Raw genomic sequence first — 57,671 nt, forward strand, 5'->3', positions numbered from 1 at the left:
TGAATCTGGAAAAATTTATGCCTACAAGAACTATGTTTTTGTAAATGACGTGTATCGTGGTTTCCATATTTTAGATAATACCAATCCTTCTGCGCCAGTGAATATTGGTTTTATCAAATTAGAAGGAAATAACGATATATCAATAAAAGATGATCGTTTGTTCGCCGATAGCTATGGCGATTTGGTTGTTATGGATATTTCGGATATTCAAAATATCAAATTTGCCAAACGCATGGAAAATGCCATCTACCAAGAGTTCTGGTGCACCGTAGGTTTTGACGTTGAATGGCCAACTGCAGATGCCTTTGATTATAGTGATTTTGATGCGTCGAGAGATGCATTGACCGGTTGGGAAGTAAAAGAAGTGCAAATGTCCACCGCTGATTTTGAGAGTAAGTATGGTTCCACAAGAACTGATGTGTTTTTGGCAAACGACTCGGCTGCGGAATCTAGTGGCCCTACAACTTCTACCACTGGTCAAGGTGGTTCTTTTGCACGATTTAGAATAGTCTCGGATTACCTTTACGCGGTCGAACCTTGGAGTATCAATGTTTTTGACATTTCAGATTTGGATAATCCCAAAGTATTGGAAGAAGTTTATGCTCAAGGAAACATAGAAACTATATTCAATCAAGGTGATATTCTTTTTTTAGGAGGGACACAAGGCATGTATATTTATGATATTTCGTCGCCCGATAAACCAACCTATGTTTCAGAATTTACCCATGGTAGAGCCTGTGACCCCGTTGTTGTAAGTGGTGATTATGCTTTTGTTACTTTAAGGAGTAGCAATTTTTGTGGTGATGGCACAGAAAGTGGACTCTATATTGTAGATGTTTCTGATTTAACCAATCCGACATTAAAGAAAACCTATCCGATGACTGAACCTTATGGTTTGGGCATCAAAGAGGAAAAACTTTTTATATGTGATGGTCCGGACGGACTGAAAGTTTATGATAAAACAGATATTAATAATCTAGTGCAATTAAATCATTTCGAGAGTATCAATACCTATGATGTCATACCATTGTCAAACTCCTTATTAATGATAGGAGATAAGGTTCTTTATCAATATGAATATCTCGATAATGAAATACGCTTGTTAAGCGCTTTTGATTTGAACTAGAAGCTACCGTTTTATTGTGATCCAAAAGTTACTTCAGTGATATCATCGGTATCTTATCTGAAGTAACTTTTTCATTTATGGATTTGATGTTTTTTTCCATTAGACTGTTCAATGCACCGATTTCAGCATCCAATTCCTTTTTGATTTCCTCAAAGAATTCTTTTGATTGATCTGTTGGTGGATAATCTCCTCTTTGAGAATCTGCCAACAAAAATGCCAATCGATTATTGATTCGAATACCATAATTCAAAGGGTCTTGTCTACTTTGGTTTTTGGTCATGTGAATGTTATTTTCAACAACTTCCATTTTTGTTTGAAAGTCATTTATCAAATCTTGCAACTCTTTATTGTCTTTAGTTTTATTTGTTAAATATTCTAGATCTTTTTTTACAGAACGAATATTAGCGATCGCCTGATTGGCTCTACTTACTTGATCTCTAACTTTTAGCAGAAAGTCAAATTGATTTTCGAAATCATCAGAACTATTAGAGAGTCTTGGGTCTTTTACAATCTCAAATTCTTGTTCTTGTGATTTACCATTATAGGTCAGCCGGACCTTATATTTTCCAGGAACTGCCTTCGGGCCAATATTAGGAGAAGAGTACAATACCATGCCTTCAAATGATGTAAAGCCCGGATATCTCATATTCCAAATAAAACGGTTTCCACCTTTTTTTAAATCTAATTTTTTGGGTTTACTCGGGTCAGTTTTAACCTCTTTGGCCGACGTGGAGAAGCGTTGAATTAGTTTTCCGTCTGACTCCAAAATATCGAGGTGAACCGTATCGCTCTCTTTTTTATTAGCAACGTAGTAATTTATAATAGCTCCATTTGGGTGATTGGTACCTTCCAATAATTCATTGGCTTTGCCCCAACCTGATTGTTGCATGCGGAATGCCTTATCTGGTTTGTATAAAAACGCTTCTCTGTTTTTGATATCTGTGGAGAGTTGATGCAGTGGTGTAAGGTCGTCAATCATCCAAAAACTGCGTCCATGAGTAGCGGCTATCAAATCATTGTCGCGTACTTCGAGATCACGAATAGCAGTAATTGGGAGGTTCAATTGCATAGACTGCCAGCTGGCACCATCATCGAATGAAACATACATGCCCCATTCAGTTCCGGCATATAAAAGCCCTTCACGTACTTTGTCGGTTCGCACAACACGTGTGTAATGATTGGTCTTGATTCCCTTAGTTATCAATGTCCATGTCTTACCATAATCACTTGTTTTGTATAGATAAGGGGTATAATCACCGAATTTATAAGAGGTTGCAGCTACGTAGGCTGTTCCTTTTTTAAATGGGCTGGGGTCAATACTATTAATCATATTAAGTTTTGGTGACATACTTGTAGGTGGGGTTATGTTTTCCCAATTTGCCCCATTGTCTTTACTGATTTGAATCAGTCCGTCATCGGTACCCACCCAGATAATACCCTCTTCATTAGGTGATTCATTGATTACGAAAATATTTGAATAAAATTCCGCACCGGTGTTATCTTGGGTAATAGGTCCACCAGACGATCTTATAGTTTCTGGAAGAGCTCTTGTCAAGTCAGGAGATATAGTTTGCCAACTTTGACCTTCATTAGTTGTCATATGAAGAAAGTTAGACCCTGCATACAATTTGTTCGAATCATGAATACTAAATTTTACAGGAAAATTCCAATTGAATCGGTATTTCATGACTTCAGCTCCTGAACCTGCTGGATTATCTGGCCAGACATTTACAGATCGTGTTTGATTGACAGCGTGATCCTCACGCATCATATAACCCTTAAATGTGCCGCCATAAACAATATCATTGTTTTTTGGATCGGGAGCTAAATGTGCACTTTCACCACCAGCGGTTCTTTCCCAATCACTTTCGGTAATAGCATTACCTGCGGTTCGATGATAAATGCGAATCGTACTGTTATCTTGCTGGGCTCCATAAATTCTATATGGAAATGCGTTATCGGTAGTTACCCTATAAAATTGAGAAGTTGGTTGATTGAAATAAGTGGTCCAATTATTTCCCCCATCGTTTGAGATTTGTGCACCACCATCATCAGCGATTACCATTCTATTATTATTGTTTGGATCGATCCATAGATCATGATGATCTCCATGGGGGGCATTTTTTAAAGTGAAACTTTTGCCACCATCTGTTGATACGCCATAACTAACATTCATTACATACACCTTATCAATATTTTGTGGGTCAGCAGTAATCCGACTGTAGTACCATGCTCTTTGGCGAAGAGCACGATTTTCATTTACTTTTCTCCATGTTTTTCCAGCATCATCTGACCGATACACCCCTCCTTCTTCAGCCTCAATGATAGTCCATACTCGATTTGAATCAACCGGCGAAACTGCAATTCCAACTATTCCCCAAGGCCCCTTTGGTAGTCCAGACAACTTAGAAATATCATTCCAAGTATCTCCGCCATCCGTACTTTTGAATAGTTTGCTATCGGGTCCACCACTATCCATGCGGTAGCCGTTTCTTTTCATTTGCCAGGTAGCTGCATATAGCACCCTTGAATTATTAGGGTCTATAATCAAATCACCTGCTCCGGCTTCATCACTAACATATAGTATTTTACTCCAGGTAGCACCTCCATCAACAGAACGGTAGACACCTCTCTCTTTATTCGGTTTCCAAAGGTTTCCAATAGCAGCAACGTAAACTATGTTTGGATTTTTAGGATGTATTCGAATTCTTGAAATATGTTCAGAGCCTTTTAACCCGATAAATTCCCAGGTTTCCCCAGCATCCAAACTTTTCCAAACTCCATTTCCTGAAGAGACATTTCCACGAAGTGTCTGCTCTCCTTCACCCACATAAATCACATTTGGGTCAGATTCTGAAACAGCAACCGCACCAATAGAACCTCCGAAATAGCCATCAGAAATGCATTGCCATGTGCTTCCTGCATCGGTTGTCTTCCAAACACCACCACCAGCTGTGCCCATATAATAAAGGTTGTTATTGTTTAATACTCCCGAAACAGTACCTGCGCGACCTCCTCTAAATGGCCCCACCAGTCGCCATTCCATTCCATTAAATAAGGAGGAATCATAAGAAACGATATTTTCTTTTTTATTTCTTCTTTGAGCTTGAGAGTGTTCGAAAGGAAAAATCAAAATCAAAAGCAGTAGTGCTGAAAAAGTTTTCATGAGTAAAGGTTTTAGTGAAGACATCTATTTTTAAATAGAAATAATCATTCTTTAGTTTAGTTAGTCATCAGAAGATGTTATTAAAAGTAACTAAAATTATTGATGATTTCTTCAGGCATTAAGGCTGATTTCATAGATACTGGCACCCACATTATCAATCTATTTTCTTGTACATATATATAAGGTATAGTAGCAAATTAAAAAATTCGACTACTTTTGTTGGCTCAAAAACGGATGAATGGCTAAGAATTTAGTAATAGTAGAGTCGCCCGCAAAGGCTAAAACGATAGAGAAGTTTTTAGGAAAAGACTTTAAGGTTGAGTCTAGTTTCGGCCATATTGCCGACTTGCCTTCTAAAGAATTAGGAGTTGATGTCGAAAATGATTTCAAACCGAAATATATTGTTGATGATGATAAGAAGGCACTTGTCAAAAAACTTAAAGATCTTGCTAAAAAAGCTGAAGTCATATGGTTAGCCAGTGATGAAGATCGAGAGGGAGAAGCTATTTCGTGGCATTTATCTGAGACTTTAGGCTTAGATAAGGATAAAACGAGGCGAATTGTCTTTAACTCAATTACGAAATCTGCCATTCAGAAAGCGATTGAAAACCCTCGAGAAATAAATTACAACTTGGTAAATGCACAGCAGGCGAGACGTGTTTTAGATCGGCTTGTTGGGTATCAGTTATCTCCTGTTTTATGGAAAAAAATCAAACCAGGTCTGTCCGCAGGTCGTGTGCAGTCTGTTGCGGTTCGTTTGATTGTAGAAAGAGAACGTGATATTGAAGCGTTTACAGCGGAAGCTTCTTATAAGATATCTGCACAGTTTAAAACTACAGAAGGAAATGTATTTACTGCAAAACTGAATAAGACATTCTCATCAAAAGAAACAGCAGAAGCTTTCTTGAAACAAAATATGGGTGCTGGTTTTTCCGTCGGAAGTTTAGATAAAAAACCCGCCAAGAAAACTCCATCTGCTCCATTTACTACATCTACTCTACAGCAAGAAGCATCGCGTAAATTGTATTTTTCGGTAGGTAGAACTATGCAAGTAGCCCAAAGATTGTATGAAGCGGGTTTGATTACTTACATGAGAACTGATAGTGTGAATTTATCAGGCGAAGCAATCAACGCAGCTAAAGAAACGATTATCAATACTTATGGCGAGTCATATAGTAATGTTCGTAATTTCAAAGGAAAGTCTAAAGGAGCGCAAGAGGCGCACGAAGCTATTCGACCAACGACAATGGCGAATCAGTCACCTTCTCTTGAACGTGATCAACAGAAGTTATACGAGCTAATTTGGAAGCGGACCATAGCATCTCAAATGAGTGATGCTCAACTTGAGCGGACTAACGTAAAAATAAAGACAAGCTCACATTCTGAGCAATTCAGCGCAAATGGAGAGGTTATCAAGTTCGATGGTTTTCTAAAAGTTTATATGGAGGGATTAGATGAAGAAGATGCTACAGAAGAGCAGGAAGGAATGTTGCCCGCAATGAATGTCGGAGATACTTTGCATAATAACTTTATAAAAGCAACAGAACGTTTTTCAAGACCACCATATCGCTTTACGGAAGCATCATTGGTAAAGAAATTAGAAGAATTAGGTATTGGTAGACCTTCAACATATGCACCTACAATTTCTACAATAGTAAATAGGAAATATGTTGAAAAAGGTACTGTAGAAGGTACAGAACGTAAATATATTCAATTGGTTTTAGAAGCTGATTCTTTAAATGAAAAGCACCTTTCAGAAATGGTAGGTTCAGATAAAGGAAAGCTTGTTCCAACCGATATAGGAATGATTGTAAATGACTTTTTGGTAAGTAATTTTTCGGCTGTTCTTGACTATAATTTCACAGCAAAAGTAGAGGAAGATTTTGATGAAATTGCAGAAGGACAAGAAGATTGGCAGAAAGTGATGAAAGCTTTTTACAAAGATTTTCACCCTATAGTTAAAGATGTTGAAGAGAATGCCGATCGAGCAAGTGGAGAACGAATTTTGGGTGAAGATCCAAAGTCAGGAAAACGGGTTGCCGTGCGTTTAGGAAGGTTTGGTCCAATGGTTCAAATAGGAACAGTTGACGATGAAGAAAAACCCACTTTTGCAAGTCTTTTGCCCGATCAATCTTTGAATACCATAACTTTTGAAGAAGCCATGGACTTGTTTAAACTTCCAAGAAAATTGGGTGTTTACAAAGGTGAAGAAGTGCTGGCAAATGTAGGTCGCTTTGGACCATATGTGAAATTTGGCGATAAATTTATTTCGATGGATAAGGGTGAAAATGCCATGGAAATCGAAATGGATAGAGCTATTGAATTAATTCTTGCAAAAGAGAAGGCAGATGCTCCAATAGCCGCTTACGAAGGAAAAGATGTCACCAAAGGAACTGGTCGTTTTGGTCCTTTTATTAAGTGGGATGGCATGTTTATCAATGTCAATAAAAAGTATGATTTTGACCATCTCACTCAGGCTAATATTGAAGAGTTAATCGAAATCAAAAAGCAAAAAGAAATTGACAAACTTATTCAAGAGTGGCCCGAAGAAGGCATTCGAATTGAGAAAGCGAGATGGGGGCGTCATAACATTATAAAAGGCAAAATCAAAGTCGAAATTGCCAAGACAGTTGATGCTACAAAAGTCTCTTTAGAAGAAGCAAAGAAGCTTATCGAAAAGAAAATGCCAAAGAAAAAGGCGAAAGCTAAGCCTAAAACAAAGGCTAAGAAGAAGTAAATTTCTTCCTTCAATAATATTCAACCCCTTCTTTTAATAACAAAGGAAGGGGTTTTATGTTTTTACAACATATAATACATTAGAAAAACACAATCTAATATTGTTTTTATGGTACTACTCTAGCTAACTTTGATATCAGTAATAGGTATGAATACCTTTTAACCGTTAATGACGCAACCTAATGGCATTTGATTTCTTAGTTCCCATAGAAGATAAAGTATTGGCACACACTGAATTATTGCCGCCACAGTCTTTAGGAAAGAATATACATAAACACACCGTACGTGATGGTCTCCCAGTTTTAGCAATTGCTTCAATAGCTTTAATTGGTGTCAAAGAGTCACGTAATGCTTATGAAAAGAAACCTGAAAAACTTGATGTATCTGCTATTAGAATTCAGTTTTACAAATTACTTATGGGTAATTGGAATTCAAATATTGTCGACATGGGCGACATCGAGGAAGGTGATACGGTAGATGACACCTATTTTGTGGTAAAAGAGATAGTTGCTGGGTTGCTTGAAGAAAATATCATTCCTATTATAATAGGTGCGACTCAAGATATTACATATCCTTCTTATAGAGCTTTTGATGGTATAAAAGACATGATCAATTTAGTTGCTGTAGATAGTCGCTTTGATTTTGGAATGGAAGATGAATTGATATCTTCTAATTCATACATGAGCAAGATCATAACAGATAAACCAAATAACCTTTTTAACTTTTCCAATATTGGTTATCAAAGTTATTTCAATGCCCAAGAGGAAATTGATTTGATGGAACGCTTGTTTTTTGACGCATATCGTCTTGGAGATTTGATAAATGATATTACTTTGGCTGAACCTGTTTTGCGCAATGCGAATATGGTAAGTCTCGACATGAGATCAGTTCGATCTGCAGATATTGGTTATTCAAACAATTTTTCTCCCAACGGATTTACTGGAAGGGAGATTTGTGCCATCTCTCGTTATGCTGGTATCAGTGATAATGTAGGTGTCTTTGGAATTTATGAGATGGAGAATACAAATCAATCTAGTCAGCTAATAGCTCAAATTATTTGGTACTTCATTGAAGGCTTCAATTTTAGAATAAAAGAGTCTCCTTACACCAATTCAGAGGCCTTTACCAAATACACAGTACCAACTGAAACTGAGCAGTTAATCTATTATAAGAGTCATTTCACCGAAAGATGGTGGGTTGAAGTACCATCTCTTTTTAGTTCAAATACTAAACTCGAATCATCTTCGTTATTACCCTGCACTGAAAAGGACTATTTGGACGCTTGCGATCAGAACATTCCTGAAAGGTGGTTTAAAGCGTATAAGAAAGGCTTTAATTGATCAATTTTTTTTTACTGTATAATTAGGTTTGATACAATAATTTTATCAAATCGTAGTTTTAGAGTGTAGAATAAATAAGTGATTTACAGTTTATAACCATAATCGAAATTTAACCTAAAGTATGAAGAAGCTATTGTTAGTATCTATAGCGTTTGTTTTTTTACTCACAAGTTGTGGGTCTAAATCAAAAGGAGAGCTAGTCGGAGTCCAAGGAAAGAAGTGGTATCCGGAGAAACCTTACGGAATGGAATTGATTCCTCGAGGTTCTTTTATCATGGGTAAGTCTGAAGAAGACCAAGCCAAAGTTCTCAACGCCCCTACAAAGACCGTAACCGTACGTTCCTTCTACATGGATGATACGGAAATCACCAACAGCGAATACAGACAGTTTGTTGAATGGGTACAAGATTCTATCGCTAGAACCAAACTGGCCATCTTGGCTGATGAGTTAGGTTTGACTGCAGAAGATGGTGGAATTGGTGAGTATGCATTCAAACAAGGTGATACCACAAAAGCTTCTGTTTATGACAAGTACATGTTAGACAATTATTCTGGTATGGGTGAAACGGGTTATGAAGGATATTCTCTAAATAAGGACGAAGATCTTATTTGGGATACTTCTGAATATCCAGATGAATACTATACCGAAGTAATGGATTCATTGTACATTCCTGAAGAGGAGTCTTACAATGGTCAACGTACTATCGATGTAACAAAATTAAAATACAAATATAGCTGGATGGATATCGAAGCTGCTGCGAGATCAAAAACTGGTAGAAGAAAAGACTTTATCCGTCATGAAGAACTTGAAATTTATCCTGACACAACCGTTTGGATTCGTGATTTCGAATACTCCTACAACGAGCCAATGCACAACGACTATTTCTGGCATGATGCATATAGCGATTATCCAGTTGTTGGAATCTCTTGGAAGCAAGCACAAGCTTTCTGTAACTGGAGAACGAAATTCAAGAACGATGACAATAAAAGTAGAGGTAGACAATTTGTAAACAAATTCAGACTACCTACCGAGGCCGAATGGGAGTATGCAGCAAGAGGTGGAATCGAAGGTGGAACATACCCATGGGGTGGTCCATATGTTATAAGTGACACAGGTTGCTTTATGGCAAACTTCAAACCACAACGTGGAGACTATGCAGCAGATGCAGCTTTATATACTGTAGAAGCCAAGTCTTATGAACCAAACGATTTCAACTTATATAATATGGCAGGTAATGTATCAGAGTGGACAAACTCTAGTTACGATCCAAGTTCATATGAGTATGTATCAACAATGAACCCTAATGGTGGCGATGGCGCAAATGCTAGAAAAGTGATCAGAGGTGGTTCTTGGAAAGATGTTGCATACTTCTTACAAGTAAGTACTAGAGATTATGAATATTCAGATTCGGCACGTAGTTATATCGGCTTTAGAACCGTACAAGATTACATGGGTGAAGAAGATTCAACACAATAAAATTAATAATGGAAAACCAGTAGGAAAAAATACGGTCTATTAGGTATTTCAAAAATAAAAAGTAACATCTACTTTTAAATCAGTAGAAAAAAGACGACGGCAGTCTTAGAAAATTGAAAAAGTTGCGTTACAAAAAGCTTAAATACAAATTATCAAATACACAAAATCCAAATAAATTTCCGAATAGTTCGGAAGAAACTTTAACCAAATCTTTTTTTAAATCTTAAATTAAACTATTAATTATGGCACAGTCAAAATCAACAAAGAAACTTTTCAACATGGCCTATGGCCTTGGAGCATCGATCGTAATTATCGGAGCATTATTTAAAATCCTACACTGGGAGTTCGGTCCACTTAATGGTGGAATACTTCTCGCTATAGGTCTTATTACTGAAGCACTTATTTTTGCAATTAGTGCATTCGAACCAGTAGATGATGAGTACGATTGGTCTTTAGTATACCCAGAATTAGCTGGCGGTATGTCTTCAGGAAGAGACAATGAGCTTTCTGAAATTAAAGAAACAGAAGCTTCATTATCTGCAAAGTTAGATAACTTATTACAAGAAGCTGGTGTTGATGCGCAGCTTATGGAGAGCTTAGGAGATAGTATTAGAAACTTCGAAGGTGCTGCCAAAGGTATTGCTCCTACAGTAGATGCAATGGAGTCTACACGCAAGTATTCTGATGAGATGGTACAAGCTGCCGCTCAAATGGAATCTTTAAATAGCCTTTACAAAGTACAATTAGAAAGTGCTAGCAAACAAGCTACTGCTAACGAAGAGCAATTGCAAAATGCCGCTGCTTTGAAGGAGCAAATGGAATCTTTAGCTACCAACCTTTCTTCATTGAATGGAGTATACGGTGGAATGTTAACCGCAATGACCAGAAACTAATAAGTTTTAGTTATAACGACCCCAAATCAAATAATAATTAAAAACTAATTAGAAAACATGGCAGGAGGAAAACAATCACCACGTCAGAAGATGGTAAACTTAATGTACCTCATCTTCATTGCGATGCTGGCCCTAAATATGAGTAAAGAAGTTCTAGCTGCATTCGGTATTATGACCGAAAAGATGGAAGCTTCTAATGCAAAAACCACAGAAAGTAACCTAGCTTTCTTAGATGGTTTGGCAACAAAAGCAGGTGAAGATACGGCCAAGTATGGCCCTCTTTACGACAATGCTAAGAAAATCAAATCAATGTCACAAGAATACTACGACTATTTGCAAGGTCTAAAAGACCAAGCGATTGAAGGTATTGAAGACCCTACAGACTATCAAGTAATGGATAAGTCAGATTTTCTTGACAGTAAATTTTGGCAAGGTGATAACCTTACACCGGAAGGAGAAGATTTCTTAAATAGAATCAATACTTACCGCGATGGAGTTATCAAACTGGTAAAAGACAAGGAAGTACAATCAAATATTAAATCACGTTTCCAAACTGGAGATGAGAACGGTAAGGTAGAAAACCGTAGTGGTGAAAAAATAGATTGGCTTAACTATAACTACGAAAGGTTTCCTTTAGTAGCATCATTGACAAAACTTACCGCTATGCAAGCTGATATTAGAGCAACTGAAGAAGATGCTTTAAAAACAATGTTGGCTGGTGAGTTGACAGAGCAAGTTTCATTAAAGAACTTTGCTACTTCACTTTTTGCTAGTAAGTCTGCTTACTATACTGGTGAAAAATACGATGGTAAAATCATCATTAGCAAAACTGATAATTCATCAACACCTGTTAGAGCTGAATTGACTCTTGATGGAAGAAAACTTTCTGAAGGTAAAGATTATAAGATCGAAGCTGGTGGAGTTAAAATGCTTATTGGTTCTGGTGCTGCCGGAGACCATGAAGTAGCTGGAAAATTATTTTTCAAGCAAGATGGTGAAGAGATTGAAGTTCCTGTAAAGAACTCATTCGCAACCATTTCAAAACCAAATGCTGCGTTGATAGCTGCTGACAAGATGAATGTAGTTTATCGTGGTGTAGCTAACCCAATGAGTATCTCTATTCCTGGTATCCCTAACAATAAGGTTAGTGCTTCGGCAACTGGTCTTAAAAAGAGTAGTGGTAGCAAGTATGTTATGAATCCTGGTAAAGGTAGAACAGTTACTATTACTGCTTCTGGTACTTTGCCTGACGGCCAAAGAGTATCTTCTAGATCTGAGTTCAGAATTAAAGATATACCAAGACCTTCTGGTTCAATTAGAGGTGAAACAGGTAGCGCTAAAATGCCAAGAGCTAACTTAGAGAAATCAACAGTTGGTGCTGTTTTAGAAGACTTCGATTTTGATTTAAATCTTAAAGTTAGTGGATTTAAATTCAAAGTACCGGGTCAACCTACGGTAGTTGTTAAAGGTGGTAGATTAGATTCAAGAGCCAAGTCTGCTTTGAAAAGAGCTAAGCGTGGTGATGCAGTTCAAATCTTTGATATCAATGCTTACATCAGTAACAACAAAGGTTACAAATTGAAGAAAGTATCTCCGGTAGTTGTGGAGATCACAAACTAATACTAATAGAAAACCGAGCGGCGTAAGTTGCTCGGTAATTTTAAATTGATTCAAACATGAATTGGAAGAATGTTTTACTAATCGGAGCTGTGACCTTACTACCTGCTTCAATGATGGCTCAAGCGAACATTTTGAACGCAAAGAAGCCTCAAGAAATAGGGATGAAGACTGAAGCTCAAAAAGCACTAGACAATGATGCTCCTTTAGAGTATGGTTATGTAGACGACAGAGATATTCTCTGGTCTAAAACCGTATGGGAGGTTATTGATTTAGATGAACGTGTAAATTTCCCAATGTACTATCCTACTGACACGGTTGATATCGGTGCAGATAGAAGATCCTTATATGATGTTCTGCTTAAGAATATCAAAAATGGAAAATTAGAGGAAGTATATGTAGATTCTTATTTTACTGAAAAAAGAATTTTCAGTGATTTAGAAGCTACCTTAAAGAAAAGGGATACAACTGATTACGGATACGAGCAAATAAATGCAGGTGAAGAACTTTCAGATGAATATATCAATGAAAGAGAACTTTCAGCAGCAGATATTGAAGAATACCGTATCAAAGGAATCTGGTATTTTGACAAGCGTCAAGGAGAATTGAAGTATCGTTTATTAGGTATCGCTCCTGTTGCACCAGATGTTAACTTTATAGATGACGAATCTATGGATCTTCAAGATGCCAAGGTAGAACTTTTCTGGGTGTGGTACCCAGGTGCCAGGCAGATATTGCATGATGCCAAGGTTTTTAACCAACGTAATTCTGCGCAACCCATATCTTTTGATATGTTGTTGAACGCAAGAAGGTTCAATGGTGTAATTTATAGAGAAGACAATGTTCACGGTGACCGTAAGGTTAACGATTACGTCTCCGAAAATGCTTTGTTCCAATTACTAGAGGCTAAAAGAATTAAAGAGGTCATTAGAGATAGGGAACAAGATATGTGGAGCTACTAAACTTTAGTAGAAACAATTTTTGAATTCCAATTCAATAGTATATAAAATCCCCAACGGTAACGTTGGGGATTTTTTTGTTCGATTTTATTCCCATCCCCTTCGTAACTTTACCTCATGTTAGACTATCTAGTTGTTGGACTTGGATTAGCTGGGGTGTCATTCTGTGAGCAGCTTGAAAAAAGTGGTAAGACCTATAAAGTAATTAGCGATACCTCTCAGATTTCTTCCCTTGTTGCTGGCGGTTTATACAATCCTGTAATTCTGAAGCGTTTTACTATGGCTTGGAATGCGAAAGAGCAATTAGAAATAGCTAGCCCCTTTTATAAATCTTTAGAGAAAAAACTTAAAGTGAAGCTGGATTATAAGCTGCCAGTGTTAAGAATATTCGCCTCCATCGAGGAGCAGAATATGTGGTTTGAGGCATCTGATAAAATAGGATTGCAAGATTTTTTATCCCCCGTAATCCAAGAAAACAAAAATCCAAATCTTGATGCTCCACTGGGGTTTGGCGAAGTATTGAATACGGGTAGAATAGATACAGCTCAATTACTTTCCTCGTATGAGAAGTATTTACTTTCTAAAGATTCGTTCCTGCCAGAAACTTTTGATCATGGTGCTTTAAAAATTAATTCAGATTCTATTGTATATAAATCAATAAACGCGAAACGAATTGTTTTTTCGGAAGGATTTGGAATGAAGAAAAATGCATTCTTCAATTACCTGCCTATGACAAGTACAAAAGGAGAATACCTTACAATTAAAGCTCCAGATTTAAATGAGTCGAATGCTATTAAATCATCCATCTTTTTAATTCCTTGGGGAAAAGATTTATACCGAGTAGGAGCAACTTATAAATGGAAAGATACCACCAACCTGCCAACGGAAACGTCAAGAACTGAATTACTTCAAAAGTTGGATAAATTTTTGAAGTGTGATTATGAAGTGGTAGGTCAGCTGGCAGGTATTCGCCCGACCGTAACTGATAGAAGACCTTTAGTTGGAAGGCATCCTGAATATGATAATTTGTATGTCTTAAATGGATTTGGTTCTCGAGGAGTTATGATTGCTCCATATGCTTCCGAACAGCTATTTAATTCGATTGAAAAAAGAGAAAATATTCATCATGAAATGAATATATCCCGCTTTGTGGAAAAACATTTTAAGAGCTTGGCTTAATAGCGTTTGGGTCAAATTTAAAAAATAAGTTAATCCAAATATTTCGAGAGAGACGAATAATTATTGGCATAAAACCAACCATAGTAATAACTATAGCAATAAAGGTGGTAATTAAATCCGCTCCGAATACTAGTCTTGCAATGACAAATGCGGCGACTGCAAAAGCAATTCCTACCGCATAACTAACATACATTGCTCCATAGAAAAAAGAGGGTTCAATCTTATACTTGGTGCTACAATTGGCGCAACGCTCATGCATCTTAAAAAGATGCCCTGGGCGATACGGGTTTTTATCCACATACATACTTTCTTGATGACATTTCGGGCAACTTCCTGTTAAAATGCTGTATAGTTTGTTTCCTTTTTTTAACATTTGCAGAATCTTTGTGTAAAGGTACAGAATTGCCTTTCTTGGAAATGTAACAAGCATTACAAAATTCGATGTTTTAATTGTTAAAACTGATTGGAAGAATACGCAAGATAAAAGGCAAAAGGTTTGCTTATAATAGTAAGCCCAAACTATAACTATCATTTAACAGGCTCAATAGCTACATCATATGCTCAACATACATAACCTTTCAGTTTCTTTTGGAGGCGAATATTTATTTGAAGAAATATCTTTTCGTCTGAATGGTGGAGATCGCGCAGGGCTTATAGGTAAAAACGGAGCTGGAAAATCAACTTTGCTAAAGTTGCTTGTTGGTGACATGCCTTACGATACTGGCACAATTGCAAAAGAAAAAGATGTTAAAATAGGTTTCTTAAGACAAGATATTGATTTCGAACAGGGGCGAACGGTTTTAGAGGAATCTTATCAAGCTTTTGTAGAAATCAAGGCATTAGAGCTGCAGTTAGAAGATATTAATCAGCAACTCGTGGAGCGAACTGATTATGAGAGTGAGGGTTATAACCAGCTAATAATCGATCTAAATGAAGTTACAGAGCATTATGAGGTTTTAGGAGGATATAATTATCAAGGGGAAACAGAAAAAATTCTTCAGGGTCTTGGGTTTAAAAGGGAAGACTTCGATAAGAAAACGGATACTTTTTCAGGAGGTTGGCGAATGCGTATTGAATTAGCAAAACTCCTATTGCAGAGTAACGATGTGTTGCTATTAGATGAGCCTACAAACCACTTAGATATCGAATCTATAATTTGGCTAGAGAATTTTCTAAAAAACTATTCAGGAGCAGTGGTGATTGTATCGCATGATAAGATGTTCTTAGACAATGTAACGAATCGTACAATTGAGATTTCATTAGGACGTATTTACGATTACAATAAGCCCTATTCAAAATATTTGGTTCTAAGATCCGAAATGAAACAACAGCAGTTAAATGCTCAGAAGAATCAAGAAAAAGAGATTCAACAAGCAGAACGTTTGATTGAAAAGTTTCGCGCTAAGTCGACAAAGGCTTCGATGGCGCAGTCGTTGATTAAGAAGTTAGATAAGATTGAACGTATTGAGGTTGATGAAGATGATAATAGTGTGATGAATGTAAGATTTCCTATTTCAATAACTCCAGGTAAGGTTGTTACAGAAATTGAAAATCTTTCTAAAAGTTATGGTGACAATCACGTGCTTCAAGATATTGATCTTTTAATTGAACGTGACAGCAAAACTGCTTTTGTAGGCCAGAACGGACAAGGGAAATCAACTTTGGCAAAGATTATGGTCGGAGAGCTTGAGCATGATGGGAAACTCAAGCTAGGTCACAATGTGCAAATAGGATATTTTGCCCAAAATCAAGCGGAATACTTAGATGGAAGCAAAACAGTACATGATACAATGCTCGACGCAGCAAATGAAAAAAATAGAAGTAAGGTAAGAGACATTTTAGGTTCGTTTTTGTTTCGAGGAGATGAGGTAGATAAATATGTAAAGGTTCTTTCGGGTGGTGAACGTAACCGTTTAGCCTTAGCGAAAATGTTACTGCAGCCTTTTAATGTGTTGGTAATGGATGAACCTACCAATCACCTAGACATAAAATCAAAGAACGTTTTAAAACAATCATTACAGAATTTTGAAGGTACACTAATATTAGTATCTCATGATCGAGATTTTCTTCAAGGACTCACCAATAAGGTATATGAATTCAAAGACCGCAAGATAAAGGAGTACTTGGGTGATATAGACTATTATCTAGAACAGCGAAAAGCAGCTGATTTTAGGGCTATTGAGAAAAAACAAGAAACTGCCAAAAAGAAAGAAAAGCCCAAACAAGGACAACAGAGCTTTCAAGATCAGAAAAAAGTTAAATCACTTAAAAATAAGTTGAGTACTGTCGAAGGTAATATTGCTGTACTCGAAAAGGAAATAGCTGCAATAGATCATGATTTATTGATGGACTATGATTCTACCATTACCAAACCTAACTTTTTTGAAGAGTATCAAAAAAAGAAAACTGATCTGGACAAACTCATGATACGCTGGGAACAACTAACCAATGATCTTGAAAATGCTTCCTAAAGCACAAAATATAAAGTAGTCTTATTCTTACAACACTTTTTGAGCGTTTCACAACAAAAAGCATATTTTGACATGTAATTGGTCGATATCTTTTGTACTATAACTTATAATTCACGTTTATTTGTAGGGTAATTCTTATAAATATAATTACAATCCTATTAGAATGAAGAAAATCATTTACATATTGTTTTTAATCTCCTGTAGCCTTGTTTTTGCGAAAATTCCGAAAACGGAAAAAATGGCGCTTTTAGATCTATATACTAGTACGAGGGGAAAAAGCTGGACAAATTCTTGGGATTTATCAAAAGATGTTTCCACTTGGAAAGGTGTCGAAGTTAAAGGTAATACCGTGGTTTCATTGAATTTAATGAATAATAATTTGATAGGGATTTTGCCCGAATCAATAGGAGAGTTGAAAAACCTCAAAGTTTTAAACCTAGCTTTTAATACTATTCATGGAAAAATTCCAGATAGTATGGTTCAATTAAAGGATTTAGTGGTTTTACGACTTGGGAAAAACAAAGTGTCCGGAAAAATTCCGGAGAAAATCGGAAACCTAAAGAAACTTGTTGTTTTAGACCTTTTTTCAAATAAAGTCTCTGGAGTTTTACCTAAGAGCCTTGGTAACCTCAAGATGTTAAAAGTCATTTCAATTTCGGACAACAACATAACTGGTCGAATTCCAGAAGAAATAGGAAATCTAAAAGAATTGGAACGCTTTGAAATTGCAGATAACAATATCTACGGAGATGTTCCTGAACAAATGGGTGCACTCTCAAATTTGAAAATGCTGGTTTTGTCTGAAAATAGACTTTCCGGAGAATTTCCTTCACTCGTATTTTCATTGCCTAATCTTAAAGTATTGCAATTACAGCGAAATAGTTTCGATCAGGCACATTTAAAAAATAGCATCCCAGTAAATACAGACCTTGCTTTGTTCGATTTTGACAATGGCACAGATAAATTTGAAAAAAAGGATTACCGAGATATCTATACTAGAAAAGACATTAGAACGGTTGACACCAAATTTGAAGAAGATAAAGACAATAATTAAGAGCGATGCACTTTAAGAGTTCACATATTAGACAATTTTGGTTCATACTGATTATTTCGGTCGGCTTAAACGGTTTTGTAAACGCCCAAATATCGCAGCAAGAAAAAGCAGCTTTACTTGATTTTCATCAGCGTATGGCGGGAGAGAATTGGAAGAATGCATGGAATCTTGAAGAAGATGTATTGAGTTGGGAAGGTGTGAAGGTTAAAGATGGTAAAGTCGTTGAAATCAACTTGTTTAATAATGGCCTTGTTGGAGTTTTACCAGAAAGCATTGGTCAATTAAAAAACCTCACGCACTTGAACCTTGCTTTTAATAGCATTACAGGTGAACTACCAAAGCAATTGATACAGTTGTCTTCTTTGAAAGTGTTGAAGTTAGAAATGAATAGAATAAAGGGCGAATTATCAGAATCAATAGGACAGTTAGAGAATTTAGAGGAGCTTACTGCATTTAACAACTTCTTGACTGGTAATATCCCTGAGAGTCTAGGAAGTTTAAAAAACTTAAAAGTCTTGAATTTATCCAGCAACAATTTGAAAGGGCAGATACCGAATTCTTTAGGGAGCCTTAGTAAATTAGAAAGTCTCGGACTTTTCGAAAACGCACTAGAAGGTAATATTCCTTCAGAGATGGGTAAACTTTCAAACCTTAAAGAACTGGTGTTGGCCAATAATCGATTGGGCGGGGCAATTCCCATTGAATTTGGCCAATTAGCCAGTCTTAAAATCTTGCAGATTCAGAATAATAGATTTGAATCTTTCAATAGTCTTAGGTTAATGAATACAAAAGAATTATTAGCATTTGATCATGATGCTGGAGCAGATTTTAACTTTGATTTTGACAATCCGAATAAAGATAAAACTCGAATGGTAGACACAAAATTCGAGGATGATGACATTGACAATAAGTAAGGAGGATTAGTAGTTCTTTTTTCTAGTTAGTAGTTTGGTTTTAGGGGGTGCGAGAGCGCCCCCTAATTGGTTTTAGACCTTTTTTATAAAATATTACATAAAATTATCAGAAAACAAGAAATTATACGTTAGGTACATACTAAGTATATGATATGTCCCCCTGAGTATACTTGAAATTTTTGAAAAAATCACACCTTTTGAATGGGAGACTTGTATGTCATTGATAATTGGTAGCTGTATGAAACGAATCCTATTTTACATTAACCTCCTTTTTTTTGTAGCTCTCTTTAATTCGCTAAGCGCACAAATTTCTAATAGTGAGCATCAGGCATTGATCGATATCTACAATTCAACTTCTGGAGATGAGTGGACGAATTCATGGGATTTAAACATATCACCTAAAAACTGGCATGGCGTAACCATTGAGGATAATCGTGTGATTGAACTCAATTTACATAAAAACAACCTTCAAGGTATAATCCCCCAAAGCATTGACGATTTAAAGCATATTGAAGTACTTAACCTAGCCTTTAATAAGATAACAGGCGAAGTACCTCTAGAAGTAGTTAAGCTTGAAGAGTTGAGAGTCTTGAAGCTTGAGATGAACAGACTAAAAGGTTCAATACCTAAAGGGATAGGTCAACTAGCTAATCTAGAAGAATTGATTTTGTTTAATAATATGCTTGAAGGACCGGTGCCACAAAGTATTGGTGATGCCAAAAAATTGAAAGTTCTGAATCTGTCGAGTAATTTCTTAAAAGGTATTTTGCCTTCGACTTTAGAAAATTTAACTGAGCTAAAAAGCCTTGAGCTATTTGGTAATAAGCTAAGTGGAACAATAGAGGTTGACTTGGGTAAACTGAAGAATCTCACGCACCTAGTATTAGCATATAACAACTTTGAAGGCGGAACACCCACGGGCTTAGAAAACCTTATGGGCTTGGAATTTGTTCAACTGCAAGGAAATAAATTTAATTCTTATCAAAGTTTGGAGGAATTAGATATGGAAGGCCTGGCAACTTTCGATAGTGATGACATAAATCTAAATTCAAAATACAATCCAGCACGTTTGAACTCCAAAGGGGATAAACCTCGTGATGCTAAAGAAACTAGAATGGCTGACACGAAATTTGAAAAAGAGAATTAAGCATTGGTTTACCACATAAAATAAAAAAGGAAGCATTATATAGCTTCCTTTTTTATTTTATTAAAATCTAATTTGTTGTTAGTTTAGCTTCGAATAAAGTCTGAAAACTAAAACAATGTTCGAACATTTTTTTCAATGCCCTTATTGCTGGGAAGATATTTCGATGCTTTTAGATCCATCCATAAATCAACAAACCTATGTTGAAGATTGTGAGGTGTGTTGTAACCCAATACAGATAAGCTCGAAATTTGAGGCTAGTGACCTCGTAGCTTTTGATGCTATTGACATTGAGCAGTAAAACATATAAAATTTCGTCTAAACTATGAATTTCTATATCTGAAAAAGAATTAGTCCATAATCTTAATCTTCCCACCAAAAACTTTATCTCGATTAACATCCTTAGGGTTTCCGTAAATATAAATTGAACCCCCAGCTCGCACTTTTGCTTTTACTTTTTCTGAGGCTTTAACATCGGCACGACCGCCGGCATTAACAACTACTGTTGTTTCAGAAGTATTCAATTTTTTATTGTAGATTTTCCCTCCAGTGTTCACCATCACCTCTTGAACTTTGGCTTCTCCTGTTAAGGTGACTTCAGCTCCCGAAATTGATTTTGTATATAAATCAGCAATATCGATTTTAAGGTCAATATGACCTCCTTCTTGCGCTTTTATCTCAACACGTTCTCCTTTCACGGTTTCATCAGATTTGATTCTAGCATTTTCGTTAGCATCAATCAAAGCAAGTGTCTCTGTATAGTAAAGAGTAGCCTGTGCTTCATCTCCATCCATAAAATTATCGAACTCCATCCGAATTTTTAAGAGTCCATTTTTGTTCGAAATACTAACTTCATCTTGATCATCACCTGTAATCACAATCTTATTTTCATCACTCTTAATAAGTTTCACTACAATGCGATCATAGGCTTTAACCTGAGTAAATTTTTCTAATTGTTTTACGTTTTCTTTCTGACCGAAAGCACTAATGGTAAAAAGCAAAAGGACCAGAGTAGTTATTGTATTTTTCATCATTTTCATTTTTGTTTCGATTTTACTTCATTGAGTATATCACGAAGCATACCAAATTTAAGATAAATCTAAATATGGTAATAGTTAATTAATAGCCTCAGCTCCAAATATTTTTTAATATTTTTAGACGAACTGAAATATTCAAATGAAATTTAATCAAGGTATTATTTGTAAAATTGTTTTTGTTGGCTTACTACTTTTAGTAACATCATGCAAATCCAAACAAAGCGTTGTTGAGAACTCAGATTTGGCCGAAGCTACGAAGTCAAAAGTTGGGGCAAGAGAACAAGAGATAAATAGTTATACGGAAACTATTCCAGAAGCTGAGGTTACTTTTGAGATGCTTACAATTCCTGAAGGAACATTTTTAATGGGTAGCCCTAAAGAAGAAGCGGATAGAAAAGCTGATGAAGGACCTCAAAGAGCAGTGGCTATTGATGCTTTTTATATGGGAAAATATGAAGTTACCTGGGATATGTTCGAACTCTTCTTCAAACAGAATCAGCAAATTTTCATGAAGCTAGATGATGACAGAGTAATGAAGATTGGTGCAATAACAAGACCTAGTCCACCCTATGAAGACCCTTCTTATGGAATGGGAAAAGAGGGATTTCCAGCGGTTAGTATGTCTGCATATTCAGCATTAGTATTTTGTAAATGGTTAAGTACAGTTACTGGAAAGTTTTATCGTTTACCGACTGAAGCGGAATGGGAATATGCAGCAAGAGGGGGAAGTTCCTCTGCCTATAGTTTTGGAGATTCAATTAATGATATTGATGACTATGCTGTATATTACAAAAATGCGGAGGGTGTTTATGCCAAAGTTGGCACCAAAAAACCAAATGCTTGGGGCTTATATGACATGCATGGCAATGTTGCTGAATGGACACTAGATGAGTACAAGTCTGACGCCTATCAAACTTCAGGTTCTGCAAACCCTTGGGTGACACCTACAGTTATTCATCCAAGAGTATATAGAGGAGGTTCTTGGGATGATGATGCTAAAGCACTTCGTTCGGCGGCAAGGGGAATTTCGAGCAAGAAATTACAAAAAAGAGATCCGCAAATACCAAAAAGTTTTTGGTGGTTTACAGATTCAAATTTTGTCGGATTTCGATTGGTAAGTCCTAAGATACAGCCAGCTCCAGAGGAGCAAAAAAAGTTCTGGCAAATCGTTTTAGATGAATAATTTAGAGGAATATGAAAAATATATTGTTGCTTTTTTTTCTTGGGATTTTAATTGTTTCAAATGCACAAAGTTCTTATACATTATCCGCTGATAGTAAATTAACAATTGACGGAACTTCGACTGTTCACAGTTGGACAGTTACTGCAAATACTTTGATGGGAGATCTTACAGTGAAAGATGAGGTTCTCAATGTTATTAATTTTGAAGTTGCGGTTTCAGATATCATGAGTGAGCGTGGTCCAACAATGGACAATAAAATGCATGCTGCCCTGAAAAAAGAGACGCATCCAAAAGTTGTTTTTGTGCTAGAACAAGTTGAAAATGATTCTGTTTTGGTTGGACATTTAACTATAGCCGGAACTAAGAAAAATATAGAAATTAGTACGACCTGTAATTTCAATGAAGACAGCATAAAAATAATAGGAGAGAAAAAAATAATTCTTCAAGATTTCGGAATTGAACCTCCAACAGCTATGTTCGGACAGATTATCGTGGGAGATGAAGTAACTGTAAACTTTGATTTGGTTTTTACAAAAGAGTAAACACTTCAATAAGATTAATTTTTGATAGTTTTTAGGGTAACAGAAACTATATTTTTTATTAAGTTTGCACCCACATTTGAAAAAATGGTGGCATAGCTCAGCTGGATAGAGCACCTGCCTTCTAAGCAGGCGGTCCTAGGTTCGAATCCTAGTGCCATCACTTCACTCAAGAAACCACGCCTATTTTGGCGTGGTTCTGTATTTTACGGAAAGATCGAACTCGTTCGAAATCTTGGAATAAAATACAGGACTAGGGCGACAGCCGGTGGTTTCTTATTTGCATTATTGATTCGTCTAGGAAAACCGTTAGGTAACCCTAGTGTAATCACACATACCTATTTCGAAATGGTTTTTTTGAGAGGTTAATTCTTGTTTTTCTTCCACTCTTGGAATTGTACTTTTAACTTTTCGTCAACCAAGGGATAAAGTCCGATAACAGATTTGCCACCTTCAACCTTTTCCATGACGAACTCTTCATATAGAGTCATTTGTATACATTCCTCAGCAACTTCATCAGCTATTTTAGAAGGAATAACCATAACCCCATCATCATCGCCAACAACAATATCTCCCGGGAAAACGGCAACATCCCCACATCCAATAGGGTCGTTTATTGCAATTGCCTGATGCAAAGTCAAATTGGTGGGCGCAGATGGTCTATTGTGATAAGATGGAAAATCCAAATCAGCTATTTCTGCCGAATCACGAAAACCACCATCGGTCACTAAACCGGCAACGCCTCGTACCATCAATCTGGTTGCTAAAATAGAACCGGCTGAAGCTGCTCTAGCATCTTTTCTACTGTCAATAACCAAGACTGATCCTTCAGGACATTCTTCAACCGCTACTCTTTGTAAGTGCTTAGGGTCTTTAAAAACGGTAATCAGATTCAAATCTTCTCGAGCCGGAATATATCTCAATGTATATGCTTTACCTACCATTGTGGGTTTGCCCAATTTTAGGGGTTTCACATTTTGAATAAATTGATTCTTCAAACCCTTTTTAAAAAGACAGGTAGCAATGGTTGCTGTACTTACTCTTTTTAATTTCTCTATTGTTGATTTTGGAGCTTCGGTCATATATTCTTGCACTAAAGGATTAAAGTTATTCTGTTTGTTGCCAAGTATTTCTTAGAAAAGTCAAGTCCTTTTTCATTTGAGCAAAAACTTCCTTTTTATCAATCGTGATTTTAGAATCACCATGTTCGGCTCCGCCTAAATCATATTCTAAGTGGAGTGATACTGGAACGTTAATTTTATATTTTTTAAGTAAGGAAAAGTAGCGTTTGAAATCTACCATGCCTTCTCCCAACGGGACGTTTATCGGTTTCCATTTTCCATCTTTTTGCCCCCATTTAAAATCTTTTATTACTATAGATTTAATGTAAGGCTTAATTTGTCGTAGGCCTAGTTCCCAGCTGCTCCCACCTTCTACGACAGCGTGTCTGATATCATATTGACAACCCATGTATTCATTATTTGTAGCTGAAAGAATTGCCGGTAAATCCCATATTGGTGCGCCCACATGATTACCTGCGTGGTTTTGATAGCAACCAATCAATCCTAAATCTTTATTGACCATTTCTAGTTCTTTGGCCTGTTGCCCAAATAGTGCTTGACTTTCTGCTATCGTTTTATCTTCAGGGTATTTCAGCCAACCAGTACGGTAATGCGAGAAACCTAAACTACTTGCAGTTTCTAAAAACGTCTTTTGTCTATTGTCGGTAATATCCCAAACGTTGGTGGTCATCATCTTCGGATTTAGACCATATTTTTTCATTGCAGCTACCGCTTTGGGCAAATCATCGGTAATCCTTTCTGGCAATACATGTCCTTTTGGTCTGACGGTTAAATCTAGACCATTGAATCCCATTTCAGCCGCCGCCGCCGCCATTTCGTTATAATCAAGAAATTGCAAATGTTTAGAGAATAAATTTACTTGGATGTTATCTTTCGGTTTTTCTGTCGCATTGGCTAGTATATTACTAAAGCCCATAAGAGGTAAGCTTCCCATTGCAGCAGCGGATAATTTGGTAAAATTTCTTCTTGATATGTTTTTGCTACTTTCTTTCATAATCCGATATTGATTTAGATTCTTTAGTAGTATTTGTGTTAAAAATTTGTAAGTCTTACAAATATACCTATTTTTGGTAAACCAAACTGGTTAACCAATTTTATAAAATAAATCGTTTCATGAGCTTTAAAATATTTAAATCAAATTATACCCAAATGATAATGCTGCTTGGTGTGCTTTTGGCATCCAATGGTTGTGCCGATAAAACCAAAAGTGACAAAGAGACGAAGAATACTGTGATGGCCAATGGTGTCAAGGCAAATGATATCATTCCATTTTTCCAACATTGGAATTTAATCTTAGGGGATGGCACTAACGCAGGCCAGGCAACAGACTATGAAAACAAGGATTTCTTCTACACGTCTTCAGATGACAAAGGAGATTGGGTTGTGTTTAAATCCCCCAATGCGGGGAACACCCATGGTACATCGAACAATACGAGAACCGAATTGGCCCAATTAAAGAAGTGGTCACCAATTACCCCAGCTACAATGAATGCTACTCTTAAGGTAATGAATGTCTCCACTACTGGCGATGCTCGCGTTGCTTCCACATATTCCGTAGTGATTGGTCAAATTCATAGTGCAGATGGGCACGAGAACGAACCACTTAAGATATTTTATAAAAAATTTCCGGGTCACACTAAAGGTTCTGTCTTTTGGAACTATGAAATCAATACCGCAGGTGATGATAATTCAGGTAGATGGGATTATTCCTATCCTATTTGGGGTTATGATTTTTCTGTTGTTGGTACAGATGAAAATACGTTTCCAAAAGAACCAGAAGATGGGATTGCCTTAGGTGAAGAATTCAGTTATGAAGTAGAAATTAAAGAAGGTATGATGCATCTCAAATTCACCAGTGAGGGGCATGAAACCAAAATCTTTTCGAAAAACCTTATTTCTTCTGAATATGCAAGGCGTTTAGACATGCCAGAGCAGGTCAAGAAATTATTTGCACCTATTGGACAGGATGGTGTTGAGCGCAAAAATGCTTTTGAAGGTGAGGGACTGTTTTTTAAACTCGGTTGTTACAACCAAACGAATGGTAAAGACCCTAAGATAAATCAAGTCTGGTGTTCTGGAGCAGAAACCCATGGTGGTGATTTACAAAAACAATATGCCGATGGTAATTATGCAGAAGTATGGTTTAAATCAGCAGCCATCTCCATTAGTGATGATGCCATATCCAATGCAGGTTATTTTGAGGCCAATGATGGCTTAAGTACAAAAACGGTTTATCCAAGTGAGGTGATTCCGGTTATGGATAAATTTAAAATGTTAATGGGAGATGGAACTAATGTGGATAATCTCATTGATTTTGAACATAAAGACTTTTTCTACACGGTAATTGATGGCACAAGACGGTGGGTGGTTTATAAAACGCCAAATTCAGGAATCACTTCAAAAAACTCAAGCAATACTAGAACAGAATTACATGAGAAAAGAGATTGGACTCCCGAGGAAGGTGGTAAGCTAACAGGTACTTGTAAGGTCATGCAGGTCTCCGTTTCTGGTGATGCTCGAGTTGCCGCTTCCTATTCAACTGTAGTTGGCCAAATTCATAGCGGTGAAGGGCACGAAAATGAACCGTTGAAGATATTTTATAAGAAATTCCCGGGGCATGAAAAAGGTTCTGTCTTTTGGAATTATGAAATCAATACAGCAGGAGATGATAATTCGGGTAGATGGGACTATTCAACGGCTGTTTGGGGGAATGATATGTCCGTCATCGGCAAAAGTAAAGATGACCACCCAGCTGAACCTGCAAATGGTATAACATTAGGAGAAGAATTCAGTTATGAGGTGAATGTATATAAAGGTATCATGTATTTGACCTTTACAAGTGATAATCATGAAACCAAGACATTTACTAAAAATCTAATTTCATCAGAATACCAAAAAAAGTCAGACCTACCTGAGCAAGTGAAACAGCTGTTTGGTCCCATTGGACAAGATGGTACCGAACGTGCCATTGCTTACAGCGGAGAATTGAATTATTTTAAGCAAGGGGCCTATAATCAAACCAATGGAAAAAGTCCTGAAACAAATATGGTCTGGTGTGCAGGTGCTGAAATTTACGGAGGTGATATTGCGAAGCAATACAAAAATGGATGTTTTACAGAGGTTTGGTTTAGGGAAACAACGATAGGGCCTGGCACGCCACCTAAATAAAAGACAACAGCTGATTTAAAAAAATAACGAAACAGTAAATTAAAAATATATGCAACGATTTAGTGAGAAATATATCACCACAAAAGAAATGGAATGGGAAGAACTTGGTGGCGGAGTATCAAGAAAATTCTTAGGTTATGATAACCAAATCATGATGGTAAAAGTAAAATTTGAGAAAGGAGCTTTAGGTGCACCACACCAACATTTTCATACGCAAGCGACCTACTGTGTTTCGGGTAAATTTGAATTTGAAATTGATGGCATAAAAAAAATAGTTGAAGCCGGAGATGGCGTTTATATAGAGCCTAATTTGTTGCATAGTGCAGTGTGTTTGGAAGAAGGGATGCTCATTGACACCTTTAGCCCTGTACGAGAAGATTTCTTAAGCGGAGGCAAAGTATCCTATTTTGGAGATAAATAGAAGGTAGAAGCAGAAGATTTTAATGCTAAATAATTTACAATGGATTTAAAAGGAAAAGTTGCCATCGTAACTGGTGGAACAAGAGATATAGGAAGAGCTATTAGTATTAGATTGGCCAAAGAAGGTGCTAAAGTGGTCGCCAATTACTTCAATAACGAAGATAATGCGAAAGCTACGCTGACAGAGATTGAGGCCAATGGCGGAACAGCAATTATTGTCAAAGGTGATATGACTAAGAAAGTCGATGTTGATAACATGATTGCCAAAACAACCGAAGCTTTCGGAGACACTATTGATATTGTAGTTAATAATGCCGGTGGTTTGGTCGCAAGAAAAACCATAGCCGAAATGGATGAAACTTTTTTCAATAAGGTCATGTTCTTAAATCTCAACTCTACCTTTTTAGTATCTCAAGCCGCTTTACCGCATATGAGTTCAGGCGGATCTATTGTAAATATTGCATCACAAGCAGGTAGAGATGGTGGCGGTGGTGGTTCTTTGGCTTATGCGACCTCAAAGGGAGCAGTGATGACATTTACTAGAGGATTAGCAAAAGAAGTAGGTCCCAAGGGTATTCGAGTAAATTCGCTTTGTCCGGGTATGATTGCCACAAAATTTCACGACGATTTTACCAAAGATGAGATTCGTAAAAAAGTGGAAGGAATGACACCACTACGCCGACAAGGTTCAGCAGATGAAATCGCCAATACGGTAGCTTGTTTGGCTTCCTCCGAAACTTCATTTATGACAGGAACAAATGTAGATATCAACGGGGGACTTGCTTTTTCTTAACAAGTAAATTTTACTATTTCCTATATAATCATCTGTAAATTAGAATTTTAAATCTCCTATTACAGAAATCATAAAATTTGAATATAATTTTTATTTAACAAACTAATAACATATATTTGGTCAACCAAATTGGTTAACCAGTATGGAAAACCAAAATGGATAACCAATTTTTCACTTTATTACTATACAAATTAACCTAATCAAAAAATAGCTACATGAAACTATAAAATTATTCTTCGAAAAAGATGAGTAAAGGTCCTTCACCTTGAATTGAGCTTCTCTGAAATTGTAAAGAAACCTCAAGATATGTTCAGGCATAACTTATTGGATTTTTCAAATCTGATTATCCTCAATAATAGGGTAGTCTTAAGTTGTTTAGAACAATATAGATGAAATCGTAAAAAAAGCATCGGTGATAACCGATTGGCATTACTAACTTAATTTTATTACAAATGAATTTAAAACTTAAACTAACTCTGATCGTTGCATTTTTTGTCAGTTTGGCAATGTTTGCGCAAGATGGCTATATGTTGTCGGGTACTACTGCTGACGAGGCGAATATTCCTATTCCTGGAGTAAATGTGATTATTTTAAACACAACAAGAGGAACATCGTCAGATTTTGACGGAAATTTTGAAATTAAAGTAGATAACGGAGATGTGCTTCAATTCTCTTATCTCGGCTACGTAACGCAAACAGTAACCGTAAATGGACAAAATAACCTTTCAATAGTAATGACTGAAGACGCGAGTCAATTAGATGAGGTCGTAGTAGTCGGTTATGGTACTAGAAAAAAGGTACACATGACAGGCTCAGTAGCCAGCGTTGTAAATGATGATTTAGATCAGATAGCGGTTTCTAGGGTAGATGATGCCTTAGTTGGGCAAATTGCAGGTGTGAATATTGCTGCAACTGAAGGTGAAGCCGGTTCTGCTCCTACCATACGAATTAGAGGGGTTGGCTCTTTAAATGGAGATTCAGCACCTTTAATTGTGCTAGACGGGTTACCAGTTGATAGTGATTTCCTTGGAAATTTAGATATGAATGAAGTAGAGAGTTTTGATGTTCTCAAAGATGCTGCTTCTGCAGCTATCTATGGTTCCCGAGGGGCAAATGGAGTAATCTTAATTACTACCAAACAAGGAAAAAAAGGCAAAACAAAATTTAGTTTTAACACTTTTACAGGTTTTAAAGACGCTAGACAAAGTGATGCTTATTACTTTACAGTTGCTGAAACAGTTAGTGCTGAGTTGGCGGCTAATGGAGCACTTTCTAATAGAACGGCTTACAAGCAAATCCTTACTGAAGCCACTGGCATCGATAGAGATTGGCAAGACGTAATTTTTGATGGGGGAGTTATTCAGAATCACTCCTTTAGCGCAAGAGGAGGAAGTGAAAACACCAAGTTCAGTGCTTCTTTGGGCTATGTTCATGATGAGGGTGTACTACTTACTGATGATTATAAGCGATATAACGCTAGGCTTAAAATGGACACTAAATTAAATAAGCTTCAATTTGGTCTTAATCTAGCGCCTTCATACTCAAGACGTAGAAGGTTCGATGGTTCAACGCATGACATCTTAAGACAAACTCCTTGGCTACCGCTATATCATGATGCAAATTCAATAAATTTTGTTGATTTCGATACCTATCCTAATGTTCAAATTGGCGATTATGCGCTACAACGTCATTTCGATAATTATGATTTGTTTGGTGATGGTTCTGTAGAACAAGATATCAGTAATACATCAAATACGAATCCAGCTGCGAAGGTTTTAGAAAGAGATAGAAATGATTATAAATTTAAATTAGCTGGTGGTTTATATGCTCAATATGAGATTTTAGATGGCTTAAATTTTAGACTAGGTCTTTCTGGTGATTATCAAAATACATTCAGAGATAGATGGCAAGGTGTGGAGTCAAATAGAAATGGAGCATCGGCAGCAAGTTATGCTGTTTCTAATGAAAATAGATTGCATATTCTTACTGAGGGTTATTTAACTTATGACAAGGTTATAGGTGATAACGATATTAATGTTATACTTGGAGCATCCGCAGAATCTTGGGAGTTTCAGGGTGATGGTTCAACAGGTTCAGGGTATACCTCTGATTTGATTCGTACTTTGAGTGCCGCTACCGTATTAAATAATATTGGCTCATATAACTTAGAGGAGAGGTTTCAGTCATACTTTGCTCGTGTCAACTATGCTTTCAAAGATAAGTACCTAGCCTCTTTGAGTTACAGAAGAGACGGTAGCTCTATCTTTGGAACTGACAATAAATTTGGGGACTTCCCCGCAGCTTCTGTTGGTTGGAGGGTTTCTGAAGAAGATTTTCTTAAAGACAATAGCTTTTTGAGTGATTTTAAATTAAGAGCTAGTTATGGTTTTACGGGTAATAAAGATATTAATACTGGTATTCCAGAAACCGATTTATACCCTTCTTTGGGGCTTCTAGGAACCGAGGTATACAATGGTCAGGCCGCTTTTATCGCTTTAAATATTGAAAATCCATCAATACAATGGGAGCGCCTAGAAGAATTTAACCCTGGTGTAGATTTTGGTTTTTTCAACAATAGAATTACAGGTTCAATCGATTATTATGAAAGAACCAGTGATCAACTACTACTGAATAACCCAGTGGCTTCGACTACAGGTTTTTCAAGTGCACTTGTCAATCTTGGCGAGGTAAAAAATTCAGGTTGGGAGTTTGAATTTCGAACCAAAAACGTTGTAACAGAAAAATTTAGCTGGAAGTCCACGATTTTAGCTTCAATGAATACCAATGAATTAATTGATTTTGCTGATGCTAATGGTCAAATTCAAAATGTAGACTCTAAAAGAGCTGCTGAGTGGATCAATTTGGTGGGTAATCCAATCTCCTCTTATTATGGTTGGGTTGTTGACAGTGATATTCCGCAAGAATTCATTAATGCTCCTTTTCACCCAGCTGGTGGCGAAGCTCAAGATGTATACGTTAAGGATTTAAATGGAGATGGTTTAATAGACGATGATGATAAGGCCATAATTGGTAATCCTTATCCAGACTTAATTTGGAGTTTTGGTAATGATTTTAAATACAACAATCTCGATTTAAGCTTCTTGTTCCAAGGAAGCCATGGTGCAGAGATTCGAAATATGGGAGATCAGTATTTATTTAATCAATTTAATAGTGGTCAAGATTTCGATCCAGCAACTACGCCTAATCAGGGCTTTATCAAGCAAAAAATCTTCACCAATGATATCATACAAGACGCAAGTTATGTAGCCCTTCGTAATGTAACGATAGGTTATAATTTTTCTAGTAAAGTATTAGACAAAATAGGCTTGTCATCTGCCAGAATCTATGGAACAGGACAAAACTTATTATACCTTACCGCTGATGGCTACACTGGTTTTAATCCAGAGTCAATAAATAATACCAGCGCGACTACATACGGCTACCAAAGAGCTGGCTCTCCGATTTTTAGTACAGTTTCTTTTGGTCTTAATATCGAGTTTTAGGATTTCTAATGAATAATTTTAAAAAACAAAAAATGAAACAATTTAGATATATAAGTTTTGCAATTATCGCGCTTGGTTTATTCCAATCATGCGATAAGGAATTTTTGGAGCCAGCTCCCCAAACTGCTATAAGTATTGATTCTTATTTTGCAGATGATGAGCAGATAGAAACTGCGGTATTAGGTATTTATGACGCTATGCAGGGTATAAATTCAACTAGTCCAAATGATAATCGCGGTATTCAGCAAGAATTTTACGTGACTGAAATGCGAAGCGATAATACCAGGACTAAAAATCAGGAAGGTGAAGCTGCTCAATTTGAAAGCTTTACTATAACTCCAAACAACGGTATTGTATCGAACTACTATTCAAGTACGTACAATACAATATTTAGAGCAAATCTAGTTTTAGATAATTTAGCTAATGCTTCAGATGGTGCAAGTGCCATATTCGAAGGAGAGGCAAAATTTGCTAGAGCGTACAGTTACTTTAACCTGGTTCGTTTATTCGGCGATGTGCCTTTAGTTGATAGGGTAATTGGCCCTTTAGAAAAGGAAACATCTTTTGTTCGGGTTGCATCTGAGACGATTTATGAGTTGATAGTAAGTGATTTGCAAACGGCAATTGCTAATCTTGGTTCGGCAGATTATACTAAAGCTTCAAAAGGAGCTGCTCAAGCCTTATTGGCTAAAGTTTATTTAACATTAGGCAACTACACTGCTGCTCAAGGACTCTGTGAAGACCTACTTGGCCAATACGCTTTAGAAACAAATTTTAATGACGTGTTTTATAATGAAGGTAATGGAGAAATTATTTTTGCGATTGGTTTTAATGCAGGATTAGAATCAGACAGTCAAGATTTTTCAGCAGAATTCATGAACGGTGTAGGACGAACTGTTGGAGTGAATTATGTTACTTTGGATGCAGCCACCTTTCTAGATGCGAATGGAGGAAACAGAACCTTAGGTTCTTATCGTATTGACCCTTTTCAGCCAACACAAAGGCAAGTTGTGAAATACTTACCTAATGGAGAAGATGGAGGAGCTGATGGAAAAACTTTTGCTTCAGATGCTACCCTTTCTGGAAATGATTGGATAGTATTAAGATATGCAGATGTGTTATTAATGCATGTAGAAGCAATTTTGGCGGGTGGTGAAACAACAAGTGATTTAGCTGCTCTAAATTCGTTTCAAGAAGTTAGAAATCGTGCTGGGTTAACCACTGCAGTGAGTTCCATTTCTAAGCAAGATTTATTAAACGAAAGACGCGCCGAACTGGCATTTGAAAATCAACGTTTCTTTGATTTAGTTAGATTCGGAGTGGCTCAAGAGGTATTGTCTGCTCATGCTACCGCCACTGCAAATACATTTAGTGGTACAGATTTGTTATTACCAATACCCCAGCGTGAAATTAATTTGAGTCAAGGCTTAATGAGTCAAAACCCTGGATATTAAAATAAAAATAATTGAATTATGAAAATAGTATTCTTTACAAAAACACAATATGTAAGCAGAGTCTTATTGATGACGTTTATTATAGTATTTGGTTCATGTGATTATGAATTTGAATTACCTGAAGCCAACTCAATTGCTGATTTAACTGCACCAACGGCCAATTTTTCTTATGCCTCAACGTCAGGTGATGATGACGCTTGGAAAACGATACAGTTTTCTAACCTTTCTGCAAGTGCAACAGAGTACGCATGGGATTTTGGTTCAGGTGGTACATCCTCTGAAAAAGAACCCGCATTTACTTTTGCAGATGAAGGTACTTATCCTGTTACTTTAACAGCAAGTGATGCAAATGGTCAATCTGGTACAACCACCCTAGACGTAATTGTTGTGCAAGGGCCATTTCAACCAATTATTATCGAACCAGGCTTTGAGGATTTCATGTTAGATGGTGGAACGGGAGATGGTCGTGACTCCTGGAGAAATAATGATTTAGGAGGAGTAATACAAATCACAGGTAGTCCAGTGACATTTGGAGAACAAGGTGCTAAATTACCTACTCCAGCTGGTGACCGTATAGGATATCAGGAAATTGTTGTAGAAGCTGATCAGAATTATGATCTAAGCTTTTGGTATACGATGTTGAGTGGTTCTTCTGACGCTAGATTAGTTGTGTCTGTATTAGGAGTTACAGAAAACGGAGGTACTTTTTCGACTTTAGAAGATGTAGCTGACCATACAATTGCTTCGGTTACAGTAACAGATGATTCAGAACCTGATGTTTATGTGCAGCAGCGTTTAGCTTTCAATTCTGGAGATAATACTATGGTTGCAATATTTTTTACAAACGGCAATGTTGAAGCTCGATTAGATGACTTTACAATTGATATAGGTATTGCTGGTGCTGTACCACCTTCAGTTGGCTTTACCGCTGTTCAGAGTGAAACTGACTTTTTAGAATATTCGTTTGATAATTCATCGACAGGGGCTGATACTTTCGAATGGGATTTTGGAGATGGAAATATTTCTACTGAAGAATCTCCAACCCACGTTTACGCAAACGCTGCCGAATATACAGTTACACTTGTTGCTACCAATGATTCGAACTTATCGAATTCTTTAGCTCAAACAATTAATATTCTAGCTCCAGTTACAGCAGAATTTAGTTCACAGGTTGATTCAAACGATTACAGAACATTCTCCTTTACTGATGCTTCAGTAGGAGCAGAAACGCTTTTATGGGAATTTGGAGATGGATTCCAGTTTACCGGTATGAATCCTACTCACACTTACGATGCAGATGGTATTTACACGGTTACCTTAACTGCGACAAGTATTACGGGTAATTTTGCAGTGGCAACCGAAGAACTTGTAGTATCTCAAGGATTTGTGGTACAAGTGCTTAACGGAAACTTCGATCTTTATGGCACAACAGCTGGATGTGATGGAGAAAGTACTGGAGACAATGCTGACCCTTGGGATATGACAACCAACTCAACAATTAAAGATTGTGACGGTAATAATATCCCTAGCCCTTATGCCGATCTTTGGGATAACGCTGCATTAGATAGTTGGCTTGAGGCCGAATATGGTGATAATAGTGAACAAGCTGGTTCTACCAGTGATGGAAACAATGACACAAGAGGAGCGAAATTAGATGAGACAGGTCGTCGCTTATACCAAGTAGTAACGGTTCAACAAGGAGAGACTTATACGTTCTCTATTGATGCAAGAACTACCGCTGCAGGAATAACTTCTGAAGTATTCATTTTGAATACAGAGATTCAAGACGAGACTGGAATTAATGCTAATCTTGGCGCAGACCCTGATGTTGATGCGTACTTTGCAATACCAAATATTTTCGACACGAGTGGAGATGCATATGCAACGAACACTTTCCAATTTACTGCATCAACAAATCAAATAGTTATTTATGTCAGAAATATAGAGGTAATAGATAATACAGCTGAAGCCTTTTTTGATAACATAACAATCACTCAGTAATTCTGAAGGTAATATTGTTTAAGCTAAAAACCACCTAAATGTAAAATTTGGGTGGTTAATTGAACCTAGGTCAAAAAAGATAGTTGTAAAATTCATTCTTTGTTAAGTGAACGTTTTCTCTAAAAAAAACATAGCAATTTTTTTAATGTCATTTCTAGTTATAGGCGTGAAGTCTCAGGAAAAGACGAGTAATACTCTAGCTACAAATATCAAAGTCGGTAAAAAGAAGCGAAAGGTCAAACGAAAACTAAAACTACCAAAGATTGATCTAAATCATTGGAAGGTCACAATTCCTGAAGGTAAGGGAAAAGGAGGCGCTATAAGTGTCTCAACTCCAAAAATTCTGGATTATGGAAGTAATGAAGTATTAAAACCCTTTATGTATAATGATTCAGTTTCTGGAGCATTGGTTTTTCATGCTTATCCAACAGATGCAACCACAGCGAATACCAAGTATTCTAGATCAGAACTAAGGGAACAGATGGAACCTGGAAATGATAAGATTAATTGGACATTTGCACAAGGTGGTATTTTGAAAGCAAAGATGGCAATGGGTGAAGTTTCAAGGGCTGATGATGGAAAATATCATAAGGTAATTATTGCTCAAATTCATGGTAGATTAACAAATGAACAACGTGAATTGATAGGGCAAAAAGATAATAATGCGCCACCCATTTTAAAGATTTATTGGCAAAATGGAAAAATTCGAGTAAAAACCAAGGTTTTAAAATATGCAGGTGTTGATCAAATAGGAATTCTACATAAAGAAGCGTGGACAGATGATAAAGGAAAAAACTTTGAACAAGAAGTAGGCTTTAGAAAATTTACGATTGAGATAAAGGTTACAAATGGTAAAATGGTGGTGTCATTAAATAAGAATGAATTTTTTGTTTATGATAGCTCAAGTATAAAGAGATGGGGGATTTTTGAAAACTATTTTAAGGCTGGAAATTATTTGCAAACAACAGATCCAGAGGCCTTTGCTAGAGTTAAAATTTATGATTTATTCGTTGAACATTAAAAAATGAACTTGTATTAGTAAAATTATTAATTAGCATTTTAAAAATATTTTAAAGAGTTGTTTGAGTTAGTTTTTAAGACATTTAGCCGGTCTGAATGACCGGCGAAGATGTCATTAAAAATATTATGAAAAGTGATTTATAACGATAATTTAATTTCTGTTGACCTAAGCGCTTTGTTAAAGATAGTTTTTGTGTTATTTTAACAGACCAATCTGGTTAACCAATTATAATTAATATTGATTCATATATGAAGATTGAAATACTAACACGACCTGAAAATCAAGAGATTCAAAATGAAATCATATCCAAAATTAGGGATCTGATGAATTATAAAAATCTAGAACCAGGTGATAAACTGCCGTCTGAGCGAATGCTTTCTGAGAAATTTGGTGTTAGTAGAAGTAATGTTAGAGAGGCAATTCACAAATTGGAATTTTATGGTTTATTAGTATCTAAACCTCAAAGTGGCACTTTTGTCGCAGATATCGGCCAAGTTGCTATGAACGGTATGATGGAAGATATTTTGAGATTGGAAGAACCTGATTTCAAATCTTTAGTGGAGACTAGAATATTACTTGAATTGAAGACTGTACGACTAGCGGCTCAAAGAAGAACTGAAGAAGATCTGGTACAGATGAAGAAGGCTTTAGAAGCTTATAGTGAAAAGGTTAAAAATGGAGAAGATGCGATGCAAGAAGATTTGTTATTTCACTTGGCTATCGCAAAAGCAAGCGGGAATAGTACGATGAATACCTTTATGTTAATTATTACACCAGAAATCATCACCAAGTTTGAGGAACATCATGTATGTGATAAAGGTTTGGCATTTATGGGAGTACAAGAACACCAAGATATTTTTGACGCTATAAAGGCGCAAGACCCCCAGTTGGCAAAGGCGAAAATGAAGGTACATTTTAAAGCACTATATCAATATTGTTATAACATTTAGAATAATTGCGAAAAGATAAAATTTCACGCATTTGCCTTTCTTATTAAAATACATGAAGGGAAGTAATACATAAAACATATTTATAAATTCATTAGTAATTGAACAATCGTTAGAATTGCTCCCGGAATTACTTAGCTAATCATTAAGTATAACATAAAGACAAGCATAGTGCTTGCTAGTTTACTATTGTCTATTAAAAAATAGAGCGTTTAAATAATCAAACTAGAAGGAAATGAAATTAAAAGGTTTAAGATGGTGGGTTATTGCATTAATTGCCCTTGCTACGGTTATAAACTACATCGACCGTCAGTCAATAGGCGTGCTTTGGCCAGATATTGCAGAAGACTTATTTCCAGATAGTAGTACTGATGAACGAAAAGGAATTTTTGCCACAATCTCGGTTATATTTATGTTCTCATATGCTTTTGGACAAGCTATTTTTGGAAAGATTCTTGACTGGGTAGGTACACGACTTGGTTTTGCATTGTCCATTTCAGTATGGTCTATTGCAACGGTACTCCATGCTTTTGCTAAGGGAGTATTAAGTTTTGGGATTTTTCGTTCCATTTTAGGAATTGCAGAGGCAGGTAATTGGCCAGGTGCTGCTAAGGCAAATGCAGAATGGTTTCCTATTAAGGAACGCGCTTTTGCGCAGGGCCTATTTAATTCAGGAGCAGCGGTCGGCGGCATTGTCGCACTGCCGGCTATAGCCTTTTTGACTATATATTTTAGTTGGCAAATGATTTTTATTTTAGTGGGTCTAGTGGGCTTGCTATGGTTAATTCCCTGGATGATTCTAGTAAAAGCTCCACCAAAAACACACCCTTGGTTATCAGAAGAGGAGCGTTTGTATATCTTAAGTGGCCAGCAAAATCAAGATATAGATGAAGATGGCATTCATGATGAAGGCTACAATCCAAACACTGGAAAACTGTTATCTCACAAACAAAGTTGGGGAGTTATAATTGCCTCCGCAGCTATCGACCCTATTTGGTGGTTATTTGTAGTGTGGATTCCTATCTACCTTAATGAAGTTTATGGTATGGACGTGAAATCAATTGGTCTTTATGGTTGGGTTCCCTATGTTGGAGCAATGTTAGGAGCGTGGTTTGGTGGATTATTTGCACAGAATAGATTAAAAGCTGGTTGGAGTGTAGATAGAACAAGAAAGATGGTAATTACGATCGGATGTCTTATAATGCTTCCTAGTTTGTTGGCCATGGCTAATCCAGGAGGGCCTACCTCAGCCGTTCTAATTATGGCAGTGATATTATTTGGTTTTCAAACTGCAATTGGAAATGTTCAGACTTTACCGAGTGATTTTTTTGGCGGAAAAACGGTTGGAACTTTATCAGGAATTGCCGGAATGGCCGCTAAATTAACCGCTGCAGGATTAATTTATTTGGTGCCATGGCTTACTTCTGGAGGTAATTATACACCAGCATTTATCATAGGAGCGACAATGGCAATAATTGCTCTGGTGAGTATTTGGGTATTGTGTCCGAAGATTGAGCCACTAAAAGGATAGATAGTTTAAACAAAAAATAGAATAAAATTAAAATAACATGAGTAATAAAGGAAAAATAGCAGTAGTAACAGGAGCGACCGGAGGTATAGGTTTCGAAGTTGCCAAAAGATTGGGTAAAGATGGTTATACCGTAGTTTTAAATGGTATAGAAGATGAAGTAGGCGCTAAGAGAGTTGAAGAGCTTGCTGCTGACGGAATTACCTCTGAATATCGTGGTTTCGATGTTACAAACGAAGCTGCGGTAACTTCAAATATTCAGGCAATAGGAGAAAAATACGGTAAAATTGATGTTCTTGTAAATAATGCTGGAGGACTAGGAGGAAGATCAAGATTTGAAGAGATGACTACTGAATTTTACAGAAAGGTAATGGCCTTGAACTTAGATTCTGTGTTTTTTGCTTCTAGAGCAGCCATTCCTTTCCTGAAAAAAGGAGAGCATCCGTCAATCATCAACTATACCTCAAATGCGGGTTGGACAGCTGGTGGACCTGGAGCAGGAATTTATGGTACATCAAAGGCTGGTGTGCACGCAATTACAAGAGCACTGGCAAAAGACTTGGCGGAATATGGTATTCGCTCCAATGCAGTTTCACCAGGAACTATAGATACCCCTTTTCATGCCCAAATTAAAGCAACGAAACCAGAAGTTTTTGCCTCTTGGGCAAATAATATTATGCTTGGTAGATTAGGTCAACCGGAAGATGTAGCAGGCGTGATTTCATTTTTAGCGAGCAAAGATGCGTCATTCATTACAGCCGAAACTATTCAAATCGGTGGTGGTCAAGCTCTAGGGATTTAAGTAAAATCTCCCTTCAATATTTATCTTAAAATTTATTCCCTCATTGCTGAAATAAACCTGCCAACTGGCAGGTTCAGCATTGGAGAGGGAATCACAATAAATTAACTTAGAATGAAAAAAGTAGTAACCTTCGGAGAAATTATGCTCCGTTTAGCACCTCCTGGATACTTGAGATTTTCTCAAGCCAATAGTTTTGATGTTGTATATGGTGGCGGAGAATCCAATGTAGCCGTTTCTTTGGCAAATTATGGTGTTCCTGTAGATTTTGTAACGCGCTTACCAAAAAATGATATTGGTGCCTGTGCTTTGATGGAAATGCGTAAACGTGGCGTTGGAATAGACAAAATTGTTTATGGAGGTGATCGCTTAGGAATTTACTTTTTAGAAACCGGGGCGGTAAGTCGAGGTTCTAAAGTGGTTTACGATAGAGCTCATTCTGCAATCGCGGAAATTGAATCAGGAATGATTGATTGGGATACTGTTTTTGATGGTGTCGAATGGTTTCATTGGACAGGTATTACACCGGCAATATCACAAGGTGCTGCTGATGTTTGTCTGGAAGCTGTAAAAGCTGCTAGTGCCAAAGGAATTACTATTTCAACAGATTTGAACTATAGAGCAAAGTTGTGGAATTTTGGTGGTGACAGAGAGGCTATTATGACTGAGCTTACTTCCTACTGTGATATTATATTAGGCAATGAAGAAGATGCGGAAAAACACTTCGGCATTCATCCTGAAGGGTTAGATGTTCATAAAGATGGTCATGATGTCAAAGCGGAAGCTTTTTTATCTGTATGCAAACAGATGATGAAAAAATTTCCGAAGGCGAAAAAAGTTATAACCACTTTAAGAGGTTCTATATCAGCATCACATAATACTTGGGCTGGTGTCTTATGGGATGGTACTAAAATGTACGAAACACGACAATATCAAATTACTGATATCGTAGACCGCGTAGGTGGCGGCGATTCTTTTATGGGAGGATTGATTTATGGTTTACTAAAATACCCTGAAGATGATCAAAACGCACTTGATTTTGCAGTAGCCGCTTCCTGTTTAAAGCATACTATCAAAGGCGATGCGAATTTGGTGACAGTGGCAGAAGTTGAAAAATTAATGGGCGGTGATGCCTCTGGAAGAGTAGCACGTTAATATAAATTATGAGAATGATCTCACAAGAAGATATACTAAAAAGCATGGAAGAATGCGGGCTAATACCTGTATTTAACCATACCGACGCAAAAGTTGCACTGAAGGTACTTGATGCCTGCTATGAAGGTGGTGTTAGGGTTTTTGAATTTACCAATAGGGGCGATAATGCACATGAAGTTTTTGATATTCTGATCAGACATTCAGAGAAATACAATGATTTGATATTAGGTATTGGTACCATCTTCTCGGCGGATGATGCCAAAAAATTTATTGATATAGGCGCAAAGTTTATCGTGTCACCGGCAATGATTCCTGAAATGGCAAATTTTTGTAAATCGCAAAATGTTCTTTGGGTACCAGGCTGTGGTACAGTGACAGAAATTCATCAGGCGGTTCAGTTAGGAGCCAAAATGGTAAAAGCCTTTCCTGGTAACGTACTAGGCCCCGGATTTGTAAAGTCAGTTAAAGCTGTTTTTCCACAACTTCCAATTATGCCAACGGGTGGAGTAGCTCCATCGGAAGAAAATCTTAAACCTTGGTTCGACGCCGGTGTGACCTGTGTTGGTATGGGTTCAAAATTGATTAGCAAGGAGATAATTTCAACTGAGAATTTTGATACGCTAGAAGCTAATTTAAGAACCGCTCTCGAACTTATTAAAAAGCTTAGAGCTTAGCAATGGAAAAGCCGGTAAAAATATCTTTGCTGAAAAAATTATTAGCTTTGATATTAGCCTTTGGACCCGGAATTTTTGCCATCGGATATACCATTGGTACTGGCAGTGTCACTTCAATGATTGTTGCGGGTAGTACTTATGGTATGCAACTGTTATGGGTTTTAATACTGAGTTGTGTTTTTTCAGGTTTACTAATCTATGCCTATGGAAATTATGCATTAGTTACAGGAGAAACAGCACTTTACGCATTTAAAAAACATCTGAAGTGGGGTAAGCTAATAGCTATTCTCATAATTCTTGGTATTTCGTTCGGACAATGGAATTCCCTCATGGGAATATTGGGTATTTCTTCCAACATTATTTTTGAAATCTTTTTAATCTATTTTCCTGATTTAGCTGGCTTCCAATATGAGTCTGTCCTAACAATTGCCATTGTGGTAATTGTCGTTTTTTATGGATTTCTAATGGTGGGAAAATATGCTTTTTTCGAGAAAATACTGGTCATCTTCGTATCCATAATGGGGCTTTCATTTTTGATCTCTCTTTTTATGGTCTATCCTTTACCCATTGAGGTTGCAAAAGGTTTGATACCGTCTATTCCAGAAGTAGAAGGAGGTAAAATGATGGTTGCTGCGTTTGTGGGTACTACCATGGCTGCAGCGACATTTTTATCGCGACCACTTTTCGTAAAAGGTAAAGGTTGGACAATCAAGAATCTTGGCCAACAAAAAAAGGATTCAATCATAGCCGCATCTTTGGTTTTTCTGATTAGCGCATCAATTATGGCAGTTGCTTGTGGAGCATTATTTCATCAGGGCCAACCTGTCACTAAAGTTTTGGATATGGTCAATACACTCGAACCAGTGGCTGGAAAGTTTGCATTGACCTTATTCTTTTTTGGAACATTGAGTGCTGGATTATCTTCTATTTTTCCATGTTTATTGATTGCGCCGATTCTCTTAGCGGATTATCAATCGGGGAAGTTAGATACTAGTTCTAAACAGTTTAAAACTATAACGGCTATTGCTTGTTTGTTTGCCTTGATTGTTCCCGTATTTGGTGCCAATCCAATTGAGATGCAAATTGTATCACAAGTGTTCAACGTATTTGTATTGCCTTTAGTTATTTTAGGAATTATCCTTTTAGTCAATAATAAAAAACTAATGAACAAATACAAAGCAGGTATTTGGCTGAATTTCGGTTTGTTCGCTGCACTCTTCTTTTCTTGTGTGATTTCCTATAATGGGGTGGTAGCTTTGTTAGATTATTTTTAAAAGAGGATTGTGATTCTAAGAGTTCATGAAACGAGCTCGGCTCCTTCTTTGTTTTTCTGGTTAATTGAATTTTATCGACCAACTGCACGAATACTTGACCAAAACCACGATTTCATCGAATTTCACAACATTTATTGTAGTATTTAGATTACAATATATAAATTAGTTCTCATAACATTAAAAGCTATAATCATGAACGATTTCTATTTTGAAACAGGAGTTTTAGATGCAGTTCTTTCGGTTACGGTATTCGCCTTAAAAGCTACACTTGTAGTGGTGGCGTTTGGTACCGGACTGGCAGTCTTCGGAGTTTTGTAAAAACATTTTAAATTGAATTTATAGTATTAAGTAAATTCATTAGTATAGGTAAAAAGCCTCCCAGTTCGGGGGGCTTTTTACATTCAATTCACTACTACTAGCATAAATACAAAGACTTTGTGTTGAATAAAAAGTATATTTAATTAAACAAAAATTAAGAATTATTTAACAATAGTTGCATGTGCAACTATTTGTTTTTTATCTAGCTTCGCCAGGTGAAAAATGAGTTTAATTTAGTGGATTTTGAAAAGTCTATTGGTCCATGGCTAGGAAAGACGGTTAAGATTGTGGACTACTATCTACAAGAAGCTTTTCAAAATGCTGGTCTCGATTTGACCAAGGAGCAAATGATAGTTCTAAAGAAGCTGCATGAAAAAGACGGACTCAACCAAAATGAACTTGCTTTTTTAACCTATCGCGATAAATCTTCCCTTGCAAGGTTATTAGCAAAGATGGAATCAAAAAAATATGTCATTAGAAAGCAAAGCGCTGAGGATAAGAGAAGTAATGAGGTTTTTTTAACAAAAGAAGGTCGAGAAATGTTTAAGAAAACTCGGCCTGTAATTAAGTCGATTATGGATGTTATGGAGAAGGACGTTTCAGAAGAAGAAAAGCAACAAATTATAGGAATTTTAAAGAAAGTGCAATTTAGTTTTACTGCAAAAGCAGCATCATTATAACCAACATTATGAGAAAAATAATATTATCAATTCTAGGTCTTCTACTAATAGTAGGAGGGATTTTTGGTGCCAAAATGATAGTTGATAGCAAGAAGAGTTTCAAGCCTAGGGCACAGAAGGTTGTGAAAACTGTTTTCACCGAAGTTGTTGAAAATGGTACGGTGCCGATTGTAGTTCCGGCAAACGGAAATCTGGCGGCAAAAAATCGAGTTGAACTCTTTTCAGAAGTACAAGGGGTTTTTAGAAAAGGGAGCCAGCTTTTTAAAACAGGAGAGAAGTATAGAAAAGGAGAAACAATAATTCGAATTGACGCAGCTGAATATGCCGCAAGCGTGCAATCTGCGAAGAGTAATTTGTACAATCAGCTGACTTCCATTATGCCAGATTTGAGATTGGACTACCCCGAATTCTTTCCGAAGTGGCAGACCTATCTTGATGGTTTTGATATGGCAAAAGTAACTCCGCCCTTACCAGATATGAGTTCTGAAAAAGAGAAGTTCTTTATTAGTGGTCGCGGAATCCTTACGAGTTTTTACAATGTCAAAAATTTGGAACAACGACTTTCTAAGTATCGTATTGTTGCACCGTTTAGTGGCGTTCTCACGGAGACATTGGTAACAGAGGGCACTCTTGTACGTTCTGGGCAAAAATTAGGAGAGTTTATAAATACGGATGTTTATGAATTAGAAGTAGCCGTAAGTAAAACTTTTAGTGATTTGCTTAAAGTAGGTGAAAATGTAGCCCTGACAACTCTAGACAAATCAAAAAAATATACTGGAAAAGTTTCAAGAATCAACGGGAGAGTAGACCAAGCTTCCCAAACCATCAAAGCTTTTATTGAAGTAAGGAATAGTGAATTAAGAGAAGGTATGTACTTAGAGGCCAATTTAGATGCCAAACAAGAAATTGATGCTATCGAAGTCGACCGTAATTTGTTGCTCGAAGGGAATCAGATTTTTGTAGTACGAGACACCATTCTTGATTTAATAGATGTAAACCCGGTTTATTTCTCTGATAAAAAGGTAATCCTAAAAGATGTGCCGAATGGTACCGTGATTATGTCAAAACCTTTGTTAGGAGCTTACACGGGAATGGCAGTTAAGGTATATGAAGAGAAGAAAACTAATACGGAGGGGTAATGAGAAAGATAATAGAATATTTTATCCGATATCATGTTGCCGTTAATGTAATCATTATCGCCTTTGCCATTTTTGGTATTGTTGGCGCAACGTCATTGAAATCATCTTTCTTCCCACTTACTGATTCTAAGAATATTCTAATCAGCATTGTTTATCCTGGTGCCTCTCCGCAGGAAGTAGAGGAAGGCATCGTACTCAAAATTGAAGATAATTTAAAAGGATTACAAGGTGTTGATCGTGTTACTTCAACATCCCGAGAGAATAGTGGAAGTATCAATGTTGAAATTGAGAAGGGCAGGGATATCGATTTCATGCTTCTCGAAGTGAAAAACGCTGTAGATCGCGTACCTACATTCCCTACGGGTATGGAGCCCTTGGTGGTATCTAAACTGGAAGTAGTTCGTCAAACTATAAGTTTTGCTATAAGTGGCGAGAACATCCCTTTAGTAACCTTAAAACAAATTGGCAGACAAATTGAAAATGACATTCGGGCAATTGAAGGAATATCTCAAATAGAAATTAGCGGATATCCCGAGGAGGAAATAGAAATAGCGGTTAACGAAAATAATCTTTTGGCATACGAAATGTCTTTTGCCGAAGTTGCCCAGGCGGTTGGTAATGCGAATATTTTGGTTACTGGTGGAAACATCAAGACAAGTGCCGAAGAATATTTAATTCGAGCCAATAATCGTTCCTATTATGGCGATGAACTTTCGAACATTATCATTCGAACAAATGCTGCTGGTCAGACGGTTCGCTTAAGAGATGTAGCCACCATTCGTGATCGTTTTTCAGAAACGCCCAATGCCTCATATTTCAATGGGGATATCGCTGTAAATACAACTATCACCAGTACAAATACAGAGGATTTGATTGGCGCTGCGGATAAAGTAAAGGTATATCTAGAGGATTTCAATCAGAAATATGACAATGTGCATGTCAATGTTGTTAGTGACCTTTCGGAAACCTTAAATGGTAGAACGGAACTCTTGATAACCAACGCATGGCAGGGAATGATGCTGGTTTTAATCTTTTTATCACTTTTCTTGAATACAAGACTGGCATTTTGGGTTGCTTTTGGACTACCTGTAGCCTTTTTAGGAATGTTTGTTTTCGCCGGATATTTTGATGTAACCATAAACGTACTTTCACTTTTCGGAATGATTATCGTTATTGGAATTTTGGTCGATGACGGAATTGTTATAGCTGAAAATATATACCAGCATTATGAAAAGGGAAAGTCCCCTTACAGAGCTGCTGTGGAGGGTACATTGGAAGTTTTGCCTCCGATTATCTCGGCAATTATTACGACCATTTTGGCATTCTCCATCTTCTTGTTTTTAGATAGCCGTATTGGTGATTTCTTTGGTGAAGTAGCGGTTGTAGTAATGTTAACTTTAATAGTTTCCTTAGTTGAGGCCCTAATTATATTACCCGCTCACTTAGCGCATTCAAAAGCTTTACAACCTGTTGATGATTCTAAGAAAGAAGGCGTTGCAAAGGCCTTTTCGAAGCTTAGGGTTATCAACAAATGGGGGGATAGTTTCATGGCTTGGATGCGAGATAACCTTTATAGCCCGGTGTTTAAATTTGCATTGAAGTATAAGCTGTTGGCATTCGGAGTGTTTGCGATGGCTTTGCTTTTGTCATTAGGCTCCGTTGGTGGTGGCATAATACGGACATCCTTTTTCCCACGAATTGCAAGTGATCGTGCACAGATTACACTTTCAATGCCCAATGGAACGAATGAGAAAGTCACAGATTCTATCATCAGCCTGATTGAAGAGAAAGCGGAAATAGTCAATCAAGAATTGACAGAAAAATATTTGAAAGGAACCGATAAAGTCCTTTTTGAAAATGTGATCAAAAGGTTAGGTCCTGGTTCTTCTGCTGCAACACTCACCATTAACATGCTTCCTGGTGAAGAAAGGCCCAATGAAATTCGTGCTGATGTAGTAACGAGCAGATTAGAGGAATTAGTGGGCCCTGTAATTGGCGTTGAAAGCTTGGTTTATGGTTCTGGTGGAAACTTTGGTGGCTCCCCAGTATCCGTATCCCTTTTAGGGAATGATATTGCCCAATTGAAAGCTGCAAAGGGGGAATTGAAGACTGCCTTATTGAACAATTCACTATTAAAAGATGTTGAGGACAACGATCCAGCAGGTATTAAGGAAATCCGTCTAAAACTAAAAGAGAATGCCTATTTGTTGGGGCTTGACCTAAGAACCATTATGACACAAGTAAGGGCAGGATTCTTCGGTTCTCAAGCGCAGCGTTTTCAAAGGGGTCAAGATGAAATTCGGGTTTGGGTTCGCTATGATCGTGAAAACCGCTCGTCTATAACCGATTTAGATGAAATGCGAATCGTTACCCCAAGTGGGTCAAGAATACCTCTAAAAGAAATTGCGGAATACACGATAGAAAGAGGAGATGTGGCTATCAATCGTTTGGAGGGTAGAAGGGAAATTCAAATCTCTGCGGATATGAAGAATCCGAAGGATAGCCCTACCGACGTCATGACGGAAATTGAAAACGTGATTATGCCCGAAATACAATCTAAATACCCTACGGTAACAGCTTCCTATGAAGGCCAAAATAGGGAATTGGGAAAACTTACGGGATCTTTAAAAGTTGTAGGACTATCGGTTTTGGCACTCATATATATGACCATTGCCTTTACTTTTAGAAGCTTTAGTCAACCCTTGATGTTGATTTTATTAATTCCGTTTAGTATGACGGCGGTTATTTGGGGGCACTGGATACATGACTTTCCTTTAAACATTTTATCCCTTTTAGGTATTATCGCATTAATAGGAATTATGGTCAATGATGGTCTAGTGCTTATCGGCAAGTTCAATACGAATTTACGAGAGGGAATGACATTCGATGATGCCATCTATCAAGCGGGTCGTTCAAGATTCAGGGCTATCTTTCTAACATCGATTACTACCATCGCTGGTTTGACACCTTTGATATTCGAAACCAGTCGACAAGCGCAGTTCCTAATACCAATGGCTATTTCAATTGCTTATGGTATCGGGTTTGCCACGGTTTTGACATTGATAATGTTACCCTTGTTTTTATCTTTTAGCAACAAATTAAAAGCGAAAACAGGCTTACTCACTACCGGAACGAACGTTTCCAAAGAAGAAGTGGAACGCGCTATCATAGAGCAAAAAGAAGGAATACACTTAGAGCAAGAGATGGTTCAATCTATAGGAGAAACCAGCAAAGAAATTCAAGAAACCACAACAGTTGAACAAAAAATCTACAAGAATTAGAAGGTATATCATGATGAAAAGAACATACTTAAGTGCGATTATCTTTTTAGTCGCTATGACCACCGTTTTTTCTCAAGAAAAAGTGCTTTCAAAGGAAGATGCTGTTAATCTAGCATTAGAAAATAATTTTGGAATAAAGGTAGCCAAGAATCAAGTCGAGATTGCCGGAAATAATAAGAGTATCTTAAACTCTGGATATCTTCCTACTTTGACAAATTCAACAACCGCCAATTACAATCGTGATGATTCGGTTATCGAATTTCCAGGCGTTTTTAGTGATGATGGCACTCCAAGGCCAGATGTAGAGATTTATAAGGCAGAGGCCCAAAGGTACAATTCAACCTTGAACGCAAATTATACGCTTTTTGATGGGATGGGTCGCTTCTATAATTACAAGCGGTTAAAGGAACAATATCAGCTCAGTGAATTGCAGGCTCGTGAAACTATTGAAAATACAATGCTTCAATTGTTTAGTGTATACTTTGAAGTAGCTCGCCTTTCGGAGAATGAAAATGTCTTAGGGCAAGCACTAGAAATATCAACCCGTCGAATCAAAAGGGCCGAGTACGCCTTTGAATATGGTCAGAGTACAAAGCTTGATATTTTGAATGCACAGGTCGATGTCACAAACGATAGTATTAACTTATTGAATACACGACAACAACTTGCAAATACAAAACGCGATTTGAACGTTGTTTTAAATCAAAACTTAAATGAGAAATTTCAGGTTGATACGCTGGTGAGTTTCATTCCTCGGTTAAAATTGGATGAATTTGTTTCTCAATCCAATTTGAATAATGTAGCCCTGTTACAGACAGAAAAGAATTTAGCCATAAATGCATATGACATCAAAGTAAATAAAGCAGGATACCTCCCCACAATTGGCCTTAATGGTGCCTACGGATGGAATTTAAACCAAAGTGCTGCATCTGCATTCTTTCCAGGTACAAATAACACCACATGGAATTTTGGACTAGGCGCAAGCTTATCATGGAATTTATTCGATGGTGGCGGTACCACGGTAAGAGTTAAAAACGCAAAAATTGCCTACGAAAATCAAGAGCTTTTGAAACAACAGGTAGAGTTGGAAGTTAATCGAGACATACAAAATGCCTTAGCGATTTATGAAAATCGCTTGAACATTTTCAATATCCAAGAACAGAATGTATTGACAAATCAAAATAATTTTGAACGTTCAAAAGAGCAGTTTCAATTGGGTAGGATTACTTCGATTGAATTCCGTCAAGCACAGATCAATTTGTTGAACGCCCAAACCAACAAAAATTTAGCGAAATACGATGCTAAATTGGCGGAGTTACAGTTATTGCAATTAACGGGGCAACTGCTGAATATAGAATTTTGATTTAAAATTATTTCAGCTGAAGATTATATAGAACAGAAATGTATAAAGACAAAGAAATAAAAGAACTATTGGAATTGGTGGATGGGCACAAATCGCTGACCTTTCAATCTCAATTGTATTTACAAGAGGAGCTGAACGCCAGAGGCCTTAGTAAAGAAGTCGCTGTTTTAGATAGTACGATTGCGAAGACATCTTCCAATATCAAAAACTTTCATTTCTTAAAAGATTTAGGCTTTAAAGTAGAAGATGTTGGAAACTCATTTAAAGTAAAAAGAACGACGAATGCTATCTTAACTGATATGGCAGCAATTGTTTTAGGTCTTTTGCTTTCAATGTATGGATTTGTTAAACTTTTGTCGATAACAGTATTGGCCCCTGAAAACGAAGCTGATTTTTCAATTAATAGCGTGATCACACTCATTGTTTATGGGGTGATGATATTAATCGGAGTAAAATTTCTGAACGGGGTGAAGCGCTTTTTGGATTTTTTAGGTTTTGAACTTTCGAAGTCCGATACCGAAATCATTTTGAAAAAAAGATTTGACCTTAAACTAGAAGAACGCAGTGTAGAAGCATCCTCCTTTCAATTGGAACGACGAAAAGATAGAATGATATTAAAGGTGAATGATGACAGTTTACTAGATTCAAATGCAAATGATATTATTCAAAAAATGACTATTGAATCGCTATATAAGAGACTAAGAAGCTAAAATTTGCAGTTCAATTTTTTCAACCCTCTTTTTTAGATTTCTTCCAAAATAGATAATATCCGTTTACCAACAGAATGGCTACGTTCGTAATAATCACCGGAATGCTGGGAAGCATAATTCCATAGGCAACAAAAAAGGCACATCCTACAGAGTTGATGATTCTTAATTTGCGAATATCCTTGTAAAAAAATGATAGTAAAACAAATAGACTAGCGAGGTAACCTAAAATTTCGGTTGGGTTTATATCCATAGCTGTAAAACTAAGCCAATTACCGAACTCCTCGAATAATTAGGTAAATAAAAAAGCTCCAAGTTTCCTTGAAGCTTTGTTAGTAGCGGGGACTGCCCCGAGACTTCGAGGGAACCAGCTTTCTTTTAATCCGAAAACAAAAAAAGCTCCAAGTTTCCTTGAAGCTTTATTAGTAGCGGGGACTGGACTCGAACCAGCGACCTTCGGGTTATGAGCCCGACGAGCTACCTACTGCTCTACCCCGCGATATGGGTTTTTATCTCACTGGTTTTGCAACTTCAGGTCATTAGGCTGACGAGATAAAGGTGCGCTACTATTTGTAACGGGCGACAAATATACAACGGTTTCTTTGTTTAATCAAGACTTGTTGCAGGAATATTTTTCTTTGTCAAAACCGAACAAATAGTTAAAATCCATACCTTCGGACTTTAACCTTTTCTATGGATGCAATCAACGATTTTATTTCCGGAGCCTTGCCTTATACCGAATGGCCCATGTTCATTTTACTTATTCTTGGAGGACTTTTTCTAGTATTTTATTCGAAATTTCTACCCTATCGTTTCTTTGGTCATGCTATTGCAATTACCGCAGGAAAGTATGACGATAAGAACGCAAAAGGAGATGTAAGTTCCTTTCAAGCCCTTTCTGCTGCTGTAGCGGCAACAGTCGGTTTAGGGAATATTTCGGGAGTCGCAATTGCTATTCATGATGGCGGGCCGGGAGTCATTTTTTGGATATGGGTTACGGCATTAATTGGTATGTGTATCAAATTTTATTCCTGCAGTCTATCTGTAATGTTTCGTGGTACTGACTCTGAGGGCAATTTGCAAGGAGGCCCAATGTATTATATAACGAAGGGTTTAGGTGAAAAGGCTAAACCTCTAGCAATTTTCTTTGCCGTTTGCGGACTCTTCGGATTTCTTGGGGTATTCACAGCAAATCAATTCACAGAAACTTTTATGAGTGTTGTTGAGCCATCAACTAATTTGTTTGAGATGAGTGATATGAATTGGAAATTAACTATAGGTATAGTACTTGCAGTAATTACTTCCCTCGTGATTTTTGGGGGATTAAAAAACATCGCTAAAGTCGCTTCTGCAATAGTACCCTTTATGGTCGCTGTCTATTTATTTGCAGTAATTGCAGTCATGGCTATGAATTCAGAACAGATACTTCCCTCTATAAAACTGATTTTTAGCGAAGCATTTAACTTTAACACCATAGTTACAGGAGGTTTTTGGGGGTTAGTGATTATAGGAGTTCGTAGAGCTATGTTTTCCAATGAAGCAGGTTTAGGTAGTGCTCCTATGTACCATGGGCAATCAAAAACTGACAACCCGATTAAGGAAGGTTTGGTGGCGAGTTTAGGGCCATTTATAGATACGATTTTGGTATGTACGTTTACGGCTATTGTAATTATTTTGAGTGGTGCTTATTTGGAAGATTCAAGCGGAATAGTAATGACCTTATCAGCGTTTGAAACGACACTGTTCGGCTATGGTGATGACTTGTTAATGATTATTGTAACGGCTTTTGCCTTGTCTACACTCTTTACGTATTCGTACTACGGAGTAAAAAGTTTGTCCTTTCTGACGAATGCAAAAATTGGAAAACTCTATAATGTCTATTTTGTGGCAATGATCATTTTTGCGGCTGTAGCATCGCTTGATTTGGTTAAGAATCTGATTGATTTATCATACGCTTTAATGGTAATTCCGAATATGATTGCCGTACTTTTGTTGGCTCCTAAGGTAAATGAGAAAGCGAGGGAGTATTTTAAACAATTGAAAGATGGCAGAGCATAGAGCAGGATTCGTAAATATCATCGGAAACCCCAATGTGGGTAAATCTACTTTGATGAATGCTTTTGTGGGAGAGAAATTGTCGATTATTACATCCAAGGCTCAAACTACAAGGCACCGTATTTTAGGTATTGTAAATGGGGATGATTTTCAAGTAATATTATCTGACACCCCGGGAATCATAAAGCCAGCTTACGAATTGCAGTCTTCTATGATGAATTTCGTAAAATCCGCCTTTGAAGATGCTGATGTGTTGTTATACATGGTTGAAATAGGGGAGAAGGCTTTAAAAGATGAAGCTTTCTTTGAGAAAATAAAGAATAGTAAAATTCCTGTTTTGCTCTTGTTGAACAAAGTGGATACGGCAACTCAAGAATTATTGGAAGAACAGGCACAATACTGGCAAGAAATGCTTCCTACAGTGGAGTTGCATCCAATTTCTGCATTGTCTAATTTTAATGTAAAAGGGGTTTTTGAACGTATTATTGAATTGCTTCCTGAAGCACCTCCTTATTATCCAAAAGACCAATTGACAGATAAGCCTGAGCGGTTTTTTGTAAATGAAACGATTCGCGAGAAAATTCTAATCCATTATAAAAAAGAAATTCCGTATTCTGTAGAAATAGATACGGAGGAGTTTTTTGAGGATGAAGACATTATAAGAATGCGTTCTGTAATAATGGTAGAGCGTGATTCTCAAAAGGGAATTATCATTGGCCATAAAGGAAGTGCTTTAAAGCGAGTAGGAGTGGAGTCACGAAAAGACCTAGAAAAATTCTTCGGAAAACAAGTCCATTTGGAGCTTTATGTAAAAGTGAATAAAAATTGGCGGAGCGATGCAAGACAATTGAAACGCTTTGGATATAACAATTAGGTTTGATACAGCCCCTTTTTTAGTTCTTCCCTTTCGTAAAACCTAGTTCTTCAATAATTTAGCAGTACTTTTGCACCTCCAAAAAAATAAAAGGTATGAGCGCTATAGTAGCCATCGTGGGAAGGCCAAATGTAGGGAAATCCACTTTTTTCAATAGATTAATAGAACGACGAGAAGCTATCGTTGATGCTGTTAGTGGTGTTACGCGTGATCGTCACTATGGAAAAAGCGACTGGAACGGAAAGGAGTTTTCAGTGATTGATACTGGCGGATATGTTTTAGGTAGTGATGATATCTTTGAACAAGAAATTGATAAGCAAGTAGAATTAGCGATTGAAGAAGCCGATGCTATTGTTTTTATGGTCAATGTTGAAGATGGAGTAACAGGAATGGATGAAGATGTTGCCTTGTTATTACGTCGAATTAATAAACCCGTTTTCTTAGCTGTAAATAAAGTAGATAATGCCAAACGAGCTGAAGATGCGGTTGAATTCTATTCTTTAGGATTGGGGGAGTATTTTACACTTTCAAGTATCAATGGAAGCGGTACAGGTGATTTGTTAGATGCATTGGTTGAGGTGCTTCCTGAAACTGAAAAAGATGAAAGTGAACTTCCAAGATTTGCGGTTGTCGGAAGACCTAATGCAGGAAAATCATCTTTTATTAATGCGCTTATAGGAGAAGATAGATACATCGTAACAGATATTGCTGGTACTACCCGTGATAGTATCGATACCAAATACAATCGCTTCGGATTTGAATTTAATTTAGTTGATACAGCTGGAATTCGAAGAAAAGCAAAAGTCAAGGAAGACTTGGAATTTTACTCGGTAATGCGATCAGTGCGTGCGATAGAACATGCCGATGTGTGTCTACTTCTAGTAGACGCTACGAGAGGCTTTGACGGACAGGTAGCAAACATTTTTTGGTTGGCCCAGCGTAATAATAAGGGCATCGTTATTCTTGTTAACAAATGGGATTTGGTTGAGAATAAAGAAACCAATACCATGAAGCATTTCGAGAAAAAAATTAAAGAAGCTATTGAGCCTTTCGTTGATGTGCCTATTCTGTTTATTTCTGTATTGACCAAGCAGCGTATTTTTAAAGCTATAGAAACTGCTGTACAAGTTTATGAAAATAGAAGTAGAAGAATACCAACAAGCAAGTTCAATGACACGATGCTTCCTGTCATTGAGCACTATCCGCCACCAGCATATAAAGGCAAGTTTGTGAAAATCAAATTCTGTATGCAGATACCCTCTCACTATCCACAATTTGCGTTCTACTGTAACCTGCCGCAATACGTTCGTGAACCTTACAGGCGTTATTTAGAGAATAAGCTTCGAGAAGAGTTTGATTTTACGGGAGTTCCGATATCAATTTTTATGCGGAAGAAATAGTTACGCTAATTAATAGTAACATTATAAAACCCTGTTTCTGTATTTACGAAGGCTTCAGTACCATTTATTTGGATATTTTCTAATATCGGAATGCTACCGCAACAAGGCCCTTCTGATATGATGAACGACGCACTTAGTGAAAATGAATCAGATTCCTCTACAGTGATTAAGTATGTATAATTACCTCCTAAATCCCAATCTAGATCAACAAAAAAAAGTACGGGCCCTTCGTTAGGAATAAAACCAGATTGAAGGGATAATTCTCTATTTTCTAAATCAGTACCCTGAACGCTTATATTCTCAATTGTAGTCATGTTTTCATTGAAAATATTCTCTCCATTCCGAGTAATTACAAAACCCAACATAGGAAAACCAATACAATCAACTAAGGCTGGGTCTATGTTACAGGGGCTTTCATTCTTATTCTGGCAACTAAATATAAATAAGAGAGATATTGCGAAGAATTTTAATGAAAATCGTCTGAAAATCATTTAAGCTTTTTTAGTAAGATGAAATAAAATGAGAAAGTTGCTTTCTCAAACAGTAAAATACATTTACCACCCCCCAGAAGCACCGCCGCCTCCAAAGCCACCGCCACCGAATCCACCGCCAAAACCTCCGGAGCCTCCACCGAAACCACCACCACTACCAAATCCTCCACCAGAACCACCACTGCGGCCCATATTGCTGAGAATGATGATGTCCCAAAGGTCTAGACCAGTTGAGCGTTTTCCTCCATTGCGTCCGCCACCTCTTCGATTGCGACTTGATAAGATAATTAGAATGACGAAAAAGATGATAAAAGGTAAAAAGCTATCTAATGGAAATCCTTCTCCGTTTTCGAAAGTCCGTTCTTCTTTGAATTCACCGCTTAATACTTGAAAAATAACATCGGCACCTTTATCGAGACCACCATAGTAGTCATTTTGTTTGAACTGCGGAACGATTATATTTTCTATAATCCTTTTAGACATGGCATCAGTTAAAGAGCCTTCAACACCATAACCTGTATTAATAGCGATTCTGCGATCGTCTCGTGCTAGTAGAATTAAAATGCCATTATCCTTATCTGCTTGGCCAATTCCCCATTTTTGCCCCCATTGAGCACCGAGATAATTAATATTTTCTCCTTCTGTGGAACTGATAATAGCAACTACAATTTGTGTAGAAGTGCTATCGGAGTAACGTATTAGCTTCTGCTCTAGAGCCTTTTCTTGACTAGCTGGTAGGAGGTCAATGTAGTCATATATACTAGTTTGTAGTTCGGGTTTTTCGGGAATCTGAAACTGGGCGAATACAAATCCACAACAGAATAAAAGAAAAACGACAAGACTATCCTTTAGAAACTTCATCGCTCAATTCGTTTAGGTCACCGTGATTCCATGGAAAATGACTTTCCAATTGTTTTCCGGTACTTAGTACACCGTCAATGATTCCCTGTTTAAAGTTTCCGTTTTTAAATTGGACTTGAATGGCATCACGTGTAGCATCCCAAAAATTGTCTGGAACTACTTTATCGATGCCTTTATCCCCATAAATGACAAATTTTCGATCGTTGACAGCAACATAAATCAGCACACCATTTTCATCTTTAGTATTATCCATCTTAAGTAAATGGAATACCTCTTTGGCGCGATCAAAATGATTTAGTCGCGTATGCGATTCAATGTGAACTCGAATTTCCCCTGAAGTGTTTTTTTCGGCCTCAAGAATAGCTTGAACAATTTCTTGTTCTTCATCATTTGATAAAAGCTTTTCTACGCGAGACATGCAGACTGACTATTCAAAATCAAAATCGACATCAGGCGCGTTTTCAGCTCCAGGATTCGAGCTAAAAAGAGCCAGAGGATCAAAATTGGCAATTGCAGCAATAATATTTGTTGGTATTTTTTCAATTTTTATATTGTATTCCCCGGCTTCAACATTAAACTTATTTCGCTCAACGTTAATTCTATTCTCAGTACCTTCTAGTTGCGCTTGAAGTTCTAAAAAGTTTTGATTCGCCTTTAATTCAGGATAACGCTCAACAACAACCATTAATTTTCCTAAAGCACCACTCAGACCACTTTGTGCTTGCTGAAAAGCTTGTAGCTTTTCTGGAGTTAAATTATTCGCGTCTATATTAGTTGCCGTTGCTTTTGCCCTTGCCTCAATAACATCTTTAAGCGTACCTCTTTCAAAATCAGCAGCCCCTTGAACAGTTTTAACAAGATTGCCAATTAAATCATTTCTTCTTTGGTATGAACTTTCAACATTCGCCCATTGATAAGTGGCTTGTCCTTTCATTTCAACAAGTTCATTGTTTGTGTTTACATACCAGCTTCCTAAAAGAAAAGCTAAAATGGCAAGAACTATTAATACGATTAATCCTTTTTTCATTTTCTAGTGTTTTAAGGTTAGTGTCAATTAATGTGGAAATGTTACAGCTTATAAGTTTACAGCTGTTCTTTGATTTTCTTGAGTTCTGTTTTAATGCGCTCAAGTTTAGCAATGATTTCAAAGTTATCAAGTGTCTTTTGCTTGCTTTCTTTTAAATGAATTTTAGCGCCTTCCAAAGTAAATCCACGTTCCTTTACGAGATGATAAATCAGTTGCAGATTTTTAATGTCTTCAGGAGTAAACTTTCGATTTCCCTTAGCATTTTTTTTTGGTTTTAGAGCGTCGAACTCTTTTTCCCAAAAACGAATAAGCGATGTATTTACATCGAATGCTTTGGCGACTTCGCCAATGCCATAATATCGTTTTTCAGGAAGCTCTATATGCATTAATCAAGAGATTGATTTTCTTGGGTGGCGTATTTCAACATGTTTTCGAATTCCTTAGCAGATAAACTACCATAGTAGAAATTGATAGGGTTGATACGTTCTTTATCTTTAAAAACTTCGTAGTGCAAATGTGGTGCTTCAGAACGACCGGTGCTTCCGACGAAACCAATAAGATCGCCACGTTTTACTTTTTGTCCACGTTTTACGTTGTATTTGCTCAAATGTGCATATAGACTAAGATAGCCATAGCCATGATCAATACGAATATGTTTTCCATATCCAGAAGAATTATTATCCGCCCGGGTAACTTTACCATCACCAGAAGCGTAAATTGGTGTTCCTTTGGGTGCGGTAAAATCCATACCCCTATGCATTTTTCGCGCTTTTGTAAAAGGGTCTGAACGCCATCCGAATCCTGAAGCCATTCTAGTCAAT

Annotated in this window: 49 protein-coding genes and 2 tRNA genes (2 of these 51 running past the window's edge); 38 read left to right on the top strand and 13 right to left on the bottom strand. The window is 37.0% G+C overall.

Translation table 11 applies throughout. The features are described 5' to 3' along the window. Window positions 1–1,126: the 3' portion of an LVIVD repeat-containing protein gene (locus tag ACKWCD_RS15975; protein WP_413984955.1), read on the top strand. It extends 176 nt beyond the left edge of the window; 1,126 of the gene's 1,302 nt are visible here — the last part of the coding sequence; its start codon lies off the left edge, out of view; its stop codon occupies window positions 1,124–1,126. A gap of 28 nt (window positions 1,127–1,154) precedes the next feature. Here the strand turns inward: ACKWCD_RS15975 and ACKWCD_RS15980 are convergent, their stop codons facing one another. Beyond that, entirely contained in the window at window positions 1,155–4,292 is a 3,138-nt protein-coding gene (locus tag ACKWCD_RS15980; protein WP_413984956.1) for a WD40/YVTN/BNR-like repeat-containing protein, read from the bottom strand. Between the two features lie 238 nt (window positions 4,293–4,530). On the opposite strand from ACKWCD_RS15980, the gene topA reads away from it, so the two are divergent. The 7 genes from topA (at window position 4,531) to ACKWCD_RS16015 (ending at window position 14,493) form a co-directional block, all read left to right on the top strand. Then, entirely contained in the window at window positions 4,531–7,029 is a 2,499-nt protein-coding gene (topA, locus tag ACKWCD_RS15985; RefSeq protein WP_413984957.1) for a type I DNA topoisomerase, read from the top strand. Between the two features lie 181 nt (window positions 7,030–7,210). Then, complete coding sequence (locus ACKWCD_RS15990; protein ID WP_413984958.1) at window positions 7,211–8,368, top strand: formimidoylglutamase; 1,158 nt, start codon at window positions 7,211–7,213, stop codon at window positions 8,366–8,368. Window positions 8,369–8,489: 121 nt separating this feature from the next. Next, a complete protein-coding gene (gene porK, locus ACKWCD_RS15995) occupies window positions 8,490–9,845 on the top strand; it encodes a T9SS ring complex lipoprotein PorK/GldK (RefSeq protein WP_413984959.1) in 1,356 nt (451 codons plus the stop codon). Between the two features lie 242 nt (window positions 9,846–10,087). Next, window positions 10,088–10,738: a type IX secretion system motor protein PorL/GldL gene (porL, locus tag ACKWCD_RS16000; protein WP_413984960.1), complete on the top strand. Its 651-nt coding sequence runs from the start codon at window positions 10,088–10,090 to the stop codon at window positions 10,736–10,738. A gap of 57 nt (window positions 10,739–10,795) precedes the next feature. Then, complete coding sequence (porM, locus tag ACKWCD_RS16005) at window positions 10,796–12,358, top strand: type IX secretion system motor protein PorM/GldM (protein ID WP_413984961.1); 1,563 nt, start codon at window positions 10,796–10,798, stop codon at window positions 12,356–12,358. A 56-nt stretch (window positions 12,359–12,414) separates the two neighbouring features. Then, entirely contained in the window at window positions 12,415–13,317 is a 903-nt protein-coding gene (gene porN / locus ACKWCD_RS16010) for a type IX secretion system ring subunit PorN/GldN (protein WP_413984962.1), read from the top strand. Between the two features lie 114 nt (window positions 13,318–13,431). Beyond that, window positions 13,432–14,493, top strand: a complete 1,062-nt coding sequence (locus ACKWCD_RS16015; protein WP_413984963.1) for an NAD(P)/FAD-dependent oxidoreductase — start codon at window positions 13,432–13,434, stop codon at window positions 14,491–14,493. On the opposite strand, the gene ACKWCD_RS16020 is transcribed toward ACKWCD_RS16015, so the two are convergent. Next, window positions 14,477–14,866 (bottom strand): DUF983 domain-containing protein, encoded by a 390-nt coding sequence (locus ACKWCD_RS16020; protein ID WP_413984964.1) that lies wholly within the window; start codon window positions 14,864–14,866, stop codon window positions 14,477–14,479. The two genes, ACKWCD_RS16015 and ACKWCD_RS16020, sit on opposite strands and share 17 nt — an antisense overlap. 184 nt (window positions 14,867–15,050) lie before the next feature. Between ACKWCD_RS16020 and ACKWCD_RS16025 the strand changes: the two genes are divergently transcribed. The 5 genes from ACKWCD_RS16025 to ACKWCD_RS16045 all read left to right on the top strand — a co-directional run bounded on the left by ACKWCD_RS16025 (window position 15,051) and on the right by ACKWCD_RS16045 (window position 20,377). Further along, a complete protein-coding gene (locus ACKWCD_RS16025) occupies window positions 15,051–16,964 on the top strand; it encodes an ABC-F family ATP-binding cassette domain-containing protein (protein WP_413984965.1) in 1,914 nt (637 codons plus the stop codon). 163 nt (window positions 16,965–17,127) lie between these two features. Then, a complete protein-coding gene (locus tag ACKWCD_RS16030) occupies window positions 17,128–18,018 on the top strand; it encodes a leucine-rich repeat domain-containing protein (RefSeq protein WP_413984966.1) in 891 nt (296 codons plus the stop codon). A 5-nt stretch (window positions 18,019–18,023) separates the two neighbouring features. Continuing rightward, window positions 18,024–18,932 (top strand): leucine-rich repeat domain-containing protein, encoded by a 909-nt coding sequence (locus ACKWCD_RS16035; protein WP_413984967.1) that lies wholly within the window; start codon window positions 18,024–18,026, stop codon window positions 18,930–18,932. Window positions 18,933–19,170: 238 nt separating this feature from the next. Continuing rightward, window positions 19,171–20,079 (top strand): leucine-rich repeat domain-containing protein, encoded by a 909-nt coding sequence (locus ACKWCD_RS16040; protein ID WP_413984968.1) that lies wholly within the window; start codon window positions 19,171–19,173, stop codon window positions 20,077–20,079. A gap of 115 nt (window positions 20,080–20,194) precedes the next feature. Then, entirely contained in the window at window positions 20,195–20,377 is a 183-nt protein-coding gene (locus ACKWCD_RS16045; RefSeq protein ID WP_413984969.1) for a CPXCG motif-containing cysteine-rich protein, read from the top strand. A gap of 49 nt (window positions 20,378–20,426) precedes the next feature. On the opposite strand, the gene ACKWCD_RS16050 is transcribed toward ACKWCD_RS16045, so the two are convergent. After that, window positions 20,427–21,110, bottom strand: coding sequence for a head GIN domain-containing protein (locus tag ACKWCD_RS16050; protein ID WP_413984970.1), 684 nt, complete (start codon window positions 21,108–21,110; stop codon window positions 20,427–20,429). A gap of 142 nt (window positions 21,111–21,252) precedes the next feature. Here ACKWCD_RS16050 and ACKWCD_RS16055 point away from each other — a divergent pair, with 142 nt between their 5' ends. From ACKWCD_RS16055 to ACKWCD_RS16065, 3 genes are all read left to right on the top strand, one after another. Beyond that, window positions 21,253–22,296: a formylglycine-generating enzyme family protein gene (locus ACKWCD_RS16055; protein WP_413984971.1), complete on the top strand. Its 1,044-nt coding sequence runs from the start codon at window positions 21,253–21,255 to the stop codon at window positions 22,294–22,296. Window positions 22,297–22,307: 11 nt separating this feature from the next. Beyond that, entirely contained in the window at window positions 22,308–22,838 is a 531-nt protein-coding gene (locus tag ACKWCD_RS16060) for a YceI family protein (protein WP_413984972.1), read from the top strand. Between the two features lie 86 nt (window positions 22,839–22,924). Then, a tRNA-Arg gene (locus tag ACKWCD_RS16065) sits at window positions 22,925–22,998 on the top strand. A 202-nt stretch (window positions 22,999–23,200) separates the two neighbouring features. Here ACKWCD_RS16065 and ACKWCD_RS16070 read toward each other — a convergent pair. Together ACKWCD_RS16070 and ACKWCD_RS16075 are read right to left on the bottom strand one after the other, a co-directional pair. Beyond that, complete coding sequence (locus ACKWCD_RS16070) at window positions 23,201–23,917, bottom strand: ribonuclease activity regulator RraA (RefSeq protein WP_413984973.1); 717 nt, start codon at window positions 23,915–23,917, stop codon at window positions 23,201–23,203. A gap of 25 nt (window positions 23,918–23,942) precedes the next feature. Then, entirely contained in the window at window positions 23,943–24,911 is a 969-nt protein-coding gene (locus ACKWCD_RS16075) for a sugar phosphate isomerase/epimerase family protein (RefSeq protein ID WP_413984974.1), read from the bottom strand. Window positions 24,912–25,030: 119 nt separating this feature from the next. Here ACKWCD_RS16075 and ACKWCD_RS16080 point away from each other — a divergent pair, with 119 nt between their 5' ends. The 19 genes from ACKWCD_RS16080 (at window position 25,031) to ACKWCD_RS16170 (ending at window position 50,145) form a co-directional block, all read left to right on the top strand. Next, window positions 25,031–27,085, top strand: a complete 2,055-nt coding sequence (locus ACKWCD_RS16080; RefSeq protein WP_413984975.1) for a polysaccharide lyase family 7 protein — start codon at window positions 25,031–25,033, stop codon at window positions 27,083–27,085. A 49-nt stretch (window positions 27,086–27,134) separates the two neighbouring features. After that, window positions 27,135–27,506, top strand: coding sequence for a cupin domain-containing protein (locus ACKWCD_RS16085; RefSeq protein ID WP_413984976.1), 372 nt, complete (start codon window positions 27,135–27,137; stop codon window positions 27,504–27,506). 39 nt (window positions 27,507–27,545) lie between these two features. After that, entirely contained in the window at window positions 27,546–28,298 is a 753-nt protein-coding gene (locus ACKWCD_RS16090; protein WP_413984977.1) for an SDR family NAD(P)-dependent oxidoreductase, read from the top strand. A 452-nt stretch (window positions 28,299–28,750) separates the two neighbouring features. Continuing rightward, complete coding sequence (locus ACKWCD_RS16095; RefSeq protein ID WP_413984978.1) at window positions 28,751–31,801, top strand: SusC/RagA family TonB-linked outer membrane protein; 3,051 nt, start codon at window positions 28,751–28,753, stop codon at window positions 31,799–31,801. A gap of 32 nt (window positions 31,802–31,833) precedes the next feature. Further along, the gene (locus tag ACKWCD_RS16100; protein WP_413984979.1) at window positions 31,834–33,255 is read left to right on the top strand and encodes a RagB/SusD family nutrient uptake outer membrane protein; all 1,422 of its coding nucleotides are present in this window, start codon (window positions 31,834–31,836) and stop codon (window positions 33,253–33,255) included. Between the two features lie 18 nt (window positions 33,256–33,273). Further along, entirely contained in the window at window positions 33,274–35,256 is a 1,983-nt protein-coding gene (locus ACKWCD_RS16105) for a PKD domain-containing protein (protein WP_413984980.1), read from the top strand. Window positions 35,257–35,401: 145 nt separating this feature from the next. Then, window positions 35,402–36,277, top strand: a complete 876-nt coding sequence (locus tag ACKWCD_RS16110) for a polysaccharide lyase family 7 protein (RefSeq protein ID WP_413984981.1) — start codon at window positions 35,402–35,404, stop codon at window positions 36,275–36,277. Window positions 36,278–36,525: 248 nt separating this feature from the next. After that, window positions 36,526–37,227: a FadR/GntR family transcriptional regulator gene (locus tag ACKWCD_RS16115; RefSeq protein ID WP_413984982.1), complete on the top strand. Its 702-nt coding sequence runs from the start codon at window positions 36,526–36,528 to the stop codon at window positions 37,225–37,227. A gap of 232 nt (window positions 37,228–37,459) precedes the next feature. After that, a complete protein-coding gene (locus ACKWCD_RS16120; RefSeq protein WP_413984983.1) occupies window positions 37,460–38,755 on the top strand; it encodes an MFS transporter in 1,296 nt (431 codons plus the stop codon). A 37-nt stretch (window positions 38,756–38,792) separates the two neighbouring features. Further along, the gene (locus tag ACKWCD_RS16125; protein WP_413984984.1) at window positions 38,793–39,554 is read left to right on the top strand and encodes an SDR family NAD(P)-dependent oxidoreductase; all 762 of its coding nucleotides are present in this window, start codon (window positions 38,793–38,795) and stop codon (window positions 39,552–39,554) included. 111 nt (window positions 39,555–39,665) lie between these two features. After that, entirely contained in the window at window positions 39,666–40,706 is a 1,041-nt protein-coding gene (locus ACKWCD_RS16130) for a PfkB family carbohydrate kinase (protein ID WP_413984985.1), read from the top strand. A 14-nt stretch (window positions 40,707–40,720) separates the two neighbouring features. Next, window positions 40,721–41,380 carry a bifunctional 4-hydroxy-2-oxoglutarate aldolase/2-dehydro-3-deoxy-phosphogluconate aldolase gene (locus tag ACKWCD_RS16135; RefSeq protein WP_413984986.1) on the top strand — a complete coding sequence of 220 codons (660 nt, stop codon included), beginning with the start codon at window positions 40,721–40,723 and terminating at the stop codon, window positions 41,378–41,380. A gap of 2 nt (window positions 41,381–41,382) precedes the next feature. Beyond that, window positions 41,383–42,654 (top strand): Nramp family divalent metal transporter, encoded by a 1,272-nt coding sequence (locus ACKWCD_RS16140; RefSeq protein ID WP_413984987.1) that lies wholly within the window; start codon window positions 41,383–41,385, stop codon window positions 42,652–42,654. Window positions 42,655–42,846: 192 nt separating this feature from the next. Continuing rightward, the gene (locus ACKWCD_RS16145) at window positions 42,847–42,972 is read left to right on the top strand and encodes a hypothetical protein (RefSeq protein WP_413984988.1); all 126 of its coding nucleotides are present in this window, start codon (window positions 42,847–42,849) and stop codon (window positions 42,970–42,972) included. Between the two features lie 215 nt (window positions 42,973–43,187). Further along, window positions 43,188–43,652: a MarR family winged helix-turn-helix transcriptional regulator gene (locus ACKWCD_RS16150; RefSeq protein ID WP_413984989.1), complete on the top strand. Its 465-nt coding sequence runs from the start codon at window positions 43,188–43,190 to the stop codon at window positions 43,650–43,652. Window positions 43,653–43,660: 8 nt separating this feature from the next. After that, window positions 43,661–44,791, top strand: a complete 1,131-nt coding sequence (locus ACKWCD_RS16155; protein WP_413984990.1) for an efflux RND transporter periplasmic adaptor subunit — start codon at window positions 43,661–43,663, stop codon at window positions 44,789–44,791. Further along, entirely contained in the window at window positions 44,791–48,072 is a 3,282-nt protein-coding gene (locus ACKWCD_RS16160; protein WP_413984991.1) for an efflux RND transporter permease subunit, read from the top strand. The genes ACKWCD_RS16155 and ACKWCD_RS16160 overlap by 1 nt, the downstream gene beginning before the upstream one ends. A 13-nt stretch (window positions 48,073–48,085) precedes the next feature. Next, window positions 48,086–49,435, top strand: a complete 1,350-nt coding sequence (locus tag ACKWCD_RS16165; RefSeq protein ID WP_413985058.1) for a TolC family protein — start codon at window positions 48,086–48,088, stop codon at window positions 49,433–49,435. A gap of 38 nt (window positions 49,436–49,473) precedes the next feature. Beyond that, complete coding sequence (locus ACKWCD_RS16170) at window positions 49,474–50,145, top strand: hypothetical protein (protein WP_413984992.1); 672 nt, start codon at window positions 49,474–49,476, stop codon at window positions 50,143–50,145. Window positions 50,146–50,164: 19 nt separating this feature from the next. Here ACKWCD_RS16170 and ACKWCD_RS16175 read toward each other — a convergent pair whose 3' ends face one another. Beyond that, window positions 50,165–50,395, bottom strand: coding sequence for a YgjV family protein (locus tag ACKWCD_RS16175; protein WP_413984993.1), 231 nt, complete (start codon window positions 50,393–50,395; stop codon window positions 50,165–50,167). A 173-nt stretch (window positions 50,396–50,568) separates the two neighbouring features. After that, a tRNA-Met gene (locus ACKWCD_RS16180) sits at window positions 50,569–50,641 on the bottom strand. A gap of 194 nt (window positions 50,642–50,835) precedes the next feature. On the opposite strand from ACKWCD_RS16180, the gene ACKWCD_RS16185 reads away from it, so the two are divergent. The 3 genes from ACKWCD_RS16185 (at window position 50,836) to der (ending at window position 54,471) form a co-directional block, all read left to right on the top strand. Then, window positions 50,836–52,200 carry an alanine/glycine:cation symporter family protein gene (locus tag ACKWCD_RS16185; RefSeq protein ID WP_413984994.1) on the top strand — a complete coding sequence of 455 codons (1,365 nt, stop codon included), beginning with the start codon at window positions 50,836–50,838 and terminating at the stop codon, window positions 52,198–52,200. Next, window positions 52,187–53,071 (top strand): GTPase Era, encoded by an 885-nt coding sequence (gene era / locus ACKWCD_RS16190; protein ID WP_413984995.1) that lies wholly within the window; start codon window positions 52,187–52,189, stop codon window positions 53,069–53,071. The genes ACKWCD_RS16185 and era overlap by 14 nt, the downstream gene beginning before the upstream one ends. A 95-nt stretch (window positions 53,072–53,166) precedes the next feature. After that, entirely contained in the window at window positions 53,167–54,471 is a 1,305-nt protein-coding gene (der, locus tag ACKWCD_RS16195) for a ribosome biogenesis GTPase Der (RefSeq protein ID WP_413984996.1), read from the top strand. Between the two features lie 5 nt (window positions 54,472–54,476). On the opposite strand, the gene ACKWCD_RS16200 is transcribed toward der, so the two are convergent. The 6 genes from ACKWCD_RS16200 to ACKWCD_RS16225 form a co-directional block, all read right to left on the bottom strand. Next, entirely contained in the window at window positions 54,477–54,962 is a 486-nt protein-coding gene (locus ACKWCD_RS16200; RefSeq protein WP_413984997.1) for a hypothetical protein, read from the bottom strand. Window positions 54,963–55,025: 63 nt separating this feature from the next. Beyond that, window positions 55,026–55,823: a TPM domain-containing protein gene (locus tag ACKWCD_RS16205; RefSeq protein ID WP_413984998.1), complete on the bottom strand. Its 798-nt coding sequence runs from the start codon at window positions 55,821–55,823 to the stop codon at window positions 55,026–55,028. Further along, on the bottom strand, window positions 55,804–56,241 hold the full coding sequence (locus ACKWCD_RS16210; protein WP_413984999.1) for a TPM domain-containing protein: 438 nt from the start codon (window positions 56,239–56,241) through the stop codon (window positions 55,804–55,806). The genes ACKWCD_RS16205 and ACKWCD_RS16210 overlap by 20 nt, the downstream gene beginning before the upstream one ends. 9 nt (window positions 56,242–56,250) lie before the next feature. Next, window positions 56,251–56,850: a LemA family protein gene (locus ACKWCD_RS16215; RefSeq protein WP_413985000.1), complete on the bottom strand. Its 600-nt coding sequence runs from the start codon at window positions 56,848–56,850 to the stop codon at window positions 56,251–56,253. A gap of 56 nt (window positions 56,851–56,906) precedes the next feature. Further along, window positions 56,907–57,236, bottom strand: coding sequence for a MerR family transcriptional regulator (locus tag ACKWCD_RS16220; RefSeq protein ID WP_413985001.1), 330 nt, complete (start codon window positions 57,234–57,236; stop codon window positions 56,907–56,909). Continuing rightward, a protein-coding gene (locus tag ACKWCD_RS16225) for a M23 family metallopeptidase (protein WP_413985002.1) crosses the window boundary here: on the bottom strand, window positions 57,236–57,671 show its final stretch. Its footprint extends 542 nt past the window's final position; 436 of the gene's 978 nt are visible here — the last part of the coding sequence; its start codon lies beyond the right edge, outside the window; it ends in the stop codon at window positions 57,236–57,238. Before ACKWCD_RS16225 ends, ACKWCD_RS16220 begins: the two co-directional genes overlap by 1 nt.

It is taken from the genome of Maribacter taeanensis, assembly GCF_047345145.1.
Lineage (GTDB): Bacteria > Bacteroidota > Bacteroidia > Flavobacteriales > Flavobacteriaceae > Maribacter_C.

What these genes read in the sequence shown, in the direction of transcription:
- ACKWCD_RS15980 (WP_413984956.1), bottom strand. Translation starts at nt 4,292, where the DNA reads ATGAAAACTTTTTCAGCACTACTGCTTTTGATTTTGATTTTTCCTTTC.
- topA (WP_413984957.1), top strand. Translation starts at nt 4,531, where the DNA reads ATGGCTAAGAATTTAGTAATAGTAGAGTCGCCCGCAAAGGCTAAAACG.
- ACKWCD_RS15990 (WP_413984958.1), top strand. Translation starts at nt 7,211, where the DNA reads ATGGCATTTGATTTCTTAGTTCCCATAGAAGATAAAGTATTGGCACAC.
- porK (WP_413984959.1), top strand. Translation starts at nt 8,490, where the DNA reads ATGAAGAAGCTATTGTTAGTATCTATAGCGTTTGTTTTTTTACTCACA.
- porL (WP_413984960.1), top strand. Translation starts at nt 10,088, where the DNA reads ATGGCACAGTCAAAATCAACAAAGAAACTTTTCAACATGGCCTATGGC.
- porM (WP_413984961.1), top strand. Translation starts at nt 10,796, where the DNA reads ATGGCAGGAGGAAAACAATCACCACGTCAGAAGATGGTAAACTTAATG.
- porN (WP_413984962.1), top strand. Translation starts at nt 12,415, where the DNA reads ATGAATTGGAAGAATGTTTTACTAATCGGAGCTGTGACCTTACTACCT.
- ACKWCD_RS16015 (WP_413984963.1), top strand. Translation starts at nt 13,432, where the DNA reads ATGTTAGACTATCTAGTTGTTGGACTTGGATTAGCTGGGGTGTCATTC.
- ACKWCD_RS16020 (WP_413984964.1), bottom strand. Translation starts at nt 14,866, where the DNA reads ATGTTAAAAAAAGGAAACAAACTATACAGCATTTTAACAGGAAGTTGC.
- ACKWCD_RS16025 (WP_413984965.1), top strand. Translation starts at nt 15,051, where the DNA reads ATGCTCAACATACATAACCTTTCAGTTTCTTTTGGAGGCGAATATTTA.
- ACKWCD_RS16030 (WP_413984966.1), top strand. Translation starts at nt 17,128, where the DNA reads ATGAAGAAAATCATTTACATATTGTTTTTAATCTCCTGTAGCCTTGTT.
- ACKWCD_RS16035 (WP_413984967.1), top strand. Translation starts at nt 18,024, where the DNA reads ATGCACTTTAAGAGTTCACATATTAGACAATTTTGGTTCATACTGATT.
- ACKWCD_RS16040 (WP_413984968.1), top strand. Translation starts at nt 19,171, where the DNA reads ATGAAACGAATCCTATTTTACATTAACCTCCTTTTTTTTGTAGCTCTC.
- ACKWCD_RS16045 (WP_413984969.1), top strand. Translation starts at nt 20,195, where the DNA reads ATGTTCGAACATTTTTTTCAATGCCCTTATTGCTGGGAAGATATTTCG.
- ACKWCD_RS16050 (WP_413984970.1), bottom strand. Translation starts at nt 21,110, where the DNA reads ATGATGAAAAATACAATAACTACTCTGGTCCTTTTGCTTTTTACCATT.
- ACKWCD_RS16055 (WP_413984971.1), top strand. Translation starts at nt 21,253, where the DNA reads ATGAAATTTAATCAAGGTATTATTTGTAAAATTGTTTTTGTTGGCTTA.
- ACKWCD_RS16060 (WP_413984972.1), top strand. Translation starts at nt 22,308, where the DNA reads ATGAAAAATATATTGTTGCTTTTTTTTCTTGGGATTTTAATTGTTTCA.
- ACKWCD_RS16070 (WP_413984973.1), bottom strand. Translation starts at nt 23,917, where the DNA reads ATGACCGAAGCTCCAAAATCAACAATAGAGAAATTAAAAAGAGTAAGT.
- ACKWCD_RS16075 (WP_413984974.1), bottom strand. Translation starts at nt 24,911, where the DNA reads ATGAAAGAAAGTAGCAAAAACATATCAAGAAGAAATTTTACCAAATTA.
- ACKWCD_RS16080 (WP_413984975.1), top strand. Translation starts at nt 25,031, where the DNA reads ATGAGCTTTAAAATATTTAAATCAAATTATACCCAAATGATAATGCTG.
- ACKWCD_RS16085 (WP_413984976.1), top strand. Translation starts at nt 27,135, where the DNA reads ATGCAACGATTTAGTGAGAAATATATCACCACAAAAGAAATGGAATGG.
- ACKWCD_RS16090 (WP_413984977.1), top strand. Translation starts at nt 27,546, where the DNA reads ATGGATTTAAAAGGAAAAGTTGCCATCGTAACTGGTGGAACAAGAGAT.
- ACKWCD_RS16095 (WP_413984978.1), top strand. Translation starts at nt 28,751, where the DNA reads ATGAATTTAAAACTTAAACTAACTCTGATCGTTGCATTTTTTGTCAGT.
- ACKWCD_RS16100 (WP_413984979.1), top strand. Translation starts at nt 31,834, where the DNA reads ATGAAACAATTTAGATATATAAGTTTTGCAATTATCGCGCTTGGTTTA.
- ACKWCD_RS16105 (WP_413984980.1), top strand. Translation starts at nt 33,274, where the DNA reads ATGAAAATAGTATTCTTTACAAAAACACAATATGTAAGCAGAGTCTTA.
- ACKWCD_RS16110 (WP_413984981.1), top strand. Translation starts at nt 35,402, where the DNA reads ATGTCATTTCTAGTTATAGGCGTGAAGTCTCAGGAAAAGACGAGTAAT.
- ACKWCD_RS16115 (WP_413984982.1), top strand. Translation starts at nt 36,526, where the DNA reads ATGAAGATTGAAATACTAACACGACCTGAAAATCAAGAGATTCAAAAT.
- ACKWCD_RS16120 (WP_413984983.1), top strand. Translation starts at nt 37,460, where the DNA reads ATGAAATTAAAAGGTTTAAGATGGTGGGTTATTGCATTAATTGCCCTT.
- ACKWCD_RS16125 (WP_413984984.1), top strand. Translation starts at nt 38,793, where the DNA reads ATGAGTAATAAAGGAAAAATAGCAGTAGTAACAGGAGCGACCGGAGGT.
- ACKWCD_RS16130 (WP_413984985.1), top strand. Translation starts at nt 39,666, where the DNA reads ATGAAAAAAGTAGTAACCTTCGGAGAAATTATGCTCCGTTTAGCACCT.
- ACKWCD_RS16135 (WP_413984986.1), top strand. Translation starts at nt 40,721, where the DNA reads ATGATCTCACAAGAAGATATACTAAAAAGCATGGAAGAATGCGGGCTA.
- ACKWCD_RS16140 (WP_413984987.1), top strand. Translation starts at nt 41,383, where the DNA reads ATGGAAAAGCCGGTAAAAATATCTTTGCTGAAAAAATTATTAGCTTTG.
- ACKWCD_RS16145 (WP_413984988.1), top strand. Translation starts at nt 42,847, where the DNA reads ATGAACGATTTCTATTTTGAAACAGGAGTTTTAGATGCAGTTCTTTCG.
- ACKWCD_RS16155 (WP_413984990.1), top strand. Translation starts at nt 43,661, where the DNA reads ATGAGAAAAATAATATTATCAATTCTAGGTCTTCTACTAATAGTAGGA.
- ACKWCD_RS16160 (WP_413984991.1), top strand. Translation starts at nt 44,791, where the DNA reads ATGAGAAAGATAATAGAATATTTTATCCGATATCATGTTGCCGTTAAT.
- ACKWCD_RS16165 (WP_413985058.1), top strand. Translation starts at nt 48,086, where the DNA reads ATGAAAAGAACATACTTAAGTGCGATTATCTTTTTAGTCGCTATGACC.
- ACKWCD_RS16170 (WP_413984992.1), top strand. Translation starts at nt 49,474, where the DNA reads ATGTATAAAGACAAAGAAATAAAAGAACTATTGGAATTGGTGGATGGG.
- ACKWCD_RS16175 (WP_413984993.1), bottom strand. Translation starts at nt 50,395, where the DNA reads ATGGATATAAACCCAACCGAAATTTTAGGTTACCTCGCTAGTCTATTT.
- ACKWCD_RS16185 (WP_413984994.1), top strand. Translation starts at nt 50,836, where the DNA reads ATGGATGCAATCAACGATTTTATTTCCGGAGCCTTGCCTTATACCGAA.
- era (WP_413984995.1), top strand. Translation starts at nt 52,187, where the DNA reads ATGGCAGAGCATAGAGCAGGATTCGTAAATATCATCGGAAACCCCAAT.
- der (WP_413984996.1), top strand. Translation starts at nt 53,167, where the DNA reads ATGAGCGCTATAGTAGCCATCGTGGGAAGGCCAAATGTAGGGAAATCC.
- ACKWCD_RS16200 (WP_413984997.1), bottom strand. Translation starts at nt 54,962, where the DNA reads ATGATTTTCAGACGATTTTCATTAAAATTCTTCGCAATATCTCTCTTA.
- ACKWCD_RS16205 (WP_413984998.1), bottom strand. Translation starts at nt 55,823, where the DNA reads ATGAAGTTTCTAAAGGATAGTCTTGTCGTTTTTCTTTTATTCTGTTGT.
- ACKWCD_RS16210 (WP_413984999.1), bottom strand. Translation starts at nt 56,241, where the DNA reads ATGTCTCGCGTAGAAAAGCTTTTATCAAATGATGAAGAACAAGAAATT.
- ACKWCD_RS16215 (WP_413985000.1), bottom strand. Translation starts at nt 56,850, where the DNA reads ATGAAAAAAGGATTAATCGTATTAATAGTTCTTGCCATTTTAGCTTTT.
- ACKWCD_RS16220 (WP_413985001.1), bottom strand. Translation starts at nt 57,236, where the DNA reads ATGCATATAGAGCTTCCTGAAAAACGATATTATGGCATTGGCGAAGTC.